The sequence below is a fragment of the Nioella sediminis genome, from assembly GCF_001879695.1.
Taxonomy (GTDB): Bacteria; Pseudomonadota; Alphaproteobacteria; order Rhodobacterales; family Rhodobacteraceae; genus Nioella; species Nioella sediminis.
The window spans coordinates 1-55,396 of record NZ_MNBL01000115.1; the positions used below are offsets into that span (position 1 = coordinate 1).

Sequence of the window (55,396 nt, forward strand, 5' to 3'; positions counted from 1 at the left end):
CGAGCCGGGGTCCGGTCGCCCGCAGCTTGTCCAGCTTGGCTTGCAGCGATTCCGGGCCCGGATAAATCCAGTTCAGATCCTCGTCGGACACCTTGACGATGTCGGTCAGCCGCAGCATCCGGGCCAGACGGTCGCGGTAGCGATCCACATCCTTGATGAAACCGGGACGGATGTTCGGGTCCATCATGACCGCGCGTCCCGCAGCTTCGCGTTCCGCGAGCGCAGCATAGGTGTCGGCGCAGGGTTCCACGGCAAGGCTGATGCCGCCAAAGAACAGCGCGCTGACCTCGTCCGACAGGTTTGGCAAATCCTCGGGCCGGATCATGCGACCGGCAGAGCTTTCATCGAAAAAGGAATAGCTCGCATGTCCATCGGTCAGCTTGACGAAGGCCAGCGTCGTGGGCCGGTCGGACCGGATAACGCGGGTCGTATCCACGTGGCTGGCGCGCAGGGCCTCATCCAGCTGCTGTCCGAACATGTCAGTCGACAATCCGGTGATCATCCCGGTCTGCACCCCGAGCCGCCCAAGCGCGATGGCGGTATTGAACACCGCGCCACCGGAATGGGGTACAAATCCGTCTTTACCCCCTTCAATTGTCGGGCTTGGGATCATGTCGATCAGGGCTTCGCCACAGCAGAGGATCATGGGTTTTCAGTCCTTCGGTCAGTTGGAAATGGTCAGATCGGCGGGCAAGCTGTTGGCCAATACCAGATCCGCATTGGGCATGTCGTTGGCATCACGCCGAGCCACGGCTTGCGCCTCGGGCAACCCGTGATCCAGCCAGCGCTGCAAAAGACGATGCGCCAGAACCTCGCGCGGGGTGTCGATGGCAATGGCCTGTGCCCATAGCGGTCGGAGCTCGGACCACGGTGCGTCTTTCAAGAGCAGGTAGTTACCCTCAAACAGCACGAACTCCGTATCGGATGGAAGATGCGCCGCGCCCGCGATGGCGATGTCGCGGTCCCGGTCGAAGACGGGGTAGATCACGTCCTCACCCGCTGCGATCCGGCGCACCAGATGCAGGAAGCCCGCCGCGTCGAAACTGGGCGGCGCGCCTTTCCGATCAAGCAATCCGCGTTGCATCAGGATGGCATTGTCCAGATGAAACCCGTCCATGGGAACCACGGCAGCGGATCGCCCGGCCTGCCGCAATTCCGAACACAGAGCCGCCGAGACCGAGGATTTCCCCGATCCCGGCGGCCCCGCGACCGCGATCAACTTGCGTGAGCCCTTGAGTGCAAGCAGATGCGGCAGGGTGGTTTGGGCAGTATCTTCAGGCCGCGACGGCATCGGGCTGCATTGCTCCTGTCATCAGGGCCACCGCGTCCGACATGCTGACCTCTTTCGGATCAACAACCGTCAGGCGTTTGCCCAAGCGGTGGATGTGAATCCGGTCGGCCACCTCGAACACATGTGGCATGTTGTGGCTGATCAGAACCACCGGCGTGCCCCGCGACCGCACGTCCTGGATCAGTTCCAGAACCTTGCGGCTTTCCTTGACGCCAAGCGCCGCCGTGGGTTCGTCGAGGATGATGACCTTGGACCCGAAGGCCGCCGCGCGAGCCACCGCCACCCCCTGACGCTGACCGCCCGAGAGGGTTTCCACCGCCTGGTTGATGTTCTGGATCGTCATCAGGCCCAGTTCCGACAGTTTCGCGCGGGCGAAATCCTCCATCGCCTTATGGTCAAGCATCCCCATGTACTTGCCCATGAAGCCGGGCTTCTTCAGCTCTCGTCCCACGAACATGTTGTCGGTGATCGACAAGGCGGGCGACAGGGCCAGCGTCTGGTAGACGCATTCGATCCCGGCCTCGCGTGCTTGAAGGGGAGAGCTGTAGCTGACCTCCTGCCCTTCCAGCGTGATCCGGCCCTCGTCTGGGGTCACAGCACCTGAAATCGCCTTGATGAGCGAGGATTTCCCGGCCCCGTTATCGCCGATCACCGCGAGGATTTCCCCCGGCATCAAGTCGAAATCGGCGTTGTCGAGGGCGGTGACGCGGCCATAGCGTTTGACCAGTCCGCGGGCTTGCAAGATTGGGTTCGTCATGCCGAAACCTTTCTGATCCATTGGTCGACCGCGACCGCGATGATGATAAGCCAGCCGATGGCGAAGACCTGCCACAGCACATCCACACCAGCCAAGCGCAGCCCCGACTGGAACACGCCCACGATGAGCGCGCCGAAAAGCGCCCCCATGATCGAGCCGCGCCCGCCGAAAAGCGAGATGCCCCCGATCACCACAGCGGTGATGCTTTCAAGGTTGCCTTCGTAGAAGCTCTGCGGAGAAATCGAGCCCACACGCCCGATAGACGCCCATGCCGCCAGCGCGCAGATGAAGCCCGCCAGCATGTAGACCTGCCGCAGGGTGCGGTCGGTGCGGATACCGGCCAGTTCGGCGGCTTCCTTGTCGTCCCCGATCATGTAGACGTGGCGGCCCCAGGCGGTCTTGTTCAGCACGTACCAGAGCACGACGAAGATCACGATCATCAACAGCACGCCATAGGTGACGCGGGCCGAACCGATCGTGAAGCTGAGACCGAAGAACTTGAGCAGCGGCGCCGTGGCGTCGATATCCTGACCACGAATGGACTGCGCACCCGACAGCCAAAGGTTTAGCGCGAAGAAGATGTTCCAGGTGCCAAGCGTGGTGATGAAGGGCGGCAGTTTGACCTTGGTGATCAGCAAGCCGTTCATGTATCCGGCCCCGATGCCGCCTGCAAAGCCGATCAGCAACGCCAGCGGCGCGGGAACGCCAAGCTCCACGGCCAGCTTGCCGGAAATCACGCTCATCAGCACCATGATGGCCGCGACCGACAGGTCGATCCCGGCGGTGATGATCACCAGACTTTGCGCGGCGGCGAGGATCCCGATGATCGAGACCTGCTGCATGATCAGCGTCAGGTTGAAGGGTGTGAAAAACCGGTCGCCCGCGATCAGGCCAAAGGCCAGAACGGCCACGACCAGTACGATCACAGGCACCAATGTGGGGTTTCCGTGCAGAACATGCTGTAGCGTGCCGACCACGCCGCGGTGGCTGTCTTCGAATTCTGCAACGGATGTATCGCTGGAGGTCAGGACACTTTCGAAATCCCGGTCCGACGTAGAGTTTTGATCCGCCATGTCATCCTCTCCGACCATATCCGCACCGGCCTGTACCATGCAGGTCAGGCGGGGATGCGGCAATGATTTTGGGGTGTAGGGGGTGGGGCGGCACAAGCGGCCGCCCCGGGAGAGTTGCAGGGATCAGCCCCAGCAAAGTTCCAGCGCTTCTTCCGAGGTGATCGACTCGATGCCCTCTACCGGGCTGTCCGTCACCAGCATCACGCCGGTGTTGAAGAAGTCGAGCCCTTCGGAGTTCTCGGGCAGGCTGCCGTCTTCGGCATACTGGGCAATCGCCTCGATCCCGAGCGACGCCATGCGCAGCGGGAACTGCATGGAGGTCGCGCCGATGACACCGGCGGCCACGTCCCGGACACCGGCACAGCCGCCGTCAACCGACACGATCAGCGCCTGGTCCTGAAGACCGAAAGCCTGCAGCGCGGCATAGGCACCGGCGGCGGCAGGTTCGTTGATGGTGTAGACCACGTTGATTGACGGATCGATCTGGAGCAGGTTCTCCATCGCGGTGCGGCCGCCTTCTTCGTTGCCGTTGGTGACATCGTTGCCGACGATCCGTTCATCGGTTTCGTCGCCGATGTCGGTCGGGTCCATCACGTCGATGCCGAAACCGGTCAGGAAGCCCTGATCGCGCAGGTAGTCGACCGACACTTCCGAGGGGTTCAGGTCCAGCAGGCCGATGCGGGCATCTGCGGCAGCGTCGCCAAGCGTTGCAGCGGCCCAGGCCCCGATCAGGCGGCCGGCTTCGAAGTTGTCGGTCGCGAAGGTAGCGTCTGCGGTATCCGCAGGCTCGAACGGGGTGTCGAGCGCGATGACCAGCAGGCCGGCTTCGCGCGCCTGACCGATGACCGGCGCAAGGGCGCGGGAATCGGACGGCGTGATCAGGATACCGGATGCCCCGGCGGCAATGCAGGTTTCAACCGCTGCCACCTGGCTTTCAACGTCGCCATCGATGGCGCCAGCGTAGGTTTGCAGGTTGATGCCTGCGGCCTCGGCGGCCTCGGTCGCACCTTCACGCATCTTCACGAAGAAGGGGTTGGTGTCGGTCTTGGTGATCAGGCAGGCGGTGATCGCGTCGCCATGCGCATCCGCATGGGCGGCCCCGGTCATCGCCAGAGCGGCCGCGCCACCCATCATAAGGGCCTTGAAGGTCTTGGTCATGTCTTCCTCCCAGAAAGTATCAAAGAAGGGCGCCTCATCGCCCCATGACATCTTGAATGCCTCGACTCCCGGTCCGCTGTCAATAAATAAATCACTCTTATTTAATTATTGACGTCTTGCCTTGCGCCTCACAATATCCCAGTGGGGAGACCACCATGACCGATACCACTGAAAAACCGGCGCAGGCCGTTGCCACCAAGGAAACGCGCGGCACGAACCAGACCGGCATGCGGGCGCAGAACGAACGCCTTGTGCTGACCCTGATCCGCCGCCACGGCGCGTTGGCCAAGGCAGAGATTGCGCGGCTGACCGGGCTGTCGGCGCAGACCGTATCGGTGATCATGCGCAGCCTCGAAGACGAGGGGCTGTTGCTGAAGGGGGAACCGATGCGCGGCAAGGTCGGCCAGCCCTCGGTGCCGATGCGGCTAAACCCTGAAGGGGCCTATTTCCTTGGCCTAAAGGTCGGTCGCAGGTCGGCAGAGATGATCCTGACGGATTTTCTGGGCCAGATCATCGCGCGGCGAAAACAGATCTATGCCTATCCCGATTTCAGTGACGTTCTGGCATTCTCGCTGGACGCCGTGGACGAGCTTCGGCTTTCCCTGCCCGCCGACCGGCGCCCGCGCATTGCAGGACTCGGTATCGCAATTCCGTTCCAGTTGTGGGACTGGGCCCGCATGATCGGCGTGGAGCCGGGCAAGATGGCCGCCTGGCAGAGCCGTGATCTGCTGGGGGAACTGTCGGGCACGCTGGACATGCAGGTCTATCTGCAGAACGACGCCACATCTGCCTGTAGTGCAGAACTGGTCTTCGGCACCGGTGAACAGCCCGCGAATTTCCTCCATGTCTTCATAGGCTTCTTCATCGGCGGCGGGGTGGTTCTCAATGGCACGCTGTTCACCGGTCCGACGGGCAATGCCGGGGCGATCGGCCCGATGCCGGTGGTGGACCTGGGCGGGCAGACCCGGCAGCTGATGGATCTGGCGTCGCTGGTGGTGCTGGAACGCCGGTTGACCGAGGCAGGGTTGGATAGCGGAATGCTGTGGGACAGCCCCGAGGGGTGGGACATGCCCGAGACCTTGCTGAACGAATGGACGGCAGAGGCTGCGAATGCCATCGCACGTGCTGCCCATTCCGCCATGTCGGTGATTGATTTCGAGGCGATCAAGATCGACGGATGGATGCCGGAGAACCTGCGAAACGCGCTTGTTCGCGAAGTGCGGGCACGCTTTGACGGGCTCGATTTCACCGGGTTGGAACGGCCCGTTGTCGAGACAGGCACCGTCGGCGCCGATGCGCGGTCCCTCGGCGCGGCCAGCCAGCCGCTGCTCGGGCGGTTCCTGATCGGCTATACGATCTGACGTCAGAGAACTCCGGCGCGTAGGCAGTCGTGGATGTGCAGAAGGCCGAGGGGCGTGCCGGTTTCGTCCAGCACGAACAGCGCGGTGATGCGGCCGGACATGAGGCCCACGGCCTCGGCTGCCAATGTATCGGGGGCGATGACGCGGGGATTCTGCGTGGCGACCTGACCGGCGGTCTTGCCCATCAGCCCCTCCATGTTGCGCCGCAAGTCGCCGTCGGTGACGACCCCGGTCAGCCTGCCGCCCTCGGTCACGCCCGCGATGCCGAAGCCCTTTTCGGTCATCACCAGCAGCACGTCTGGCATGGGCATATCGGCGGGAACCAGAGGCAGGGCCGCGCCCGAATGCATCAGCTGTGCCGCCGTCGCCAGCTGCGCGCCGAGCTTGCCGCCGGGGTGGAAGGTGCGGAAGTTTTCCGCCACGAACCCGCGTCGTTCCATAACCGCCACGGCCAGCGCATCACCAAGCGCAAGGGTCAGCGTGGTCGAGGTGGTGGGCGCCATGCCGATAATGCAAGCCTCTGGTTCATTTGGCAAAATCAGCCGCAGATCAGCGGCTTTCATCAGCGTGCTGTCGGGGTTCCTTGATATCCCGATCATCGGGATCGCGAACCGCGCGACATGGGCGACGATGTCGCCCAGTTCCGAGGTTTCCCCGGAATTCGAGATCAGGATGCAGAGATCCTCTGGCGTGATCATGCCAAGATCGCCATGGCTCGCCTCGGCCGGATGCACGAAATAGGAGGGCGTGCCGGTGGAGGCGAGGGTGGCGCTGATCTTGCGGGCGATATGGCCGGATTTGCCCATGCCGGACAGGATCACGCGGCCCTTGACGGTGAGGATCGCCTCGACCGCGGCCTCGAAATCGGCGGGCAGAGCCTCGGCCATGCGGGCCACGGCCTCGGCCTCTATGCGCAGGACACGGGCGGCGGTTTGGCGGATCAGATCGGGATCGGGGCGGGTCATGGGGAGAGGATTAGCCTATCTGCGGGGCGAAGGTCAGGGGAAATCTATCAGGCAGAATGCCCGTCACCGCCCGTACACCCCCCGTACACCCGCTGTACACCCCCCGTGCAGACAGGAGGTCGGTTTCGCCGCCTGCCGGCGTCGACCGGGGAGCGGCCCTCCTCAACCCCCCGCTTACGCGGGAGGCCTCGTCGGTCCGCGTTGCCACGGACATGTCGAGAGGGTCATGCGAAGGGCCGGGCGGAACCGAGGGTGGCAATGTCGGGACGCCTCCGGCGGAGGTATTTTTGCCAAGATGAAGCAGGCTCAGGGTCGCCGGTCGGCGGCCTTGACGGTGGTCTGCCAGTCAGGGTGAATCCAAGGCTCGCGGTTGGAACGAGGCAACATACCCTTGCCGAGAATGTGGTCGGCCGCCTTTTCACCCGTCATGATCGAGGGACCATTGAGGTTGCCATTGGTGATGCGCGGAAAGATCGAACTGTCGGCGACGCGCAGGCCATCCACGCCGATCACGCGGGCTTGCGGATCGACCACGGACAGGGGATCGTCTGCCGCGCCCATCTTGCAGGTACCGCAGGGGTGGTAGGCGCTTTCGGCTTCTTCTCGGATGAACTCGTCAAGCTCCTCATCGGTCTGCACGTGGCTGCCCGGCTGAATCTCCTTGCCGCGATAGTCATCAAAGGCGGGCTGCGCAAAGATCTCGCGGGTCAGACGGATGCAGTGGCGGAAGTCTGTCCAGTCGTCGGGATGGGACATGTAGTTGAAGAAGATGTTGGGTGCGTCGTTCGGATCGCTCGATGTGAGCGTGATCGCGCCGCGCGATTTCGAGCGCATCGGGCCGACATGGGCCTGGAAGCCGTGGCCCTCTGACGGGGCGGTGCCGTCATAGCGCACGGCCATGGGCAGGAAGTGATACTGGATATCGGGATAATCGACGCCGGGGCGGGACCGCAGGAAGGCGGCGCTTTCGAACTGGTTCGAGGCGCCAAGGCCGGTATGCGTCGCCAGCCACTGAGTTCCGATGACGCCCTTGCTGATCAGGTTCCAGTATTTATAGAGCGTGATGGGCTGGGTACAGGCCTGCTGGATGTAAAGCTCCAGGTGGTCCTGCAGGTTCTGGCCGACGCCGGGACGATCGGCGATGACCTCGATCCCGTGCTCGGCCAGATGCGCGGCGGGGCCGATCCCGGACAGCATCAGGATCTTGGGCGAGTTGATGGCGGAGGCCGCGACGATGACCTCTCGATTGGCCTTCACCACCTCGATCTTGCCATTTCGGTCGATCTCGACCCCGGTCGCGCGGCCATCCTCGATGATCACCCGGCGCACGTAGCAGCGCATCAGGTTGCAGTTGGGCCGCTTCAGCGCGGGTTTCAGATAGGCATTGGCCGCCGACCAGCGCTGGCCCTGCCAGACGGTCTGTTCCATCGGGCCGAAGCCTTCCTGTTTTTCGCCATTATAGTCGTCGGTCAGCTCGTACCCCGCCTGCCGCCCGGCCTCGACGAAAGCCTGGAAGAGCGGGTTGGTGCGGGGGCCGCGCGTGACATGCAGGGGGCCGCTGGTGCCGCGCCAGGTGGGGTCGCCGCCATGGCCGCCATCGTGCCAGTTTTCCATACGCAGGAAATAGGGCAGCACATCGGCATAGGCCCATCCGGTCGCGCCGCTGTCGTTCCAGTGGTCATAGTCGCGCGCATGGCCGCGCACATAGACCATGCCGTTGATCGAGGAGGACCCGCCGATGACCTTGCCGCGAGGGCAGACGAGGCTGCGGCCCCCTAGATGCGGCTCGGGCGCTGTTTTGAAACCCCAGTCATACATCGCCATGTTCATTGGGTAGGACAGCGCGGCGGGCATCTGGATGAAGGGGCCCTTGTCCGACCCGCCGAATTCCAGCACCAGCACCGTATGCTTGCCGTCCTCGGACAGGCGGTAGGCCATGGCAGACCCGGCCGAGCCGGAGCCTATGATGACGAAATCGGCCTGGCGCGCCGTTGGCATCTTTGCTTTCCCTTTGAAATGCTGGCCGGATCGGGCGGCCAGAACCCGTTACCGCCAAATTGACCCGGCGCAGGGGGCTTCCGGCGGAAAATTGCGACCGGTTTCAATGAAAATGCGACGGTTCGTGAGGTTGGGCGTCACGTCACTTGCCCGATTCAGCCAACTTCTCCAGCCCGCGCCTCAGGGCTGCGGGCATCTGTTCGGCATCCATATGTTCGCGCAGCCGGGCATTATAGCCGCCGGGGGAACTGAGTGCCTGCAACAGCGGCGCAAGGTCGTTTGACATCAGGTTGGACCCGACCAGCACGCGCAGGAAATCCTCAGCCAGAGCGGGGTCGCTGACCTTTGGTGCGATCCACTGTGCGGCATCGGCAACCATTTTGACGGCGGGCGACAGCACCGCCTGCGCCGCCAGGTAGGCCATCATTTCCGCGTCGTTTTCGACGGAATAGACACTGTTTGCGGGCGTGAAGAGCGTGTCGATCAGATCGGTCTTCCCCAAGGAAATGATGGGAGAGCCCCCCTTGGAGATGCCGGGAAAGGGCAGCATCAGGGCAACCGGCGTGGCGGGGGCAAGCAGTGGCGCAAGTGTTTCCAGCGAAACGCCCGCGATGAAGGAAATCACCCTTTGACCGGCGTGAAAGCGCAGCGTCGGCAGCACGGTGGCGGCCTGATCCGGCAGCAGCCCAAGGAACAGAACGTCGCTGGCATCGACCACGCCCTGGTTGTCCGCAACCGAAACGCCAAAGCGGGCGGCCAGATCGGCGGACCTTGAGCGGCTGCGTTCCGAGACGGTGATCTGGTGGCCGTCGCCTGCGATGCCCTCGACCACCGCGCTGGCGATGGTGCCGGTTCCAATAAATCCAAGGCGCATGTCAGAGATCCTTCATCAGCCGCAACGCATCATAGATCGCCGCGTGGGTGTTGCGGGAGGAAACCGCATCGCCGATGCGGAAAAGCTGGAAGGCGCCCTCGGGGTTCGTGCAGATCGCCTGCGGGCGACCGTTGAGGAAGGCATCCTGATCCAACTCGCCCCGGTTCACGGAGTCTTCCTTGAGGTCGAAATAGAGATCGGCCAAGGGCCGCGTGCCGTAGTTCACCACGATCTGATCGTAGCGTTGTTCATGGCTGTGGCCGCTGTAGTCGGTGCCGATGGTGGCCACCAAGGCATTGCCATCCCGCCGCACGCCAAGCAGGCGGCGGGTGACGGTGAAGGTGGTCTTCTTATTCTGCAACGCGCGCATGTAGGGGACGAGGTTCATACCCATGATCTCTGGCGCGAAGCTGCGATCGGGGGTCATGATTTCCACGGTCGATCCGGCGTTCGCCGCGACCTCTGCCGCCATCAGGGCCGGGTGATCGCCCGCCTCGTCATAGATCAGCACATTGTCCGCCGGGCGCACATCGCCGGAAATCAGATCCCATGCGCTGACCACAAGGTCGCTTTCGCCCCGCTGTTCATGCAGCGCGGTGGAGGGCAGGCCGCCGGTGGCAACCACGACGATATCGGGGCTTTCCGCGCGGATGTCCCCGGCCTCGGCCCATGTGTTGAACCGGAACTCCACGTCGCGGGCGGCGCATTGGGCCATGCGCCAGTCGATGATGCCGATCATCTCGCGCTTGCGGGGGTTCTGCGCGGTCAGCAGCACCTGCCCGCCGGGCCGGTCGGCGGCCTCGAACACCGTCACGCGGTGGCCGCGTTCAGCAGCGACGCGAGCGGCCTCCAGCCCGGCGGGACCGGCCCCGGCGATGACCACCCGTTTGCGTTCGCCAGCGGGGGAAATCACCTGCGGCATGGTCAGTTCGCGCCCCGTGGCCGGGTTGTGGATGCAGAGCGCCTCTCCCCCACCATAGATACGGTCGAGGCAATAGGTGGCGCCGACGCAGGGGCGGATGTCATCCTCGCGCCCCTCCATGATCTTCTTCACGATATGCGGATCGGCCATGTGGGCGCGGGTCATGCCGACCATGTCGAGAAGGCCGGCGGATACCGCGTGGCGCGCCGTCGCCACATCGGGGATGCGCGCGGCGTGGAAGGTGGGCATGCCGGTTTCAGCGCGGATCGACCCGGCAAGGTCCAGATGCGGGGCGGAGCGCATGCCCTGAATGGGGATCATGTCGGTCATTGCCGGATCGGTGTGGATGCGGCCCCGGTTCACGTTGAAGAAATCGACCTGGCCCGTGTCGCGCAGCAGTTTGGCGATCTCCAGCCCCTCTTCCGGGGTGATCCCGCCCGGCTCCGCCTCATCCGCGCCAAGGCGGATGCCGACGATGAAGTCATTGCCCACCCGCGCGCGCACTTCGGTTAGAATATCCAGCGTGATCTGGAGGCGCGAGCGCAGGCTGTCCGCCCCATATGGCCCCTCCATCCGGTTGGTCAGGGGCGACCAGAACTGATCCTGCAGATGGCCATGGGCGATCAGCTCGATCCCGTCCATGCCGCCCGCCTGCATCCGTTCCGCCGCGTCGCCGTAATCGCGGATCACGCGGGCGATGTCCCAATCCTCCATCATCTTGGGAAAGAAGCGATGCGCCGGTTCTCGGTCGTCGGTGGGGCCGATGGAGGGCAGCCAGTCGCCCTTGCTCCACCCTGTCCGGCGGCCCAGATGCGTCAGCTGAATCATCGCCGCGCAGCCATGTTCGTGCAGCCCGTCGGTCAGCCGTCTGATCCACGGCACCACCTCATCGCGATAGGCCAGCACGTTGTTGAAGGCGGGCGGGGAATCGCGCGACACCACGGCCGAGCCCGCCGTCAGCGCCAATGCCACACCGCCCTTCGCCCGTTCCACGTGATAGGCGCGGTAGCGGTCCTTGGGCATGCCATCCTCCGGGTAAGCCGGTTCATGCGCGGTGGTCATGATCCGGTTGCGCAGGGTCAGGTGTTTCAGCTGGTAGGGTTGCAGCAGGGGATCGTTGCTCATGTCCGGCCTCTCGCGGGTGATCGGGACGATGGTTCGGGGGAATCGACATACCTGTCAAGTTGATTGCCGGGGGGCGGGGTGGCATGCTACCGCTGGCGCATGGCAATCCAGAAACCCGACAAGTCCCATGGCTGGCGCGGCTCTGCCGATCTTTGGATCGACGCAGGCTATCAGCTGCTGATCGATGGCGGAGTCGAGGTGGTGAAGGTGATGCCCCTGGCCAAGGCGCTTGGGCTGTCGCGGACCAGTTTCTACTGGCACTTCCAGGACCGGGACGCGCTGCTGGAGGCGATCATCGACCGGTGGGAGGCGAAGAACACCGGCAATCTGGTGGCACGCTGCAATGCCCCTGCCGGGTCGATCTGCGCCGCTGTCTTCAACCTGTTTGACTGCTGGATCGACGAGGACTTGTTCGATTCCCGTTTCGACCTGGCGATCCGCAATTGGGCCCAGAATGACGAGGCGCTGATGGCGCGGGTGAAAGCCGCTGACAGCGCCAGACTGGCCGCCATGCGCGCGATGCTGGAACGCCATGGGCAAAGCCCCGCCATGGCCGCGACACGGGCCAACACGATGATCTTCACACAGGTGGGCTATTACACCATGCGGTTGGGGGAATCGGTGCCGGACCGGCTGGACCGGATGCCGCCCTATGTAGAGGTTTTCACGGGTGAGGCCCCGAGCGAGGCGGAAATCGCCGAATTCTTCGCCCGCCACGGGGCGAAACGCTAAGGCGTGCTTGTGCCTTTCCTACCCCTTGGCCTAGATGCAGCAGTATGAAACTCCGCCGCCATAACTCCGGTCACTGGATGGCTGTCCTGGCCTGGCTTGCTGCCGGGTTGTGCCTGCTGCCGATTGGCGCGGTGACATTGGCGGCGCTGACGGGCGGGCTGGAAACGGTCACCGATCTCGCGCAGACCGTGCTGCCCCGATACACCCGCGCGACCCTGACCATGGTGCTGATCGTGGCCACCGGAACCGCTGTCATCGGGACGGGCACGGCATGGCTGGTGACCATGACGCGCTTTCCCGGCCGCCGCGTGCTGGAGATTGCGCTGGCCCTGCCGCTGGCCTTCCCGGCCTATGTGCTGGCATATGCCTACACGGATTTCCTCGACCATCCCGGATGGGTACAGACCACCTTGCGCGACCTGACGGGCTGGGGCCCGCGCGATTACTGGTTTCCGGAAATCCGGTCTCTGCCGGGTGCAGCGATGATGCTGACGCTGGTGCTCTATCCATACGTCTACCTGCTGGCCCGCGCAGCGTTTTTGCAGCAAAGCGCAACGGCCTATCTGGCCGCCCGCACCCTGGGTCGCGGCCCGTGGAGCGCGTTCTTCCGTGTCAGCCTGCCCATTGCCCGGCCCGCCATCGCGGGCGGCGTTCTATTGGCGATCATGGAAACCATCGCGGATTTCGGCACCGTCAGCTATTTTAACGTGCAGACCTTTGCGACCGGCATCTATCAAAGCTGGTTCTCCTTCGCTGACCGGGGGGCTGCCGCGCAACTGGCGCTTTGCCTGCTTATGGCAGCCCTGGTTCTGGCGGCGCTGGAACGGCGGCAACGCGCAAGCCAGCGCCATCATGGCGCGGGGCGCCGGTTCGAGGTGCTGGACCCGCCCGTGCTGCGTGGCGGACGCGCGGCGCTGGCGGTGATCTTTTGTGCGCTGCCGGTGGTTCTAGGGTTCCTGCTGCCAGCCGGACTGCTGGTCTGGATGGGGCATGACAGTTTCGGCATCATTCTGGGCGACCGGTATCTGGGCTTCCTGCAGAACTCGCTGACGCTGGCCTCGGTCGCGGCGCTTTTCACCGTAACGGCTGCGGTCTTTCTGGGCTTCAACGCACGGCTGCATCCCAACCGGGCCAACAAGACCGCGATCGGCATCGCGGGTCTCGGCTATGCGGTGCCCGGCGGTGTGATCGCCGTTGGCCTGATCGTGCCCTTTGCAGGGTTCGACAACGCGCTGGATGCCTGGATGCGCGAGACCTTCGACATCTCGACCGGCCTTTTGATCACCGGGTCGATCTGGCTGCTGGTCATGGCCTACATGGTGCGCTTCATGGCCGCTGCCCTGTCGGCCTATGACGCGGGCCTGTCTACCATCAACCCCAATATCGACGCCGTGGCGCGGACACTTGGCCGCTCACCCTCGACCATGCTGAGGGGCGTTCACCTGCCGATCCTGCGGCCAAGCCTGCTGACCGCCCTGCTGATCGTCTTCGTCGATGTGATGAAGGAACTGCCCGCGACCCTGATCATGCGGCCCTTCAACTATGACACGCTGGCGGTTCAGGCGCACCGGCTGGCGGCGGATGAGCGGCTGGCAGAAGCGGCGGTGCCGAGCCTGGTGATCGGCCTGGTTGGGCTGTTGCCGGTGATGATCCTGTGTTGGGGTCTGGGGCGCGAGGACCGGACGGAAGCGGAATTCATCCCCGATCCGCAGATCGCCGAGTGACAGGAAAAATCTTCCGGAAGATTTTTCAGGGCCTCAAAATTCTTGAAGGAAGAATTTTCTGACACGGAAGAATTTTCTCGAAAATTCTTCTTGGTGCGACGCAAAAGGGGCGCCCAACCGGGACGCCCCTTGGTTCTGTTGATGCGTGATGACCTTACGGCCAGCCGACCTGATTGAAGATGCGCTGCGCCGTGCCAAGGTTGGCCGCCACATCCGACAGATCGACATCATCGGCGACGAATTCCCCCAGACCGGCCAGTTCTTCGACCATCTCGACGCCTTCGACCGCAGGGTATTCGTTGTTCCCGGAAGAGAAATAGACCTGCGCCGAATCGGAAGCGAGATATTCGAGGAAGGCGACGGCAGCCTCCCGGTTCGGGGAATGCACGGCCACTCCGGCACCCGATACGTTCATATGCGCGCCATTGCCATCCTGATCGGGGAAGACATAGCCGATCACATCCAGATGCTCGGTGACGCCATCAACCTGATCACGCAGGGACCGGACATAGTAGTAGGTATTCGACACGGCCACACCGCATTCACCCGAAGCGACGCCGCGGATCTGGTCGGTGTCGCCGCCCTGCGGCGAGCGGGCAAAGTTGCGCACCACGCCCTCGGCCCAGTCACGGGCGGCGTCTTCGCCCTCATGGGCGATGATCGAGGCCAGCAGGGTCTGGTTGTAGGTGTTGGTCGAGGACCGGATGCAGACCAGCCCTTCATAGGCAGGATCGGCCAGATCGGCATAGGTTGCGGGGGGCGTGTCCACCAGGTCGGTGTTGTAGAAGAGGATCCGCGAGCGCTGCGAGAAGCCGAACCAGCGGTTTTCGGCGTCTTGCAGGTTCGCAGGGATGCGCGCTTCCAATACATCGCTGTCGACCGGCTGCAGCAGCCCGGCGTCGACGGCGCGGTTCAGGCGGGACACGTCAACGGTGATGAAGATATCGGCGGGGGAGTTGCGGCCCTCGGCCTGCATGCGCGCCATCAGCTCATCCGCGTCGCCCTCGATGCGGTTGATGGTGATGCCCGTCGCCTCTTCGAAGCCGGAATAGAGCGCCTCGTCTGTGTCATAGTGGCGAGACGAATAGATATTGAGTTCCTGCGCGGTGGCCATGGTTGCGGTGCTGGCAAGGATGCTGGCGGCGAGAAGGGTGGAAATCGGTCGGGTCATTCTGTCAGTCCTTGTCCGTCCTTGATCAATAAACCGAGTATTTCACTCGGATAAGCGCGGACATATCACGCCCATGAAACGAGTCAAGCAATTCCCAAGCAAATTACTCGGAAAACGTTCCCGCTTGTGCACCTGTTAAGCTTCGGTGCAGGGTGAGCCAGCTTTCGAGAGGGAGGAAAGCGTGACCCCCGGCATGATCTTCCTGGTGCTGGCCTATGTGCTTAGCCAGTTCTACCGCGCTTTCCTGGCGGTGCTGTCCCCGGTTCTTGGGGTCGAAATCGGCGCGGGCGCAGAAGATCTCGCCATGGCCTCGGGCCTGTGGTTCGTGACCTTTGCCGCGATGCAAATTCCCGTGGGATGGGCGCTGGACCATATCGGGCCACGGCTGACTTCGTCGGTGTTGCTGGCGCTTGGCGGCGCGGGTGGCGCGGCGATCATGGCGACGGCACAGGGGCCGGGTTGGGTCGCGGTGGCGATGATGCTGATCGGGGTGGGCTGTTCGCCGGTTCTGATGGCGAGCTACTACATCCTCGCGCGCGATTACCCCGCCGCCGTCTTCGCCACCTTCGCGGGCGTCATCCTGGGCACCGGGTCGCTTGGCAATATCGGCGCGGCCCTGCCGCTGGCCTGGGCGGTGGAATCCCTAGGCTGGCGCGAAACCATGTGGGGCATGGCCGCCGTCACGCTGATGATCGCGGCGGCGCTGGCGGTATTTGTCCATAACCCCGCCAAGGCCGATCACAGCCAGAAAGGATCGCTGCTCGACCTGCTGAAGATCCCGGCCCTGTGGTTCATCCTGGCGATCATGTTCGTGAACTATGCCCCTGCGGCGGGCATAAGGGGCCTGTGGATCGCGCCCTACCTGGAGGATGTCTATCAGGCCGAGATCGGGCGGATCGGCACCGCGTCGCTGGTCATGGGCTTTGCCATGATCGCGGGCAACTTCTTCTACGGGCCGCTCGACCGCGTGTTCGGCACCCGCAAATGGGTGATCTTTGCCGGCAATCTGGTGTCCGGCCTCTCGTGCCTCGCGCTTTGGGCCTGGCCCGACGGGTCCGAGATCCGGTCCATCGCCGTCATGGCCGCCGTGGGATTCTTCGGAGCGACCTTCCCCGTCATCATCGCCCATGGTCGCAGCTTCGTGCCGCCGCATCTGGTGGGCCGGGGCGTGACGCTGCTGAACCTATTCGGCATTGGCGGGGTGGGGATCATGCAGTTTGCCAGCGGCCCGGTCTTTGCGCGCCTGTCTGTCGGGGCGACCCCGGCAGAGGCCTATAGCCAGCTTTTCGGCCTCTTTGGCCTGATGATCCTGCTTGGCTGCGTCGTCTACCTGTTCAGCACCGACCGCACTGGATAGCCCTTTTCCGCAGCGCATAACCGGTTTTCGCCGCATTGCGGCGGGAAACGGGTGGCCATCCGGGGCCATGACAGGTATGGCCGCGATCAAACGCGAACAATTCCTGACGGAGACTTCCCCTCATGTCCCCGGACTTCCTTCCCCGGATGCGGGCCGAATGGCTTGGCAACATCCGTGCCGACCTGCTTTCCGGCCTTGTCGTGGCGCTGGCGCTGATCCCCGAGGCCATCGCCTTTTCGATCATCGCGGGCGTCGACCCCAAGATCGGGCTTTATGCCTCGTTCTCCATCGCCGTGATCACCGCCATCGCGGGCGGGCGGCCCGGCATGATCTCGGCCGCCACCGCCGCGACCGCCGTTCTGATGGTGACCTTGGTGCGCGATCACGGGCTTGAGTACCTGCTGGCCGCGACGATCCTGGCGGGCGTTTTGCAGGTCGGGGCCGGGATGCTGAAACTGGGCAGCGTCATGCGGTTCGTCTCGCGGTCCGTCATGACCGGCTTCGTCAATGCGCTGGCGATCCTGATTTTCATGGCGCAACTGCCGGAACTTATGGGCGTGCCGTGGATGACCTATGTGATGGTCGCTGCCGGGCTCGCCATTATCTACCTCTTCCCCTATGTCACCACCGCGATCCCCTCGCCGCTGGTCTGCATCATCGCGCTGACTGCCGTGGCCCTGACCTTCGGGATGGACCTGCGAACCGTGGGCGATATGGGCGAGTTGCCGGATACCTTCCCGGTCTTCCTGCTGCCCGACATCCCGCTGAACCTGGAAACCCTGATGATCATCCTGCCCTATTCGGCCGCTGTCGCTGCCGTGGGCCTGCTGGAAAGCCTGATGACCGCGCAGATCGTCGATGACCTGACCGACACCACGTCGGACAAGAACCAGGAATGCATCGGCCAGGGCGTGGCCAATTTCTGCACCGGGTTCATCGGCGGCATGGCCGGTTGCGCGATGATCGGCCAGTCGATGATCAACGTGAAATCCGGCGGGCGCGGGCGGCTGTCGTGTTTCGTGGCGGGTGTTGTTCTGCTGCTGCTGGTGGTGCCTTTCGATTTCATCGTGTCGGTCATCCCGATGGCGGCGCTAGTGGCGATCATGATCATGGTCTCGATTGGGACGTTTAGCTGGTCCTCGATCAAGGATCTGCGCACCCATCCGCGCTCCTCCTCCATCGTGATGCTGGCGACCGTTGTGGTCACGATCTACACCCACAACCTCGCCATCGGCGTTCTGACCGGCGTGCTGCTGTCGGGCATCTTCTTCGCGGGCAAGATCGCGCAGCTTTTCGCCGTCACGTCCGAGCTGTCGGAGGATGGCAAGACCCGCACCTATCACATCCACGGGCAGCTGTTCTTTGCCTCGGCGGACCAGTTTGCCGCCGCTTTCGACTATGGTGAGGTGCTGGAAAATGTCGTGATCGACGTCACCCGCGCGCATATCTGGGACATTTCTTCGGTTGCGGCGCTGGACATGGCCGTGCTCAAATTCCGCAGGGATGGGGCCGAGGTCGAGCTGAGGGGCATGAACGAGGCGTCTTCCACCATCGTGGACCGGCTGGCCGAACATGACAAACCGGGCGCGATGGACCGCCTGATGAGCCACTGAGGAGACCCCGCATGAGCAAGATCATCGCATTGGTGGATGGCTCCATCTATTCCGAAAGCGTCTGCGATCACGCGGCCTGGGTGGCCAAGGGCAAGGGATGGCCGGTGGAGGTCATCCATATCCTGGGCCGCAGGGATGAAAGCGCCGATCCCCGCAATCTGTCCGGCAATATCGGCCTTGGCGCACGCACCGCGCTTCTGAATGAACTGGCCGATCTGGATGCGCAGCGGTCCAAGCTGGCGCGCAAGCGCGGACAGGCGATCATCGAGGACGCGTCCGAACGGATCGGCGCCGAGGGCGTCGAGGTCACGGGCCGGTTGCGGATCGGCGATCTGGTCGAAACCCTGCGCGAAGCCGAGGCGGATGCCGATCTGGTTATCGTCGGCAAACGCGGCGAGGCCGCCGATTTCGCGTCGATGCATCTGGGCAGCAACCTGGAACGCGCGGTGCGGTCTTCGACCAAACCCGTTCTTGTCGCCTCGCGTGCCTTCCAGCCGGTCAAGAAGCTGCTGGTCGCCTTCGACGGCGGCCAATCGGCGCTGAAAGCGGTGGACCATATCGCAAGGTCAGAGCTGTTCGCAGGCCTCTCCATCCACCTGCTGACGGTCGGGTCCGAGACCACGGAAGCCAAACGCGCCATCGAAGGCGCGGCGGCGCTCTTGAAAGGCGCGGGCTATTCCGTGACCTCGGAAATCGTGCCGGGCCAGCCCGAAACCCTGATCGCGGACCGCGCCGAAGCGCATGATTTCGACCTGCTGATCATGGGCGCCTATGGGCACAGCCGCATCCGTAACCTGTTCATCGGATCGACCACGACCGAGATGATCCGCGCCTGCAAGGTCCCGGTGCTGCTGTTCCGGTAACGCCCTTTCGCCCTCGTCCGATTCCCCCTATCGTCCAGCAAACGGCGAACGAGGGGAGAAGGTCGATGACAGGCAATTCGGACAGGTTTCTGCTGCTGTCGGATGACGTGCTGCAGGGGCTCGGCATTTCGGGTACCGAGATTGTCGACGCGATCGAGGCCGCCATCCTTCAGGACGCGGCGGGCCAGATCCTGACCGCGCCCAAATCCGCCGTGGTGCCCGAAGGCGGGCGCTACATGATGACGACGCTGTCAACCTCCGATGATCCGGATCTGACCATCGTGAAATCGGTCATGGTCAGTCCCCGCAACCCCGACCGGGGCCGCCCCGGCATCGACGGCGCGATCCTGATCCAGGACAGCGAAACCGGGCAGATGCGGGCATTGGCGGAGGCGGGCTGGATCACCGGGGTGCGCACCGCGGGCCTTTCCGCCGTCGCAGCGCGCAGGCTGGCCAACCCGGCCTCGCAAAGTATCGCCTTCATCGGCTGCGGGGTGCAGGCGCGCAGTCATCTGGCGATCTTCAACGACCTCTTCCCGCTGTCTTCGATCCGGGCTTATGGGCGCGGGCAGGCGAATATCGACAAGCTTTGCGATATGGCGACGGGCCTGGGCCTGTCTGCCGAGGTGTTCGACGACCCCCGCGCCGCCATCGAGGGCGCTGACCTGATCGTGACCTCCGTCACCCTGAATTATGAAATCGAGCCCTTCCTGAACGCCGAGTGGCCCAAGCCCGGCGCCTTCGCCACCATCACCGACCTTGCCCTGCCCTGGCAGCAGGACAGCATGACCGCCTTCGGGCCGCTTTTCGTCGATGATCTGGTGCAGGAGGAGGCAAGCCCGAAAAAGCTGGTCGATCCCTCGCTGGTCAAGGGCGATCTCAAGACCCTGCTGACCACCGGGCCGGGGGAGTTTGCCGACGACGCCCGCCGCGCCTTCGTCTTCCGGGGTATCGCCATCGGAGATTTCGCCATTTCCCGGCTTGCGTACTTGCGCGCGGTCGAGGCAGGCGCGGGGCAGGATGTGGGCTGGTCCGACTAACCGCCTACCCGAAATCCCCCTGGCAGAACCAGCCGCCCGACACCACGCCGCCATGGGCGTAGAAGAGCCACAGCCGTTCCCCGGTTTCGGTTTCCACCCGCCAATAATCACGCACGCCGCTGCGCCAGTTGGGATCGTCCAGCCACCATTCCGGCGCGATCCGCTCCGGCCCCATTCCGCCTAGCGTCGCGAAATTCCGCCCCCGCCAGCGGAACCGCGCGGGCAGGTCGGGCCGGTCCTCGGCCTGCACAGGTTCGGGGCGGAACAGCGTCAGCGGGCGGGGCCGGGGGCAACGCGGCCAGTCCTTCGCCGGGTCCGACCACGCGGCGGCCAGCGTGATCGCGGTCTTTTCCGGGATATGGCTTTCGGCCGGGTGCTGGCGCGTGATCGCCTCCAGCCCCACACGGGCGCCGATCCGGGCCATCAGATCCTCCAGCCCCGTATCGCGCCCCTGCCGCGCGGCGGCGTCTTCCGTGGCAGCCAGCCCGCCCTTCAGCTGCCGCGCGTGAACAGGCTCCGTCACCGAGGCCACCAGCCGCAGCGTGTCGATGCCGAAACCGGGGTCGATATCGCCCAGTTTCATCGCCAGAAGCGGGCGGATGCGGTCGGGCTCTGCCCCCGGACGCGCCAGCCCCACTTCCACCGCCTCCGTCCTCCCTTCGGCCAGCATCAGTTCCAGCCGCACCCGCCGCGCGCCCCTGCCCTTGGCCCGCAGCTTGTCGCACAAGGGCGGCAACAGCCGGTCGATCCCCGCCAGAATATCCTCCTCCAGCCCAATGGGCTCCGGCAGGCTGAGGCGCAGCGCGAAATGGGTCTCGGGCCGGGCGGGGGCGATCGGTTCCGGCTCCAGCCCCAGGGCCTGATCCAGCCGCCGTACCACCCCTTGCCCGAAACGCCGGGCCAGCGTGGCGCGCGGTGGCCCCAGCAGGTCACCGATCCGGTGCAGCCCCAACCGGTGCAGCCCGGCCACCGTCGCGGGGTCCAACCGCAACGCCGCAATGGGTAACCCCCCGATGGCGGCCCGCGTCTGCCCCGGCGGGGCAATCGGCGCGGCACGGCCGGTGACATCGCGCGCAGGCGCTGCGCCGCCCTTGGTCCAGTGCCGCCGCTTGCCCGCGCGCGACCGGGTCGCCCGCGCTTCCTGGTCGATGGCATCGCCATTGCGCGTACTGCCCGCCCCCTGCCCCGCATAGCGCGCCAGTGCCCAGGCCGCGCCGCCCGTATCCGCCAGCCCCGCCCGCACCGACAGGCGCAGCGCCGCGCAATCCGCCTCCACCTGCGCGATCAACGCCGCCTCGCCACCGAACAGATGCGCACAGCCCGTCAGGTCGATCATCAGCCCCTCGCGCCCCTCCTCCGACACCCAGGGGGAAAACTTGCCCGCCCACCGGCGCAGCAATGTCAGGAAAGCAGCCTCGCGCAGCCGGTCGGCGGACCGGGTCTGCAGGTCCGGGCACAGCGCCCGCGCCTCGGCCAGCGGCAAGCCATGTGTCAACCCCGCCGCCGAGGCCTCGAACGACAGCGAGGACAGCACCCGCGCATTGCCCACCTCCTCGACCACGGCCAGCGGCTTGTCGCACAGCCCCCGGTCCAGCCGCTGCAGATGCTCGGCGGCCAGCCGTGGAAACCACAGCGACAGGATCCGGCGGCGCGGATCGGGGCGGTTGGGGGCAGATAGGCTCATGTGGCAGCATGATGTTCATGTTATGTTCCATATGTAGCGTCCAGCGGGGCTGGAGTCGAGTCCGCCTCCCGTGTCACGCTCACCCCATGGAACCGCTCGCAAGCCTCACCGCCCGCTTCCCCCGCCCCGGTCGCGTCGACTGGATCGGGTTGCGCCCCGCGCGGAAGGCGACCATGCAGTCGGTCCCCCGGATCGACATTCTCGACCATGGCCTCGCAGGCGACCACGCCCGCCCCGGAAAGCGCGCCGTGACCCTGATCCAGGCCGAACACCTGCCGGTCATCGCCGCACTTGCAGGGCTTTCGCAGGTTTCCCCCGAAACGCTGCGGCGCAACCTCGTGATCTCCGGCCTCAACCTCTCGGCCACCCGCAACCGCATCCTCACGACCGGCACCGCCCGCCTGCGAATCACCGGCCCCTGCGCCCCCTGCTCGCGGATGGAGACGGCGCTCGGCCCCGGAGGCTACAACGCCATGCGCGGCCATGGTGGCTGGTGTGCAGAGGTTCTGACACCCGGTCCGCTCGCAATCGGGGCCATGCTCACAGTCGAGGCCTGAGTTTCATCTTGGCAAAAAATACCTCCGCCGGAGGCATCCCTTCGCCTCAAAGCAGAGCCACCGTCACACCCTGCAGACCACCCGTACCACAGTCCCGTGGCAACACGGACCGACGAGGCCTCCGGCGCAAGCCGGGGGTTGAGGAGGGCCGTTCCCGCCGCGACCTGCCCTGCAGGGCGCAAGACCTCAGCCGCGCCGCAGACGCCTCAGCAAAGCCTCGGACGCATAGCCATCCGGCACCAGCCCCTCGGCGGCCTGGTATTCGCGCACTGCCTGGATCGTCAATGGCCCGACGATCCCGTCAATGCGCTCGGTGGAGAATCCCGCCGCCGTCAGGCGCCGTTGCAACTCGAACCGCTCGTCATTGGTCAGCGCCCGATCCTGCCGGGGCCAGCCGCCGCGAAAGGCAGGTCCGCCGCCGATCCGGTCGGCCAGATGACCCACCCCGATCACATAGGCGTCCGCCGGATTGTAGGTCTCGATCACGTGGAAGTTTTCATAGATCACAAGCGCCACGCCCGTATGCCCTGCCGGTAGCAGGATCGAGGAGGGCCCGTGTTCCGGAACCAGACCGCCACCGCGCGCCAGCCGCACACCCATGGCGTTCCAATGGGCCGCATCGCGCTGGATCAGCTCACCGCTCTGCGAGAAATCGAAATCGTCCGGCAGCTCCACTTCCAGCGCCCAGGGCTGGCCGTGGGTCCAGCCGTTTTCCGACAGATACCGCGCGGTCGAGGCCAGTGCGTCAGCAGGATCATCCCCCCAGATATCGCGCCGCCCGTCGCCGGTGAAATCCACCGCATGGGCCAGGAAACTGGTTGGCATGAACTGCGTATGCCCCATCGCCCCCGCCCATGATCCCTGCATGTGGTCGGGGGCGATATCGCCCGCCTGCAAGATGCGCAGCGCCGCCAACAGCTCGGTCTCGAAGAACTCCGCCCGGCGGCCCTCATATGCCAGCGTCGCCATCGCCTCGATGATCGGCACCGATCCGCGGAAGCTGCCATAGGCGCTTTCCAGCCCCCAGACCGCCGCCACGATCTCGGCCTCGACCCCATAGCGCCGTTCGATCGCGTCCAGCGTGTCGCGATGCTCCCGCAGGGCCGTGCGCCCGTTGGCAATGCGCGTATCCGACGCGGCGCTGTCCAGATAATCCCACAATGTCCGCGAGAATTCCGACTGGTTGCGGTCACGCTCGATCACCCTTTCATTCAGCGTCACCCCGGCAAAGGCCCTGTCGAGCGTCTGCTGGCCGATGCCTTCCGCGCGGGCACGGCGTGAAAACTCGGAAACCCATGCCCGGAAGCCAGCGGAGCTGACCGGCTCGGCCAAAGGCGTTTCGGGGCGGGCGGCCAATGTCACCATGCGCATGGCCGGACGCAAGGACACGTCAACTGCCAGCCCGCTTGGCGTCACGCTTTGCAAACTGTCTTCCGCCGGGCGGGGCAAGGGCCGCATGGTGGCAGTGGGCGTGGCCCCGGCAGCACTTGCCGCCAGAACCAGGATTGCGGTCAGGAATAGTCTCGGCGTCAGCATGCTCGTGCCTGTATGATTGCTTGTCCCGCAGTATACGCGCTTCCCGGTTTCGAAAGAAGCACCGGCCCCACGCCTTCGGCGGAGCCTCGCCGGCAAGTCTCTGCCAACACCGTTACCAAAAGCTGAACAGCGCGAAAGGACTTGCGCCCGCCTCATGGCCGGATATCTCAGGGGAATGTCGATTGATCCTGATTCAGAACGCCCGATCGTTTTTCTTCACCTGCCCAAAACAGGTGGTCAGACCATTCACCACAGCGTCGGCGCGCTTTTTGGGGAACGGAACATCTCGCCCTACCGGCTGCAATCCCATGTTCGGGACGGGGCGACATTTCCGCCGGAATACCGCATGCATTCGGGCCATCTGCACTGGCGCGACCTGGAAAACGTGCCCGGCGATCCGTTTTCCTTCATGGTTCTGCGAGACCCCCGTGAACGGCTTGGGTCCTTCTTCTTCTTCATGCGGGAAGAAGCACGCAGGTCGCGCGATGCCAATGGGGTGGACTCTCTGCCACCGGCGCAGCGCGCCCTGCTAAACGGTGCATCTGCGCTTTTCTTTTCCAAGGACCCGCAAATTCAGCTGGCCGTGCGGGAAAGGTGGTCCAACCTGACCCTGACCTATCTGGCCTTGCGCAGCCTGATCCGGCGCGGAACCCTCGCAGATGCCCCATTGGCCGACCTTCTGGCGTTGGCCGAGGAAAATAGCCGCAAGCTGACCGCGATCTACCGGTTCGGAGAGTTCGAGAAGATCGAGGATGACATCGAAGCAAGTTTCGGGACACGACCGGATATCGTGACCAAGCACGCCAACCCCGGCCCGCTGGATCGCTCTCGCAGCCGCTGGCAGGCGCTTTTGGACGAATTGGACAGCGATGCGCAGCGCAGCGAGATGGAACGCCACGTTGCCGAGGATCTGAACGTGATGGAGCGGATCACCTTCCGCTAGCGGCGCTTGCGCAGCACCTTCTTCTTGACCTTGGCGGCCTTGGCACGCGCCTTGCCCGCCTTTCGCCTTGGCCCCGCTCCGCGCCCGTGGCGCGCCCCGCGCGGCACGGATTTTCCGTCGATCTCCACCAGTTCCAGCGTCATGCCGCCGGTAACCGGCACCGCCTCGGCCAGTTTCACCGTGACCCTCTGACCAATGCCGATGGTCAGGCCGGTATCGGCCCCCACAAGGGTCTGCGCCTCGGCGTCGTGATGGAAATACTCCCGCCCGAGCGCCCGCATAGGCAGCAGCCCGTCAGCGCCCGTGTCATCCAGCTTCACGAAGGCCCCGAACCGGGCGATGCCGCTGATCCGACCGGTAAAGCTTTCGCCCACACGTTCCGACAGGTAGGCCGCCAGATACCGGTCGGTGGTGTCGCGCTCGGCCATCATCGACCGGCGTTCGGTGTCCGAAATGTGCTTTGCAATGTCGTCGAGCCGCTCGATTTCCTCGGCCGACAACCCGTCGCGCCCCCAGCCATGGGCAGAGACCAGCGCCCGGTGGACGATCAGGTCGGAATAGCGCCGGATGGGCGAGGTGAAATGCGCGTATGCCTTCAACGCCAGCCCGAAATGGCTGAAATTCTCGGGGCTGTAATAGGCCTGCGTCATCGACCGCAGGGTCGACATGTTGATCAGCTCGTCGAACTCCGTGCCTTCGGCGGCGGCAAGCAGGCTGTTCAGGTGCCGGGTCTGCAGCACCTGCCCCTTTGCGAGGTTGAAGCCGCTGGCCTGCGCCGTTTCACGCAGGGCGGCGATCTTGTCGGGGTTCGGTTCCTCATGCACCCGGTAAAGCTGCGGCGTTTTCAGGCGGATCAGTTCCTCGGCGGCGGCGACATTGGCCAGCACCATGAACTCCTCGATCAGCTTGTGGGCGTCCAGCCGGTCCTTGAAGGCCACAGATGTCACCTGCCCCTCGTCCGACAGGATGATCTGGCGCTCTGGCAGGTCCAGTTCCAGCGGCTGGCGTTTTGCCCGTGCCAGTTTCAGCGCGCCATAGGCGGCGAAGAGCGGTTTAAGAACCGGCTCGACCAGCGGCGCGACCTTGTCATTGGGGTGCCCGTCGATGCCGTTCTGAACCTCTTGATAATTCAGCGAGGCAACAGACCGCATCAGCCCGCGCACGAAGCGGTGCCCGATCTTTTCTCCTTGCGCGTTGATCACCATGCGCACCGCCATGCAGGCGCGCGGTACACCTTCATGCAGGGAACACAGGTCGCCCGACAGCCGGTCGGGCAGCATCGGCACAACGCGATCCGGGAAATAGGTGGAGTTGCCGCGCTTGCGTGCCTCGCGGTCCAGCGCCGAGCCGGGGCGCACGTAATGGGCGACATCGGCAATGGCGACCCAGATCACGAAGCCCCCGGGGTTCTTCGGGTCGTCATCTTCATGGGCAAGGCAGGCATCGTCGCGGTCGCGCGCATCGACCGGGTCGATCGTCAGAAGCGGCATGTCGCGCAGGTCTTCACGGCCCGACAGCCCGGCGGGTTTGGCCGCATCAGCCTCGGCGATCACGTCGTCGGGAAAATCGTCGGGGATGCCATGCTGGTGGATCGCAATCAGCGACACCGCCTTGGGCTGGCTCGGATCGCCAAGCCGCTGGACAATGCGCGCCTTTTGCAGGCCCATGCGCCCCTTGGGGCCGGATTGTTCGGCTTCGACCAGTTCGCCATCCCTGGCACCCTCGGTGGCGGCGGCGGGCACCATCCATTCCTTGTCCGCGCCCTTGTCGATCGGCACGATCCGCCCGCCTTCGGCCCCCTTGCGAAAGATGCCGAGGATCTTGCGCGGATTGGTTCCGATGCGCCGGATCAGCCGCGCGATATATTGGTGATCCTCGCCCTCGACCTCCTGCATCCGGGCCAGGATGCGGTCGCCTTCCCCAAGTGCAGGGTCGGTTGCCTTGGCGCTGAACAGGATGCGGGGTTCCGGCCCCTCGCCCAGCCATTCCAGAGGGCGGCAGAACACATCGCCCAGATCATCGGGCGCCAGCACCTGCAGCACGGCGACAGGCGGCAGCCGGTCCGGGTCGCGATAGGTCTTCTTGCGCTTTTCCAGATGGCCCTCGGCCTCCAGCTCCCGCAGGATGCGCTTGAGGTCGATCCGCGCGGCGCCCTTGATGCCGAAGGCACGGGCGATATCGCGTTTCGAGGCATGGCCGGGATTGTCGGAAATCCAGGCGAGGATCTGGTCTTTTGTGGGGATCTGGCTCATGCCCTTGGCCTAGCACGGGCCAAGGGGCGCGTCATGCGGAAAACAGGGGGCTCAGGCGGCCTGCAGGTGCTTGGCGATCCGTTCCTGAAGGTCACGTCGGGCACGGGTGACGAACTGTTCGTGATCATGGGCCAGCGGTCCGAGCGCCTTCTTCGCGGGCTTGCGCAGCTTGCCCAGGGCGATGCCGTAAAGGATGCCCGGCAGGAAGAAACTGGCGAATTTCGTACCCTCATCGCGCAGCAGCGTTTCGATATTCAGAAGCGCATCGAAGACGAGGTTGGAATCGTGGAACAGGACCACGCAATCCTTGGCCATGTATTTGCGAAGATTTAGGAAATCGCGAAAGGCGGCCGTATTGGTATGCTCCCCGTCAATCATGCCAAGGACATGATCCTTCGGCACGTCGTAATGCGCCAGATCGCCCGCGTCGCAGTCATAGGTGCGCATCTTGGTCAGGCAGTCGATGGGCAGAATGACAGCAAGTCCGTCGATCATCCGCTCGGTGGAATTGCCCTCGTAAACCGCATCCCGGCCCCGTTCGTCGCGCAGCACCTCGGGGCGTAGATCGACCGAGGAAATGCGGGTGCAGGCCGGGTCCGCCAGATGTGGCACAAGGCTGCCGCCGAGATGTGAGCCGATCTCGATATAGCTGTAATCGCCCACCTGATCGCGCAGGAAATTCTGCACCGCCAGCAGCGTTGCCTTGTCCTTGTTGGTGGTCTGGCTCTTGATCTGAAAGACCGAGATATCGCCGTCCTGAATCCGTGAAAGAAGATCGTCCCTGTCGATCATGCCTGCCTCTGTCTGGTTGCCGGGGTCTCTGCCCCCTGTGACTGCTCAGGCGGAATCTTAACCAATCAACCCCTTCGCGGCAATCTTTCTGCGATATAGGTCGCCTGCGCTGTCCACATCTGCCAGTATATCGACCAGCGCAACGCGCCGGCTTTTCAGCGATTCCATGCTGTCTTTCAACGCATGGGGTCCCGACCAACGGACATCTCGCAGGAACCCGCACGGGGCGGGGCGCGGTCCTTGACCGATCAGCCAGTAGCCGCCGTCGGGGGCGGGACCGAACACTGCGTCAGCGGTCGAAAGAGCGTGTAGGGCGCGGGCCAGATGGGTTCTGGTGATGCCGGGAATATCGCTGCCGATGACCAGAACCGGACCGGGCAGAGCCAACAGCCGCGCCATGCGCGCACCGAGGTCGCCTGTTCCTTGCGGGATGCGCGGCAGATCACCCGGCCAGACGCGGCTGGCCAGCCCTTCCGCATCCGGGGACACCGCCAGAGCCAGCTGCCAGCGCGGGTCACGCAACCGGCGCAGAAGGCACGTCACTTGGTGCCGATACCACCACGCCGCCGGAACCGAGCCGATGCCCCGAGCCAGCCGCGTTTTGACCCGGCTGGGGCGCGGTTCCTTCACCATCACGACGACGGTGGGGCGAATCATTGGGCGAAGTAGTCGCTCAGAATGCGGGCATAGATGCGTTTCAGCGCGTGAATATCCTCGATCCAGACCCGTTCATCCACCTGGTGCATCCGGTGCCCGACAAGGCCGAACTCCACCACCGGGCAATGCGATTTGACAAATCGCGCGTCAGAGGTACCGCCGGTGGTCGAGAGGACCGGGGTCTGGCCGGTCTCCGCCGTGACGGCCTTGCTGACCAGCTCGGACAGCTCCCCCGGCGGGGTCAGAAACGCCTCGCCCGAGATTTTCACCTCCATCCCGATCTTTACGCCGGTTTCTTCGGCCACCTTGTCGGCCTCCGCTTGCAGCCAGTCGGTCAGGCTCGCGCCTGTGTGCAGATCGTTGAACCGGAGGTTCACCGCCATCCGGGTTTCCGCCGGAATCACGTTGGTGGCGGGGTTTCCGGTGTCGATGGTGGTCACCGAACAGGTCGAGGGATCGAAATGATCGGTCCCTTCATCCAGCACATGCGCCGACAGCCGATGCGCCAGCAACGCCACCGCAGGCATCGGGTTCAGCACCTTGTGCAGATAGGCCGAATGCCCCTGCTTGCCCTTCACGGTGAACCACGCGGACATGGAGCCCCTGCGCCCGATCTTGATCATGTCGCCAATGGTTTCCGGGCAAGTGGGTTCGCCGACAATACAGGCGCTCATCTTCTCGCCCTCGGCCTCCATCCAGTCGAGCAGGGCAATGGTGCCGTCGGTCGAGGGGCCTTCCTCATCGCCGGTGATGGTCAGCACGATGGCCCCGTCAGGCGGCGTGTCGCGCACGAAATCAATCGCCGCCGCGGCAAAGGCCGCGACCCCCGATTTCATATCGGTCGCCCCGCGCCCGTAGAGCCAGCCTTCCGCCTCTTCCGCCCCAAACGGCGGGTGGGTCCAGGCATCCGCGTCGCCGACCGGCACCACATCCGTGTGACCATTGAAGCCGAATGTCTTTGCATGACCCTTGTCGCCCCACCGGGCATACAGGTTCGACACCTCACCGCGGTCGACCCGAATGCAGGTAAACCCCGCCTCGGACAGAACCCGCTCCAGCAACACAAGGGCCCCGCCTTCTTCCGGCGTGACCGAGGCGCAGCGCACCAGATCGGCGGTCAGTTTCTGCGGGTCGGTCATGGCTTGGCTCTCCTCTGTTCGGGTGTCACAGCGATAGACCTGTGGCCCGCGGGACTCAAGCACACGCCGGGACGCGCAAGGGCTTAACTTGTGACAAGAACAGGGCTATTCTGCGACAAAACAAAGAATGACAGGCATTATCGGCGCAGAGAACGCACCAGCAGGCAGGTGCATTCCCACGTTATCCGCGACGATCATGCCGATGAATGGGGCAGAGCACATGCCAGTCACGGCAAGTGAACTTACGATTGATACGCGTGCAACGGCCAATGAAATGGCCGAAACCATTTTTGGCGACGGTGTCACCGTTGTCAGCGCGTCCTATTCGGGCGACCGCAATTCATCGGGCATCTGGTCCGATGGCGATACGACCTCGCCCAATGCCACGCCGTCCGATTCCGGTGTGATCCTGTCCACCGGGCGGGTCCGCGATTTCACCAACTCCTCGGGCGATCCGAACGTCAGCACCAGCACCTCAACCAACACGCGTGGCGTCAACAACGATTCCGCCTTTAACGCGCTGGCCGGGACCAGCACCTATGATGCTGCCATCCTGGAGGCGGATTTCATCCCCGATGGCGATACGCTGACAATGCAGTTCACCTTCGCGTCCGAGGAATACCCGGAATATGTAGGGTCGATCTTCAACGATGCGGTCGGGATCTGGATCAACGGGGTCGAGGTCGCCTCGCCCGTCTTCCAGATCGCCCAGATCAACAACGTCAACAACTCGTCCAACGAAACGCTCTACGTCAACAACACCGATGACAGCGCCAATACCGAGATGGACGGCTATACCGTGACGCTCTCGGTGATGATGACGGTCAATCCGAACCAGGTGAACACCCTCCGGCTTGGCATCGCGGATGTTGGCGACAGCAGCTACGATTCCGCCATTCTGGTTGCTGCGAATTCGGCTCAGGGAAGCGTTTTTGCCAATGACGACACGGCCACATTCTCGGGCTATGGGGATATTTCCGTCGATGTGATCGCCAATGATCAGGCCGCGAATACGATGGTGGTGACCCATATCAACGGGCAGGCCGTCAATGTCGGCGACACGGTGACGCTCAGCAACGGGTTTGACGTTACGCTTCAGGCCGACGGCACCCTGCTGGTCGAGGCACCCACCGGCTACACGCCCCCGACGACGCCAGAGGATTTCACCTTTTCCTACACGGCTGCGGCTGGCGGGGGTGCAGGCATTTCCGACACTGCCTTCGTCACCATCACCACGATCCCCTGTTTCGTGGCGGGCACCCGGATCCGCACGGACCGGGGCGATATCCCGGTCGAGGCGCTGCGCGTCGGCGACCTTGTGGAAACCCGCGACAACGGGTTGCAGCCCATCCGCTGGATCGGCAATCGCACGGTCGAGGCCACTGGCAAGTTCGCTCCCATCGTCATCGAACGCGGCACCATGGGGTTTCATGACACCCTTGTTCTGTCGCCGCAGCACCGGGTGCTGGTCAGTCACCACATGGCCGAACTGCTGTTTGGCGAGGAAGAGGTTCTGGTCGCGGCAAAGGACCTGGTCAATGACTGCTCGATCCGGGTGCGCGAAGGCGGCACGGTCGAGTATTTCCACCTGCTCTTTGACGAACATCAGATCATCTGGTCCGAGGGATTGCAGACCGAAAGCTTCCATCCCGGACCTGTGACCCTGTCGGGCTTTGACGATGCGGTGCGCGACGAGATCATCTCACTTTTCCCGGATCTGGACCTGACAACCGGCCAAGGCTACAGCGCATCGGCCCGTCCCAGCCTGCGCAGCTATGAGGCCGCGGCCCTTTTCGGCTGAGTCACATTCTTTCCACATTTCCGAACGACTTCGGCCCCAACTCCACGGATATGATCCAATCCAGTGGAAAGAGGGGCATTGTTTCGGCATGAGCTGGCTGGCGATCTGGGATGGACGGAGACTGACGCATTTCGATGCGCGGGCGCGTATGGCGGACCTGTCCCATGGCACTATTCGCTTTGAAATGACGCTCAGGGGCGAACTTCAGGTGCCCGCAATCCTGTGGCAAGGCCGTACCGGCACCGCCCGCGACCTGCGCATCATCTGCCGCCCGAACGGCACGGTCTGCGTCGAACAGGGTGCGTTCCTGTTTGAAACCGACGCCGGTTTCCTGTTTTCCCGCGAGCCGCTGCTGTTGCATTTTTTGTGGGACCGGTTGGGAAAGACCGGCCAGCTTGTCCTGACCAATGGCCAGACCGGCAACCGCGTCGTCACCCATACCGGCAGCATCGCCCCCAACAGCCTTGCCGAGATTGTGCCGGAAACCCCCGGCCCCATGGTGTCTGTCGCCTATGCGGGCGTCGCCAACCATCCGTTACCTGACACATCATTGCCGGGCATCGCGGGCGACACGCGGGTTCAGACCCCGACCGGCCCGATGCGCGTGGCCGACCTGCAACCGGGTATGTGCATCCTGTCGCAAAGCGGCGAGGAACAGACCATCCGCTGGATCGGCCAGACCGATCTGCTGGCCCGCGGTCCCTCTGCCCCGATCCGCCTGCGTGCGCCCTATTTCGGCCTGACCGAAGATATCGTCGTCTCCCGCAACCAGAAACTGCTGCTCAGCGGCAGCGAGGTCGAGTATCTGTTCGGAGAGGAGCAGGTGCTTGCCCGTGTTGAAGATATCCGCCGCGCCAGCGCCGCGCAGATTTGCCTCGAACAGCCCATGGTCACCACCTATCACGTTCTGCTGGACGATCACGATTGCCTGCTGGCAGGCCGCTGCGCCTTGGATACGGCCCTGTTGGCGGATGTGCTGGAAGCGACCGGAAAATCCTCCGCCCGCCTGGCGGACCCGGATCGCGTTCCGGCCTGGACCGTGATCGACCGCGCCGGGGCTCAGGCCTATCTGGGGATGCTGGCCCAGAACCGGTCCTTCGCAGCCTGACGCAGGTTTATCCGGCTTCGTACAGCTCCAGCGGCAGCCCGTCCGGGTCGCTGAAAAAGGCAAACGTGCGGCCCGTCAGTTCATCCACACGGATCGGCTCGACCGCGATCCCCTGCGCCTCCAGCCAATCTCTGGCAGCCGCCACATCTGCAACCCGAAACGCCAGATGCCGCAGCCCCTGCGCTTCGGGATAGGAAGGCCGTGCGGGCGCATCGGGAAAGCTGAACAGCTCGATTTGCGATCCATCGGGCAAGGCAAGGTCCAGCTTCCAGGATTGCCGCTCGGCCCGGAACGTCTCGGCCACAACCCGCAGCCCCAGAATATCCACATAAAACGCCCGGGACCGCGCGTAATCGGCGCAGATGATCGCGGCATGGTGGATGCCCTGCAACATCGGCTGGCCCTAGTCGTCCCCGTCGCCGAAATAGGGCGTCATCTGCGCCACGATGACAGAGTTTTCGTCCGCCGCGCGCTGCATCAGAGCGACCTCTTCCTCGGGGATCTCATGGCCCAGCTCGCGCCGTTCTTCCAGCGTGCCATAGCCCTGCACATCGAGCGGCGCCAGGTCCGCCTGTTTCAGAATCGCCACGGTTTCGCGCACCGCCTCGGCTTCGTCCACGCCAGAGGCATAGATCATCAGCCCCGCACCGGTGGCACCCTTGGGCAAGCCGTCACCCGCCTTGCGGCCAACCTCGACCACAAGCGTATAGACCTGTTGCTGTTTCTTTTCCTTTGCCATGACCTGCGCCTAGACGCCTGCGCGCGTCCGGTCAAGCAGGGCCTTGGCCATTGACGCGGGCCGCGCTTCGTTTCATCCCTTAACCCATGACCGACCTGCGCCGCCGCATCGCCTTTCCCAAGGGCACCGTCCTGTTTCAGCCGGGACAGGCCTGCCCTGGTCTGGTGCTGCTGGACAAGGGGACCATCAAGGTCACGCTTACCGCTGCCAATGGACGAGAGGTGGTTCTGTACCGCGTCAGCCCCGGCGACATGTGCCTTCAAACCTTCGCCTGTCTGGTCGAGGGTCGTAGCTATTCCGCCGAGGGTGTGGCCGAAACCGATCTGGAGGGCGAGCTGGTCCCGCCCGACCGGTTCCGCGCCCGGCTGGAAACCGACCCTGCCTTTCGCGATCTTGTCTTCTCTGCCGTCGCCAACCGCTTCGGCGAATACGAGCGGCTGATCGAGGACGTGGCGCTGACCGGGTTCGACGCGCGGCTGGCGCGCGTGCTGCTGCGGTTGGCGAATGATATGGGTGAGGTCCATGCGTCGCACAACGCGCTGGCCACGGAAACCGCCTCAGGCCGGGCCTTCGTCAGCCGCCGCATGGCGGAAATGGCGCGGGCGGGGCTGGTGGAACAGCAGCGTGGCGGGGTGCGGGTGCTGGACCGGGCCGGATTGGAACGGATTGCCGCAGAGGAACGGTGACTCTGTCACCGCCGCCGGGCGGGCACCGGCACTATAATCCCTCCATATCGCAAGCCTCTTGAAAGGAGACGCGCCATGCCTCGCAACGAAGGTAATCTCGACCGCGCCCTGCGCATCATCGCGGGCCTCGTCCTCATCGCCCTGGTCTTCGTCGGACCTCAGACCAACTGGGGCTGGATCGGCATCGTGCCGCTGGTAACCGGCCTTGTGGGCTTCTGCCCGCTCTACCGCATTCTGGGCCTGAACACCTGCCCGCTGTCGCAGCGTCAGGGCTGAACAGAAATCCCCCGCCTTCGGAGCAAGGAAGGCGGGGGATCATCATGGGCCGTGCTGTTCAGGGACAGTGGGGCTCAGCGCCGGCCCATGAAATCGCTGCTGACGGAGCCATGAAAGCAGCGCGGGAAAAACGGATAAGTGTCGGTGGCGAAATAGGTCAGCGTGCCGTTGACTACGGCGGCGTTGCATTCATCCAGATTGCCGCTGCCCGCCACATAGACCCAGTCTTCCTCATAGGTGCCGTCATAAGACCCATAAGGCGCGCTGTTCCGCGTGCCGGACCGCAGCTGCCAGCCGGATTGGGCCCCGTCGCCTAAATAATGGATCTCGAACCCATCGGCGGCCCAGCCGATCAGGCTGCTCGATTGCGATCCCACAAGGCTCTCTGACACGCCGTGATAGTGGTAGAGCCCCCGGTGATCCACATGGGCGTTCTCGGCATCCATCCCCAGCATGTCCGCGGCCCCCATCCCTTCCAGCCGCCATCCCGACGACGGGTCGCGTGAAAAGCCACGCGGGCTGCTGGCATCATAGAAATCAGCCGTGCCGGGGCGGAACAGGATACCGGTGACAGAAATGCCCGAGCTTTGGACATCTTCGGTTATCAGGCCGGTGGCCTCAGGCTCCGCATCGACGCAGACACGGGTGGTCTGTTCAGAGAAACTGTTGGGGTTGCCCGGGTTCGGGAAACGCCCGATATCGTGGTTCGGGCTGGAGTTTGAGGTGACGCAAAGCCTGTAACCCTCCAGCCTGATGTCCACCTCGTTCTCATGGGCCCCGCTTGCCTGCGCCCACGGGCCAAGCCCAAGGGCAAGGGTCAGTATCAGGGACTTCCTCATCGCGCGTCCTCCTCGGCGGGTCATGCCGGGTAACACGCGAAGGTTGCGCTGTTCCGTCGATTTTTTACGAAGCGGCTTTTAGCGGCCGCGCAACTGCCGGGCGCCCCAGATGATCAGGCAGGCCCCGGCAAAGCCGACAAGGCCTTGTGAAATCCAGGTGGGCGAGGCGCTGATCCCCACCAGCCGCAGGAGGAAGTTGGCAACGATGGCGCCGACGATCCCAAGGATCACATTGGCAACCAGCCCGGTATCGGCCCGCATAAAGGTGCTGGCGACCCAGCCTGCCAACCCGCCGACGACAATCGCCGCGATCCATCCCAAACCTTGCATTCCAGATGCTCCAAATCGTTTCGATGCGGGAACATTATCACAAGGTCATCGAGGGGTTGCACCGAAAATCACCGGGCGGGGGACGCGTTTTCGAAAACGCGTTTGAAAGGCGCTTCGAAGCGCCTTCCACCCGCCCGGCCAAACCGTCGGATCAGTCCCGAAGCAGCTCGTTGATGCCGGTCTTGGAGCGGGTCTGCTCATCCACCCGCTTCACGATCACGGCGCAGTAAAGGTTGATCCCGTTCTTCGACGGCATGGAGCCTGCCACGACCACCGAATAGGGCGGCACCTCGCCATAGGTCACGCTGCCGGTTTCACGGTCCACGATCTTGGTGGATTTGCCGATGAAGACCCCCATGCCAAGGACCGAGCCCTCGCGCACGATGCAGCCTTCCACCACCTCGGACCGCGCCCCGATGAAGCAGTTGTCCTCGATGATCGTCGGGCCCGCCTGCATCGGCTCCAGCACGCCGCCGATTCCGACACCACCCGACAGGTGCACGTTTTTGCCAATCTGGGCGCAGCTGCCCACCGTGGCCCAGGTGTCAACCATGGTGCCGCTGTCCACATAGGCGCCCAGGTTCACGAAGGAGGGCATCAGCACCACGCCCGGTGCGATATAGGCCGATTTGCGCACCACGCAGTTGGGCACCGCGCGGAAGCCCGCCGCACCCCATTCATTCTCGCCCCAGGTCGCCCATTTGCTGTCGACCTTGTCCCACCAGCTGCCGCCCTGGGCGCTGCCGGACTGCATTTCCATATCCTTCAGGCGGAAGCCCAGAAGCACCGCCTTCTTGGCCCACTGGTTCACATGCCAGTCGCCATTGTCCTGCCGTTCAGCGACGCGCAGGCTGCCACTGTCGAGCGCATTGAGCGTGTCCTCGATGGCCTCGCGGGTTTCGCCGGTGGTGGCGGGGGTGATCTGGTCGCGCGCGTCCCAGGCGGCTTCGATGGCTGCTTCCAGCTGAGCGTTGGACATTGGTCCCTCCGAAATGTCTTGGTCCCGGGCGCTATATCGGACGGGGGGCGTCGGCTCAATCAGCAATAACACCTCTCACATCCATGCGATGACGGGTTTCCTCCTCCTACTGCTCAAGGTAGCGTCGGACCCTGGCCCAAGACCGAAAGGAAACGAGTGATGCATGACGACGCCCGCGACGGGCTGTTCCGCGACGCCCATACCGATATCGAAACCGCCCGCCATGTGCCGGACACGCCGCAGACACGCGCCCCGGCCTACCGGCTGGCCTTTACGGACGACGATTTCATGTGCCGGGACGAACTGCGGCCCGTGCGGTTGCAGCTGGAACTGCTGAAGCCGCAGATGATCATGGATGAATACGGCGTTAAATCGACCATCGTGATGTTCGGTGGGGCCCGCATCCCCGAGCCGTCCAAGGCCGACAGCGCGCGCACCCAGACCCTGAGGGACCTGTCGCACTATTATGACGAGGCCCGCAAGTTCGCCCGGATCGTCACCGAACGCAGCCTTAACAACGGCCAGCATGACAGTATCATCGTCACCGGCGGCGGCCCCGGCGTGATGGAGGCGGGCAGTCGAGGTGCAGCGGATGCGGGGGGCGTCTCGATCGGGCTGAATATCGTGCTGCCGCATGAGCAGGCACCCAATGAGTACGTGACGCCCGACCTGTGCTTCAACTTCCACTACTTCGCCATCCGCAAGATGCATTTCCTGATGCGGGCCAAGGCGATCACCATCTTTCCGGGCGGATTCGGCACGCTCGATGAGATGTTCGAGAGCCTGACACTGATCCAGACCGGCCGGATGGAGCGGGTGCCGTTCCTGCTGTTCGGCCGTGCCTTCTGGGAAAGGATCATCAACTGGGGGGCTCTGGCCGACGCGGGCACGATCAGCCCCGAAGACCTTGACCTCTTCCGCTTTGTCGAAACGGCGGAAGAGGCCGTGGAGATCATAGATAGCTGGGGCGACACCGCGCGCCGGGGCGATATTCCGGGGCGCTAGGCCGCTCTGGCATCACCAGCCGATCAGAAATTCGGCCAGCGCGATCCACGCCGGGATGCTAAGAATGGCAACCGGCGTGCCCAACCCCGTGGAGGTGCCCACATAGGCCGAGGGGTTCGCCTCTGGCAGCGCACCGCGCAGGGTCGGCGGGCCGGAAATGTCGGAGCTTGAGGAGGCCATGACGGCCAGCAGCACCACACCGCCAGCAGAAAACCCCGTCAGTTCATGCGCGATCATCCCCGCGCCGAACCCAATGGCACCGTGCAAAATCGGCCCCGCGATCCCGTAGAGGATATAGGCATGCGCCACCCGCTTCAGCTCCGCCAGCCGGGCCCAGGCCTCCATCCCCATGACCAGCATCAGGATCGACAGGAAGCCCCGGAAGAGCGGCTCGTAGAAGCCATGGAAGACCGAGTCGGCATTGGCCAGCAACCCGATCACCAGACCCAGCAACAGCGCGGAAATCGCGGGGCTGCGGAACGTGTCGGTCAGGATGTCGCCCAACATGCCCCTCTCCAGCCCGTCGATCTGCGCGCCGCCCCCGCCAAGCGCGACGGTCCCGCCGCCCGTGGCCACCGCCTTGCGCGCCACGCTGACCCGCGCCAGCACGATGGCCGTGACCAGCGCCGCGATGTCCATGAACGGGTAAAGCGCGCCGATGAAGCCCTCGTAGGGGATCTGCTGTTCATCCAGCATCACCATCCCCGCGGCGAGGGTGGAGGCAGAGACCGCCCCGAAAAGCCCCGCCGTCGCCAGCCCGTCCACCTTCGACACGCCGTTCAGTCGGGCCAGCGTCCGGCTGCCGATCAGCACGATGGCGATCCCCACCAGCACCGCCAGCACGCCGGGCACGATCAGCGCCCAGAAATCCGCCTCGCGCACGGAAATCCCCGCGCTGAGCCCCACCTTCAGCAGCAGCACCAGCACGATGAACTTGTAGACCGCGTCGGGCACCGTCAGGCGGCTGCCAAGCGCGGCGATCAGAAGCCCGCCCAGAAGGAAGGCGAGCGTGGGGTTGCGCAACTGTTCAAGGATCGTTGCGGTGATGGTTGCGATCAGGTCCATGGCATATCTCTCCGTTTGGATCTGCGCTTGGCTACCGCCGCCAGGTAGGAATAAAAAATATATCTTTTTTCTGATATGGTTCTATTTTCTAAAACATGGGCCCTCTCAACTATCACCACCTGCGCTATTTCCGAGAGGTCGCCCGCTTAGGCCACCTCGGTCGTGCGGCCGAGCGGCTGAATCTCTCGCAATCGGCCATGTCGATCCAGATCCGCCAGCTGGAAGACCGTCTTGGCCACAAGCTTTTCGACCGGGTCGGGCGGCGGCTCGAACTGACGGAGGCCGGGCGCATCGCGCTGGACCACGCCGAGCGGATTTTCTCGGCAGGAGAAGACCTTGTCGCCACACTGAACCGCACCAACACCACCAATCCGCCACTCCGCGTCGGCGCGCTCTCCACCCTATCACGTAACTTCCAGCTGCACTTCCTGCGCCCCGCGCTGGCCAAGAATTGCGACGTGGCGCTTAGGTCCGGCAACACGCGCACGCTGCTGGCCGATCTCGCGGCGCTGGCGCTTGACGTGGTGCTGACGACCGAGGTTCCGGCCAGCGATCAGGGCGTTGATTTCGCCGCGCAGCGTCTTGCGGAACAGCCCGTGCAGCTTCACGGGTCGCCCGAGCGGCTGCGCCACCCCAGCCTGCGCGCGCTTTTGGGAAACGAACCACTGATCCTGCCCACGGAAAACACCATTCGCGCGGGCATGGATAACCTTCTGGCGCGACTTCAGATCAGCCCCCGCATCGCCGCCACGGTGGATGACATGGCCATGGTCCGCCTGCTGGCGCGCGAAGGCGTGGGGCTGGCTGTCGCGCCCGCCGTGGTTCTGGCCGACGAAATCGCCTCTGGCCGCATCGTCACGGCCGCCTTCGACCTCAGTATATCGGAGCCCTTCTACGCCGTCACCGTCCCGCGCCAGTTTCCGCACCCGGCGCTGGCGACGCTTCTGGCAGGCGGGAACGTCACTCCAGAATAATCTCGACAAGTTCCGTCGGCAGGATCGGGCTGAAATTGTCGTCCGACACCATGCTGGCCACCAGCCTGCCCTGCCCGTCACGCCAGACACTCAGCCCTTCGAGATTCGAGAACCCGCCATGGGGCGACTGCCAGACCACATCGCTCCCGGCCATGCCCTCCGCCGTCACCTCGAAGCGGCGGATTTGATTGGCAAAACCAAAGAGCAAGCTGAAATCCCGCTCCAGCAGGTAAAACCGCCCCCGGTCATCGAAATCCGCCCCGACGGGCAGAAATCGCCCCACGCGCGGGATGCTCCAGCTCTCGTCCCACGCCCCGTTGGCATAGCGAAACAGCGGAAAGTCCGTATCCCAATCGCCCGACCGTTCCGGAAGGGTATAGAGCGTCCCTTCGGCATCCACCGCCAGCGCTTCTAGCGAGGCATTGGGCTGCAACGCGGCAAATCCCTCTGCGGCAGGCAGGATCGTGTCGCCATGCGCGTGATGCAGCACGACGCGGTGATCCCCCTCAAACGACAGGAACATCCGGCCATCTTCCGCAATCGCCAGCCCCTCGCTGTCCCGTGCCGCCCGGCCCCCGCGATAGCCGTCCCTTGCATGCAGCAGCTCTGGCTCCGCCAGGGCCAGCGCCACCACGCGCCCGGCCCCGTTGCGGGTGATCTGCCCCCGGATCAGCGCCCCGCGATCCGACAGCGCCACCAGTCCGGCACCACCATCGGTGATTTCAACCGCTGACAGCCCGCCGACCAGATCATGATCGGACCGGATCGCAAAGGCCCCGAGCACGCCCGGTTCCTGCGCAAAAGCGGTGAGGGCAATCCCCGCGGCCAGCGCCGCCGTCAGGGCGAGCTGACCAGAACGCGGCTGCATTGGTTCGGCAAATCGCTCAGCATGATTTCCCCGCGCACGGGGGGCGGACGGTTCGGATCGGGCTGCGGGGGTGGCGGATTGAGGATATTGCGCTGCCAGGCTCGCGCCTCGTCGCAACCGTCGCCCGGCGGCGGTGCGACCTGTTCCACGCAATCGGGCGATCCGTCGGGGCAGTGCAGGCGCACGTGGAAATGATAGTGATGCCCGTGCAGGGGCCGGATCTGGCGCAGATAAGACCGGTCGCCGGTTTCATTGTCGCACATCCAGACCTTGGCACCGGGGAACACGAAAATACGCGCCACGCGCGGATCGCTGGCTGCCTCTCGCAGCAGGTGCCAGTGCTGTTCGGTCCAGTTCTCGCCCACATAGGCCCCGCGCGCCCGGCGGGTCGAGATCGACGACAGGCTTTCGCGCTCTGCTTCGGTCAGGTCAAGCCGGTCGGGCGGCAGCATCCAGATATCGGCATCCAGCCCCGACTGGTGGCTGGCGTGCCCGGTCAGCATCGGCCCGCCACGCGGCTGCGCCATGTCGCCCACATAAAGCCCCTCCCACCCCGGCAGGGTCGCCGCAAAGCGGGACAGGTCCTGCACGAAATCGAGCATCTCGGGATGCGCCCAGTTGCGGTTGCGGCTGAGCCGCATGGCCTGCCAGGTCGGGCCTGTTTCGGGCAGCTCCTCCGCCCCCTGGATACAGCCCCGCGCATATCCGCCATAGACCCGCGCCTGCCCGTCGGATGAATCCAGCAAGTGGCCGAACAACCGCCGCGCCGGGGTCGCGCTCATGGTGGAAAGCGTCACGCGCTGTTCCTGGTTCAGGGGCGGGTCCGGGCTGTCCCCGGCACAGGAGGACAATGCAATCGCACAAAATCCGGCAAACAGGGCGCGTCGTAGCATCAGGCGCTTTCTCCGTTGGGCTTTACCCAAATCAACATAACCAATCCAAGGCAGAATAGCGCAATCAGCGGGGTGACCCCAAGCCTTTGGTTGTTGGTGATGTCAGTCGTCACCGCAATCAGCCACGGTGCAAGGAAGGTCGTGGCCTTGCCCGACAGGGCATAAAGCCCGAACGCCTCGGTCATGCGTTCCTGATTGGCCTGCTTGGTCAGCATGTTGCGGCTGGCCGACTGAATGGCCCCACCCGCAGCCCCGATCAGCAGGCCTGCAACATAGAACAGTTGGTCGGGCAGAGACGACCCCTCGGCAACCGGCATTCCAAACACGGCCTCGGGCGACAGGCCCACGATCAGGCAGGCGGTGAAGATCAGCACCACGCAGCACACCACGATCACCGGCATTGGTCCGTATTTCCGGTCCGCCAGCCCGCCGATCCACGCGAAGACCGCGCCCGAGATGGCGGCGAGGATGCCAAAGATCCCCACCTCCATGATCGACCAGTCCAGAACGCCAAGCGCGTAGATCCCGCCGAACGTATACATCCCGTTCAGCGCGTCGCGGTAGAACATGGAACTGCCCAGATAGGCCAGCAGGCTGGGATGGCGCGGCAGGCCCTTGATGGTGTGCCACAGCTCTCTCAACCCCTCGCCGATCCGGTAATGGGCGCCCTCATGCGGGGGGGCTTCCTTTACCCACAGGAAGAAGGGGATCATGAACACCGCATACCATAGCGCCGTCAGCGGCCCGACCACGCGGGTATCAGCCCCGGTCGCGGGATCGAGGCCCAGAAGCGGTTCGATCCCGGCCATGGTCAGCCCGTTATCGCCTGCCTGGAACACCACCAGCATGATCGCCAGCGCGACCACCCCGCCAATATAGCCAAAGCCCCAGCCAGAGCCCGAGATGCGCCCCAACTCCTCTTTCGGGCCCATGGTCGGCAGATAGGCATTGGTGAAGATCGTGGCGAACTCCATCCCGATCAGACCCATCCCGAAGAAGATCAGCGCCCAGGTGGTCGAGAAATCCTGTGGGGCCGTGTACCAGCAGCCCCAGGCCCCCACGACATAGAGCGCGGAGAAAAGCCAGATCCAAGGCATCCGCCGGCCCGATGTGTCCGCCACGCTGCCCAGGATCGGCGCCAGCAGCGCGATCATCACCCCGGCAATGGTCAGCCCGTAGCCCCACAGCGCCTGTGCCTCGGCCTCGGCGGCCTGCTCGCTCATGCCTCCAGCCATCAGCGCCTCGGCGGCGGTCTGGCCGAAATAGGGGCCGAAGATGAAGGTCAGCATCAGCGTGTTATAGGGCTGGCTGGCCCAGTCGAAGAAATACCAGCCCCAGATGCGTTTTTTCAGTGTTACGTCCGCCATGTCCCGCCCCTCATGTCCCGTGCAGGCAGAATTCAGACATTGGGGGAGTTTGGCAATGAAAAAGGCAGATTACCTTGCAGGCGGCCAGGGTCTGATAGCATCGGCATCAATCCAGGCCTGCACCCAATCGGGCAGGGACGGTGATTGCCGGTCGATCCCCAAAGCCTCGGCCACCCGGTCCATCGGGACGATCCCGTTGCGGTCCGTCACGGCCGATCGATAGACAATCTGGTTGCAGCAGGTCGGCCCCTTCCACATGCTCTGCTCCAGATAGATGAACCGGTCATCCCAGCCCACCACCCGGCTCAGCATCTCGACCCGCTCAAAGGCCCGGATCCGCGCCCGGTAGCGCACCGAAGCGCCCGCCATGGTCAGCCCCCAGCGCTGTTTGCGCAGCAGCTCAACCAGCCCGGTTCGCCGCGCAAGCGGAATGCGGCCGAGATCATAGATCGTCAGGGTGCGCCCGTTGTTCAGCTCCATCCACAGGTCGATATCCCAGGGCCAACAGCGATGATGGCTGACATGGGTTCCGGTCACCGGCAGGGCTGGCGCATTGCGGGTCACCGCCAGCTGATAGACCATCCGGGCAAAGGGATACATCGGACAAACCTTGTAGTGGCAGACAGGGCCACAGAACCCCGCCCGGCCCCGGGGTCAACAGGCTCCGTTGCGTCACGCCCTTGCCAATGCGGACCCTCCCCCTTACCTGTGGGCTGGTTTCGAGCAAAGGAAAGCGCCCGCCATGCTGTCGATCATTCAGATCCTCTTGATGCTGATCAGCGTCGCCAAGTTCATCATCATCGCCCATATCATCATGAGCTGGCTGATCAATTTCGGCGTCCTGAACATGCACCAGCCGCTGGTGGCGCAGATCTGGCGCGGCTTGAACCAGTTGCTGGAGCCAATCTACGGCCCGATCCGCCGCCGCCTGCCCGACATGGGCGGGCTCGACCTTGCACCGCTGATCGTGATCCTTGGCCTCTTCGCCGCAGAAATCCTGATCCGCAACAACGCGGTCTATTTCATCTGAGGTCTTTCTGCCGGACCCGAATGGCCCGGCTGAAAAACAGCGGGGGGCAGAGCCCCCGCGCCTACCCCATGTCGCGCGGATCGCCCGTCGCCCAGGCCACCCCGTCGCCCCGGTCCATCGCGGCCATAAGGTCCATGTCCTGCCGCGATATCTCGAAGCTGAACAGATCGAGGTTCTGCCTCATGCGATCCACATTCGTGCTTTTTGGCAGAACGGGATACCCGCTTTGCACGCCCCAACGCAGCAGCAGTTGCGCTTCAGAGACGCCGTAGCGGGCAGCCATCGTCTTGAAGGGCGACTCTGCGCTTTGGCTGTCGGCCTTCATCTCTTCCGTCTTGGCAGAGTTCTGCCCCGGCTCTGCCCGCCAGGTCGACAACGGCACCAAAGAGCTGTAGGCGATCGGCAAGATGCCCTCGGCCCGCAGGAAGGCAACAAGATCGGGCTTCTGCGACCATGGGTGCAGTTCGATCTGGTTCGCCTCTGGCAATGGCAGACCGGCGGCGCGGATTTCTTCGATATGTGCCTCGGTGTAGTTGCTGACACCGATGGCCCGTACCAACCCCTCGGCCTTCAGGTCGCATAGTGCCTGCCATTGCTCCACCCTCCTATCCGCACCAGAGGGCGCGTGGATCAGGTAGAGGTCGATCACATCCAGACCGAGCGCCGTGCGGCTGGCCTCGAAGGCCGTGCGAGTCTCGTCATACCCCTTCGGCGGATCCCCCCAGGCGGCATTCCCGGGCCACAGTTTGGTTGTCACGAACAGGTCGTCACGGGACAGGCCAGCGCGGGAGATCCCGTCGGCAATTCCGGCCCCGACTCCGGCCTCGTTGTGATAACCGGCTGCCGTGTCGATATGGCGGAAACCGACAGATATCGCATCGGACACCACGCCCGCCGCGTCATCGTCAGCAATCAGGTATGTGCCAAAACCGACGGCGGGTATGTGGATGTCACCAAGTGCAAAGCGTGACTGGAGGGGTGTCATATCAGGTCTCCTCTTTGTTGAGGTGACCATATGGGTCCGCTGAAAACCGTGCTTGCCTGATCTTCCAAACGATTTGTCAAATCCTGCGAAGGTCGCAGAATTTTCACCAAGGCCCCGGATCGTCTGTCATGATGAGACGAGGAGGCCGAACAATGCGAGAGACAGGGCTTGATTCCCTTATTCAGAGACTGAGAAGTACCGATCAACGGGCGCTTCCCGGGGGCGTTTTTCCCGTGAAAGAGTCGCAACCACGGCTCATCGAGGCCAGTGTCTACAACCCCGTCATTTGCCTGATCCTTCAAGGATCGAAAGAAACGACAAGCCACAGGGGCACCGTATATCTTGCAGAAGGGGACATGCTGGTTGTATCCCATGATACGCCGGTAACGGCCCGGATCATACAGGTGCCGTATCTGGCACTGATCATGCCCATTGACCTGACGCGGATCCGGTCGCTTGCGGACAGCCTGCCGGATCGTCCTTTGCCGGATTCCGCCGGAACCGGGGTCATGCGCTCTGCCGTTGCCGACAAGGCCCTGTTGCAGACGCTTGAACGGCTGCTTGCACTGGAACCGGGGTCTGCCGATGACAAGGTCCTGACACCCTTGCTGTTGACCGAACTGCACTATCGCCTGCTCATCTCGCCCGCCGGGGGGATGCTGCGCCGGCTGCTGTCGCCCACCAGTCAGGAAAGCCGGATCGCGCGCGTCGCGTCCCTGATCCGGCGCAATTATGCTCAACCCCAGCGCCTGCCCGATCTGGCGCGTGAGGCGGGGATGGGACAATCGGCCTTCCATCAGCATTTCAAGGCGCTGACGGGAACCACACCTTTGCAGTTCCAGAAGGATGTGCGCCTGTCAGAGGCGCTCCGCCTGTTGGAAGAGGGCACGCAATCCGTCACGCAGGTGGGCTTCGCCGTGGGCTATGAAAGCCCCGCGCAGTTCAGCCGTGAATTTTCGCGCCGGTTTGGACGGCCCCCGCAGCAAGTGCTGAAACAACCGCTATCCGCCGCGGAATAGCGATCAGCGCAGCCAGACCTCGACACGCCGGTTCACCGCGCGCCCTGCCTCGCTGTCGTCGCAGGCCATGGGCAGCGCTTCGCCAAACCCCGCGACCCGCAAGGTGACGCGGTTCAGGTCGCCCTCTTCCGCTGCAGCGATAACCGCCAGCCGCACCGCTTCGGCCCGCCCGCGTGACAGGCGCAGATTGGCCCCGGCACTGCCCTGCCCGTCGGAAAAACCCACGAACACCAGTTCACGCCCATCAAAGGCCCCCCGTTCAATCGCCCGCGCCAGCCGCGACACTGCGGACAGAGACTGTGGGTCAAGCTCGGTCGTGCCTTCCTCGAACCGCAGCGTCGTCGACAGGCGTTCTGCCCCGGACATGGCGGTGACGAGGTCTTGCAAATCCTCCAGCGCAATCTCCTCACCTGCTGCGATCACCGCATTGGCCAGCCGCTCCCCCTGTGTGGCCAGCGGTTGTAGGGTGATCCCCTGATTGACGAAGCCAAGGCGGCGGATCACCCGGTCGGCCTCGGCGCTTTCGAAGAACCGCATGAAATCGCGCACCAGTTGCGGCATACGCCGAACCGGAAGGTACATCAGCAAGGGCGCGGTCAGCGGGTAGTCTTCGGATTTCAGGCTGCTCGCCGTAGCGTGCTGAACGAAGCCGCAGGCGCCGCGCAGAGGCAGCATGCGGGCATTGCCGGTGCGGGAAAATCGCCCGATGCCGATGGCATAGGGGTCGCGGGCCACGGCGTCGGCAAGGTCGGTGGCGTCGCTATGCCGTTCAGCGCGATCACTGGCGTTCAGCCCGAACGGCGACATGATCCGCACCGCGACGTCCTGCGCATGGCCGCTTTCGGGATCCATCAGGTGCAGCGCAATGGGGGCATCCGGGCCGCCGATCTGCTGCCAATTGCTGATCTCTCCTGCGAAGATACGGGCCAGGTCCTCCAGCGACAGGGCATCGACGGGGTTGCTGGCCGCGACCAGCGGCACCAATGCATCCAGCGCCAGAACCCGGCTGCGCGCGACCATGGACAGATCGCCCTGATCGGCGGCTTCTGCGGCGTCTTCCTCTGCTTCATCGGGTTCCCGCAGCGCAAGCGCCACATCGGTATCCCGGTCCAGCAGCGCCTGAAGACCCGCATCGGTGGTGGTCGAGGTCACGTAGAACCGGGCGGCGAGCACCTCATCCTCCCCGCGCATCAGGGCAAAGAGCGAGCGGTTTTCCGCAAGGATCTGCCGCCGGACGGTCATGTCACGGGCGGCAGCGAAGCGTTCGATGAGGGCGGGGAAGAGTTGCTCGGCAATCACCGGCGCCCCCATGAACCGCACCTCGGCCACGTAGTTCTGCAAATCCGGGCAGCCGGGGCCCCGACAGGTGACGCCCTGCGCATTGACGGTCAGCGGTCCGAAGATCGAGTCGATCCGGTAATATTCGCCGTCGAACCCTATGATCGTGCCCGACAATTCCACCGATCCATCGAGCGAACGAAGCTCCACATCCTGGGCGGAGGCGAAGCAGGTCGTCATCAAAACGGTAAGAGCGGCCAAAACGGCCGCCCTGACTTGAACAATCATGAAGCGTGGTGCCGGTGAAGATCAGTTTGAAGCGACTCTCAGGTCATGCAGCAGATTTTGCAACACCAGATAGTCTCCCACAGCGTCACAGCCCGGAAGGGTGAAGGTCAGCTCGATGACCGCAACGCGCCCGTCTTCTTCCAGTTCGAGGGTCCGGGCCAGCGTATCCTGCCCACAGTTTGCCTCGGTCACCGGGGCCTCGATGGACAGGCGCACGTTGCCGTTTCCATCCAGCGTGTCGCGCGGGAAGGAATAGATTTGCGCAAGCATCGGGTTCTCGACATCGGCGCTTCCCACCTGCATGACGAACCCGCCTTCACCGGCTACGGCCCGATCCACGCTGCCGGCGTGATCCAGCCAGATATGACCGGGATCGCCATAGGTGGCGCCGAATTCCATGGCGTGCAGTTCCAGCGCGCGATCTTCGTTCCATTGCAGGCCGACACGGTAGTAGCTGTCGAGATCCGGCACGATGGCAAGAGAGGAGTCGCTGGCACCGTCGGGCATGCGGACGGTGAAGAAGGCCGGGTTTTCAAAGACCGGCACATCCATGGTCAACAGGCCCATCACATCAGTGCGACCCGTCAGGTTCAGACCGGAATGCTCGATGATCACCCGCGAATGGGGCTGGCAGGGGTCCATGATATCGAGCGCCACGATGGCACCTTCGCTGGCCGAGGTGCTGACGGTCAAACCGCAAGGCAGGCCGAAGGGGCTGAGCGCCTGATCGGTCATGGTGGTGGCATCCGATGCCTGAGCGAGCCGTTGCGGCTGCGGCAAGGCGGGCGCTTCGGGTGCCTCCACGGGCAGGGCAAGGGCCGGGGCCGGGGTCTCAATCGGGGTACTTGCCCCGTTTGATCCGGTGCTGGCGGATGTCAGAACCGTTACCTCGGGCTCTGCGCTTGCCTGGCCCTGGATCAGCTCTCGCATGGTTTCGATGTTCAGCGGGCGAATGTTGGAGGAACGCGCCTCGGTCATCAGCGCGCCAAAGGTCAGCGCACCCAATCCGATGGTCGCAATGGCAATAATACGGGGCGAGATATTCATGACGGTCTCCGGCTCACTACCCGGAAACAATCCCGCTCAATTGGGGCGATATTGCGGAGATGCGGGGGAAATGCAGGGGAATCAGGTGCTGCGGTCGCCAAGGCTGTCCAGATAGGCGGCAAAACTGAACCGGCTTGTGACGAGCGCAGAGAACGCGTCGAACACCGCCTGCGGATCGAAGGGCGTGTCAGAGCCGAGCAGGTGGTAATGCAGCCCGGCCTCGAACCCCGGATCGAGCGGTTCAGAGACAACGGGCGTCCCACAGACATAGGCGCTGAGAAGGCGAGGCGCTTCGGTATAGATGCCGTCCTCGAAATGGATATTGAGAACGGCGCTATGGGCACGGATCATCTGATCCAGATCGTCGAAGAAGGTGCCATCCGCGACCATAGCCACCTTGAACCGGTCGATGCCTTGCAACACGCCCTTGCGCCGTTTGCCACCGGTCCAGCCGAAGAACAGGATCTCGTCTCGCGTGGGCGGCGTGTAGGGGTGAGGGGTGGCGGGGAATATATGCGGGCCAAAGCTCAACTTGCGGCGGTTTTTTGGCAGCCCAAGTTCTGCGTCATAGAAGGCGGTATTATAGGCCGACAGGTCCAGTACCCGATGCGACCGGCGCACGGCCTTGAGGATGCGTTGCAGGTTGGACCGTTTACGTGAGGGCCAGAGCGCGGCGCCACCGGCCTCGAAAAGCTGCTCGGTCTGAATCGCTATGCGAAAGCCGGGGCGGGACCAGGCATCGCCGAACTCCTGATGCACGCCGCAATAGACCGTGGTGGGCGGCCCGTCGCAGGCCGCGTCCGGCAACCCGTTCAGAATATCGCGTGCCATCTGGTCCAGGACCGGGTGGACTGACAGAAAAGTCAGGCTGCCACGGGTCCGCTCGAACAGCTCCGCCATGTCAGCCTGCCTGTCTTGTCCCGGTCACAGGCGGCCGTGACAGTGCTTGAACTTCTTGCCAGACCCACAGGGGCAGGCATCGTTGCGGCCGGGATTGCCCCACGTATCGGGATTGTTTTCGTCGAAACCGGGCGCGGCGTTGGAATCCGGGTCCGGCCCCGCTGCGGCGGCAGAGGCAGCGTCGGCAGCGTCCAGAGCGGCAGCCTGGGTCGCGGCCTGACGTTCCTGCATCTGGCGCATGATTTCCTGCTGCTGTTCCGGGGTCAGTGGCTGAATGCGGCTCAGCTTCTCGGTCACATCTGCGCGCAACCCGTCGAGCATCATCTCGAACAGCTGGAAGCCCTCGGTCTTGTATTCGTTCAGCGGATCGCGCTGCGCGTAGCCCCGGAAACCGACGACCGAGCGCAGATGTTCCAGCGTCAGCAGATGTTCGCGCCATTTGGTGTCGATGGTCTGCAACAGAAGCTGCTTCTCGATCTGGCGCATGTTTTCCGGGCCGAAATCCACGGCTTTCTTCGCCATTTGCTCGTCCGAGGCCTGCGCAATGCGTTCGCGCATCACGTCATCATCAACGCCTTCTTCATCACCCCATGCCTGTACCGGCAGATCCAGCGCCATGGCCTTCTTGATGGCCTCGTGCAGGCCGTCCGTGTCCCACTGATCGGCATAAGACCGCGGCGGCATGTAGGTTTCGATGATATCGTCAATCACCTGATGGCGCATGTCGCGGGTGATTTCGTTGATATCCTCGGCGGCCATGATCTCCAGCCGCTGGCCGAAAATGGCCTTTCGCTGGTCGTTCATCACGTCATCGAACTTGAGCAGTTGTTTCCGGATGTCGAAGTTGCGGCCTTCAACCTTGGCCTGTGCCCGTTCCAGAGACTTGTTCACCCAGGGGTGAACGATGGCTTCGCCCTCCTGAAGCCCGAGCGTGGACAGCATCTTGTCCAGCCGTTCGGACCCGAAGATGCGCATCAGGTCATCTTCCAGCGACAGGAAGAAGCTGGACCGGCCTGGGTCCCCCTGACGGCCTGACCGGCCGCGCAGCTGGTTGTCGATGCGGCGGCTTTCGTGGCGTTCAGTGGCCAGAACAAACAGCCCACCTGCGTCCTTCACGGCCTGTTCATCGGCTTCATGCGCCTCTTCGATACGCGCGCGGATCTCATCGGGGTGGCCTTCGGGATCGGCGGCGATGGCCTCCATGATCTTGAACTCGACATTGCCGCCGAGTTTGATGTCGGTGCCGCGACCAGCCATGTTGGTGGCGATGGTCACGGCCCCAAGTTTGCCCGCATCGGCAACGATCTGCGCTTCCTGTTCGTGCTGGCGCGCGTTCAGGATGTTGTGGGGCAGCTTGGCCTGGGTCAGCATCTGGCCCAACATTTCCGATTTCTCGATGGATGTGGTGCCGACCAGAACCGGCTGGCCCTTTTCATGGGCGGCGCGGATTTCCTCGACGATGGCTTCGTATTTCTCGCGCCCCGTGCGGTAGACCTTGTCATCCTCGTCGATCCGGGCGATCGGACGGTTGGTGGGCACCTCGACCACGCCAAGACCGTAGATCGACATGAATTCCTCGGCCTCGGTCGCGGCGGTGCCGGTCATGCCGCCAAGCTTGTCATAAAGGCGGAAGTAGTTCTGGAAGGTCACGCTGGCCAGCGTCACGTTTTCGGGCTGGATGCTGACACCCTCCTTCGCCTCGATTGCCTGATGCAGACCATCGGACAGGCGGCGGCCCGCCATCATGCGGCCGGTGAATTCGTCGATCAGCACCACCTCGCCGCCACGGACGATATACTCCTTGTCCTTGGTGAAGGTCTTGTGGGCGCGCAGCGCGTTCGTTGCGTGGTGCACGATGGTGGTGGATTCCGGGTCATAGAGGCTTTGCCCCTCAGGCAGGATGCCGACCTCCAGCAGTTTTTCTTCCAGGAAATCGTTGCCCTCGTCGGTATAGGTCACCTGACGGGTCTTTTCGTCATGGGTGTAATGCTCGTCCTGAATGAACGGCATCACCTCGTTCATCTTTGTGTAGAGGTCAGAGCGGTCATCGGACGGGCCCGAGATGATCAGCGGGGTCCGCGCCTCGTCGATCAGGATCGAGTCCACCTCGTCGACAATCGCGAAGTTGTGACCGCGCTGCGCCATGTCCGACAGGTTGGCGCGCATGTTGTCGCGCAGGTAGTCGAAGCCAAGCTCGTTATTGGTCGCGTAGGTGATATCGGCCTTGTAGGCCTCGCGCTTTTCGGCGTCGGGCTGACGCGGGTAGACGACGCCGGTGGTCATGCCAAGCGCGGTGTAGACCTTGCTCATCCACTCGGCGTCCCGCTTGGCGAGGTAGTCGTTGACGGTAACGATGTGCACGCCCTTGCCGGTCAGCGCGTTCAGATAGGCGGGGAAGGTGGCGACGAGGGTCTTGCCCTCACCCGTCTTCATCTCGGAAATATTGCCCTGATGCAGGAAGATTCCGCCCATAAGCTGCACGTCGAAAGCCCGCAGGCCAAGGGCGCGGCGGGCGGCTTCGCGGCAGTTTGCGAAGGCTTCGGGCAGCAGGTCGTCCAGGCTTTCGCCATTCTGAGCCCGGTTCCGCAGTTCGGCTGTCTTTTCAACGATCTGCGTGTCGGTGAGCTTCTCGAACTCGGGCTCCAGCGCGTTGATCTTTTCGACAGTGGGGCGCGTGTTTTTGACCTTGCGATCATTGGGCGTGCCGAAGACCTTCTTCGCGAGTGTTCCGAGACCGAGCATATGTTTATCGCCTTCCGCGCCGTCACGCCGCGTGTTGCGGCTGCAATCTGCCAAACCTTTGGGCATCGGGTTGTCCGGCACCTTGCGGGCGTCTAAAACGACCCCCAAGTCAGGCCGGGCCCCAATGCCAAACCAGAGTTGGACATAAGGGGCTGTCGGAAATGTGTCAACGCGGCCGGGAGTCCTTCGCGGCCATCCAACATGGGAAACTCTTCAATGACGAAACGAATTCTTGCCGGTGCGGCCCTGTCCGCGCTTATGATCACACCCGCCATGGCGCAGGATGCGGACACGGTGCTTGCAACGATCAACGGTCAGGACATCACGCTTGGCCATATCATCGTGGCGCATTCGCAACTGCCCGAGCAATATCAGGCGCTGCCCGATGACGTGTTGCTGACTGGCATTCTGGAACAGCTGGTGCAGCAGGAAATCGTGGCCACCGCCGCGCGGGACGACCTGTCCGCCGCCATGCGTCTTGGGCTGGAAAACGAAGAACGCGCCTATGTCGCAGCCCTGACGCTGGACGAGATCGCCCTGGCCGAGATTCCGGCAGAAGAATTGCAGGCCGCCTATGACGCCGAATTCGGCGAGATGGAGGCCGTCACCGAATACAACGCCTCGCACATCCTGGTGGAAACCCAGGAAGAGGCGCTGGCGCTGGTCGAGGAACTGGAAGGCGGCGCAGACTTCGCGGAACTGGCGCGTGAACACTCCACCGGCCCCTCCGGCCCCAATGGCGGGCAGCTTGGCTGGTTCACAGCCGGCATGATGGTGCCGTCCTTCGAAGAAGCGGTCTTTGCGCTGGAAGTCGGCGAGGTCTCGCCCCCCGTCGAAACCCGCTTCGGCTGGCACGTCGTCATCCTGAATGACAGCCGCGACCAGGCTGCCCCGGCGCTGGAAGAGGTGCGCGAGCAGCTGGAAGAGGGACTGCGCCAGGCCCGCGTCGATGCGCATATCGAATCCCTGACCGCAGCGGCCGAAATCGACCGTCCGGAGCTTGACATTGACCCGGCTCTGATCCGCAATCTCGATCTGCTGGACAACTGATTTGCCACAAGGGGCGGGCATGGCCAAGAAAGACAAGAAGGCGAAACACGGCAAGGCAACCGGAGAGGTGGCCGAGCTGAAACGCAAGCTGAACAAACTGCGCAAGAAGCTCAAGGCCGAGCGAGAGAGCACTGAGGCCAGCCCACCCGCGACAACACCGGCGCCCGCGGTTTCCCCGCTGGCGCCGAAGGACGGGTTCCCGTCGATTCCGCCTATCGAGGGCCTGCGCCTGTCGGGTGTTGCCGCTGGCGTGAAATACAAGGGCCGCAAGGATGTTATGCTAGCGGAACTTGCGCCCGGCAGCACGATTGCGGGCGTCTTTACGCGGTCGTCCACCCGGTCCGCGCCGGTGCTGGATTGCGAGGCCAAGCTTGCAGCGCTGAAACCCGGCGCGGCCAAGGGCTTTGCCTTTATCGTCAACGCGGGCAATTCCAACGCCTTCACCGGCCATGCCGGGCAGCAGACCGTGGACGAGGTCACCGGATCGCTGGCGCAGATGATGAACCTGCCCAAGGGGCATGTGTTTTCATCCTCCACCGGCGTGATCGGGCAACCTCTGCCGCCCGAAAAGATCACCCATGCCCTGACCGACCTGCGCGACGGGCTTGCCGAGGGCAACTGGGAAGACGCCGCGCGCGCCATCATGACGACCGACACCTTCCCCAAGGGCGCGGTTCGCCAGGTGGAACTGGACGGCCAGACCGTGACGATCGCGGGCTTTGCCAAGGGATCGGGCATGATCGCGCCGGATATGGCGACGATGTTGGGCTATGTCTTCACCGATGCCGCCGTGACGCAACCTGCGCTTCAGGCGATGCTGAAATCCGGCACGAATGTCAGCTTCAACGCGGTGACGGTGGACAGCGACACCTCGACATCTGATACGGTTCTGGTTGCCGCCACCGGCATGGCTGGCAATAGCCCGATCACATCCGCCCGGACCGAGGCGGGGCGGGCCTTTGCCGCAGGGCTGACCGAGGTGTTGCAGGATCTCGCGTTGCAGATCGTGCGGGATGGCGAGGGCGCGACGAAACTGGTCGAGGTTCGTGTGACCGGGGCGAAATCCGCCCGCGATGCCGACAAGGTGGCCCGCGCGATTGCCAATTCGCCGTTGGTGAAAACGGCGATTGCGGGCGAAGATCCCAACTGGGGCCGGATCGTCATGGCCGTGGGCAAATCGGGCGCTGCGGCGGATCGGGATCTGCTGAACATCCGTTTTGGCGAAATCCTCGTGGCTGAAAAAGGCTGGGTCGCGGAAAGCTATACGGAAGAGGCGGGCGCGGCCTACATGAAACAGGAAGAACTGGTCGTTGCCGTGGATATGGGTCTTGGCAGCGGCGAGGCGACAGTCTGGACCTGCGACCTGACCCATCAATACATCACCATCAACGCGGATTACCGATCTTGAAAACCGTTCTGGTGTCCGCCGTTGCGCTGATCGACCCTGACGGGCGCGTGCTGCTGGCACAGCGCCCCGAGGGCAAGTCGATGGCCGGCCTGTGGGAGTTTCCGGGCGGCAAGGTCGAACCGGGCGAAACGCCCGAGGCGGCGCTGATCCGCGAGCTGCACGAGGAACTGGGCATCGACACCTGGGAAAGCTGCCTGGCCCCACTGACCTTCGCCAGCCACACATATGACGACTTCCACCTGTTGATGCCGCTCTTTGCCTGCCGCAAATGGCAGGGCATCGTTACGGCGCAGGAAGGGCAGCAGTTGGCCTGGGTCCGGGCGGCTCAATTGCGGGATTACCCGATGCCTCCAGCAGACATTCCCCTGATCCCGATCCTTCGCGATTGGCTGTAAATAGCCATTTCCCCCACAAACCTATCCATTGGGATGGCCGCAAACCTAGTGACTTTCTACCAGAATCGCTTAACGTGATCACTTCACTCGGCTCTGGGGAGAGGCCATGATCAAGACCATCGTCATCGGGTCCTGCGTTTCCGTGCAGGGCACATTCGTTAAGGCGCTTGCGAACGGGCATGTTGTCGTGCGGGTCGGCCAGACCGAATTCGCTGGCCGCCCGGTGGTTGCCGCCTAGATCCAGCCAGACAGGTTTACGTCGATCACGTCCGCGAGGGCAGAGATGTGAGCCGCCTCGTCGTTGAGGCACGGGATATAGGTAAACTGTTCTCCGCCGGCCTCTTCGAAGCTTTCCTTGATCTCTTCGTTGATCTCTTCCAGCGTCTCGATGCAATCGGCTGAGAAGGCAGGCGCAATGACAGCGATCCGCTTTTTGCCCGCCTCCGCCAGCCGCGCGACCTCCTCGACCGTGTAGGGTTTCAGCCATTCCTCGGGCCCGAATTTCGACTGGAAGGTGGTGACGATCTGGCTCTTGTCCCAGCCCAACCGCTCGCGCAGCAGACGCGTCGTCTTCTGGCATTGGCAGTGGTAGGGATCGCCCTGCATCAGGTAGCGTTCCGGCATCCCGTGATAGGAGGCGACCAGAATGTCCGGTTTCTCTTCCATCGCCGCATAGGCCTTCTCCACCGATCCGGCCAGCGCCTCCACGTAAGACGGATGATCGAAATAGGCGGGCAGGG

At 63.8% G+C, this 55,396-nt stretch carries 53 protein-coding genes (1 of these 53 cut by a window edge); 21 read left to right on the top strand and 32 right to left on the bottom strand.

Annotated elements, in window-relative coordinates; genetic code table 11:
• The 5 genes from BKY26_RS14315 to BKY26_RS14335 form a co-directional block, all read right to left on the bottom strand.
• On the bottom strand, positions 1-646 hold a 646-nt coding region (locus BKY26_RS14315), incomplete at its 3' end, for a carbohydrate kinase family protein (RefSeq protein WP_071691071.1).
• 18 nt (positions 647-664) lie between these two features.
• A complete protein-coding gene (locus BKY26_RS14320; protein ID WP_071691072.1) occupies positions 665-1,291 on the bottom strand; it encodes a nucleoside/nucleotide kinase family protein in 627 nt (208 codons plus the stop codon).
• A complete protein-coding gene (locus BKY26_RS14325) occupies positions 1,275-2,048 on the bottom strand; it encodes an ATP-binding cassette domain-containing protein (protein WP_211267997.1) in 774 nt (257 codons plus the stop codon). The genes BKY26_RS14320 and BKY26_RS14325 overlap by 17 nt, the downstream gene beginning before the upstream one ends.
• The gene (locus tag BKY26_RS14330; RefSeq protein WP_071691153.1) at positions 2,045-3,121 is read right to left on the bottom strand and encodes an ABC transporter permease; all 1,077 of its coding nucleotides are present in this window, start codon (positions 3,119-3,121) and stop codon (positions 2,045-2,047) included. Before BKY26_RS14330 ends, BKY26_RS14325 begins: the two co-directional genes overlap by 4 nt.
• 123 nt (positions 3,122-3,244) lie before the next feature.
• Positions 3,245-4,279 carry a substrate-binding domain-containing protein gene (locus tag BKY26_RS14335; protein WP_071691154.1) on the bottom strand — a complete coding sequence of 345 codons (1,035 nt, stop codon included), beginning with the start codon at positions 4,277-4,279 and terminating at the stop codon, positions 3,245-3,247.
• Between the two features lie 155 nt (positions 4,280-4,434).
• On the opposite strand from BKY26_RS14335, the gene BKY26_RS14340 reads away from it, so the two are divergent.
• Complete coding sequence (locus tag BKY26_RS14340) at positions 4,435-5,640, top strand: ROK family transcriptional regulator (protein WP_071691074.1); 1,206 nt, start codon at positions 4,435-4,437, stop codon at positions 5,638-5,640.
• Between the two features lie 2 nt (positions 5,641-5,642).
• Here the strand turns inward: BKY26_RS14340 and BKY26_RS14345 are convergent, their stop codons facing one another.
• The 4 genes from BKY26_RS14345 to BKY26_RS14360 all read right to left on the bottom strand — a co-directional run bounded on the left by BKY26_RS14345 (position 5,643) and on the right by BKY26_RS14360 (position 11,524).
• Positions 5,643-6,605 (bottom strand): KpsF/GutQ family sugar-phosphate isomerase, encoded by a 963-nt coding sequence (locus BKY26_RS14345; protein WP_071691075.1) that lies wholly within the window; start codon positions 6,603-6,605, stop codon positions 5,643-5,645.
• 306 nt (positions 6,606-6,911) lie between these two features.
• A complete protein-coding gene (gene betA / locus BKY26_RS14350; RefSeq protein ID WP_071691076.1) occupies positions 6,912-8,603 on the bottom strand; it encodes a choline dehydrogenase in 1,692 nt (563 codons plus the stop codon).
• Positions 8,604-8,745: 142 nt separating this feature from the next.
• Positions 8,746-9,477, bottom strand: a complete 732-nt coding sequence (locus BKY26_RS14355; protein WP_071691077.1) for an NAD(P)-binding domain-containing protein — start codon at positions 9,475-9,477, stop codon at positions 8,746-8,748.
• A 1-nt stretch (position 9,478) separates the two neighbouring features.
• The gene (locus BKY26_RS14360) at positions 9,479-11,524 is read right to left on the bottom strand and encodes an NADH:flavin oxidoreductase (protein WP_071691078.1); all 2,046 of its coding nucleotides are present in this window, start codon (positions 11,522-11,524) and stop codon (positions 9,479-9,481) included.
• A gap of 99 nt (positions 11,525-11,623) precedes the next feature.
• On the opposite strand from BKY26_RS14360, the gene BKY26_RS14365 reads away from it, so the two are divergent.
• Positions 11,624-12,256 (top strand): TetR/AcrR family transcriptional regulator, encoded by a 633-nt coding sequence (locus tag BKY26_RS14365; protein WP_071691079.1) that lies wholly within the window; start codon positions 11,624-11,626, stop codon positions 12,254-12,256.
• A gap of 44 nt (positions 12,257-12,300) precedes the next feature.
• Positions 12,301-13,980 carry an ABC transporter permease gene (locus BKY26_RS14370; protein WP_071691080.1) on the top strand — a complete coding sequence of 560 codons (1,680 nt, stop codon included), beginning with the start codon at positions 12,301-12,303 and terminating at the stop codon, positions 13,978-13,980.
• 154 nt (positions 13,981-14,134) lie between these two features.
• Here BKY26_RS14370 and BKY26_RS14375 read toward each other — a convergent pair whose 3' ends face one another.
• Entirely contained in the window at positions 14,135-15,151 is a 1,017-nt protein-coding gene (locus BKY26_RS14375) for an extracellular solute-binding protein (protein ID WP_071691081.1), read from the bottom strand.
• A 181-nt stretch (positions 15,152-15,332) separates the two neighbouring features.
• On the opposite strand from BKY26_RS14375, the gene BKY26_RS14380 reads away from it, so the two are divergent.
• The 4 genes from BKY26_RS14380 to BKY26_RS14395 all read left to right on the top strand — a co-directional run bounded on the left by BKY26_RS14380 (position 15,333) and on the right by BKY26_RS14395 (position 20,024).
• Positions 15,333-16,508, top strand: coding sequence for an MFS transporter (locus tag BKY26_RS14380; protein WP_131541880.1), 1,176 nt, complete (start codon positions 15,333-15,335; stop codon positions 16,506-16,508).
• Between the two features lie 122 nt (positions 16,509-16,630).
• Positions 16,631-18,121 (top strand): SulP family inorganic anion transporter, encoded by a 1,491-nt coding sequence (locus BKY26_RS14385; RefSeq protein WP_071691083.1) that lies wholly within the window; start codon positions 16,631-16,633, stop codon positions 18,119-18,121.
• Between the two features lie 11 nt (positions 18,122-18,132).
• Complete coding sequence (locus tag BKY26_RS14390) at positions 18,133-18,984, top strand: universal stress protein (RefSeq protein WP_071691084.1); 852 nt, start codon at positions 18,133-18,135, stop codon at positions 18,982-18,984.
• 65 nt (positions 18,985-19,049) lie between these two features.
• Positions 19,050-20,024, top strand: a complete 975-nt coding sequence (locus tag BKY26_RS14395) for an ornithine cyclodeaminase family protein (RefSeq protein ID WP_071691085.1) — start codon at positions 19,050-19,052, stop codon at positions 20,022-20,024.
• Positions 20,025-20,028: 4 nt separating this feature from the next.
• Here the strand turns inward: BKY26_RS14395 and BKY26_RS14400 are convergent, their stop codons facing one another.
• On the bottom strand, positions 20,029-21,708 hold the full coding sequence (locus tag BKY26_RS14400) for a DUF6504 family protein (RefSeq protein ID WP_071691086.1): 1,680 nt from the start codon (positions 21,706-21,708) through the stop codon (positions 20,029-20,031).
• 86 nt (positions 21,709-21,794) lie between these two features.
• Here BKY26_RS14400 and BKY26_RS14405 point away from each other — a divergent pair, with 86 nt between their 5' ends.
• Positions 21,795-22,265 carry an MOSC domain-containing protein gene (locus BKY26_RS14405; protein ID WP_071691087.1) on the top strand — a complete coding sequence of 157 codons (471 nt, stop codon included), beginning with the start codon at positions 21,795-21,797 and terminating at the stop codon, positions 22,263-22,265.
• Between the two features lie 186 nt (positions 22,266-22,451).
• Here BKY26_RS14405 and BKY26_RS14410 read toward each other — a convergent pair whose 3' ends face one another.
• A complete protein-coding gene (locus BKY26_RS14410; RefSeq protein WP_071691088.1) occupies positions 22,452-23,801 on the bottom strand; it encodes a lytic murein transglycosylase in 1,350 nt (449 codons plus the stop codon).
• 175 nt (positions 23,802-23,976) lie between these two features.
• Here BKY26_RS14410 and BKY26_RS14415 point away from each other — a divergent pair, with 175 nt between their 5' ends.
• A complete protein-coding gene (locus tag BKY26_RS14415; RefSeq protein WP_158514344.1) occupies positions 23,977-24,744 on the top strand; it encodes a sulfotransferase family 2 domain-containing protein in 768 nt (255 codons plus the stop codon).
• On the opposite strand, the gene rnr is transcribed toward BKY26_RS14415, so the two are convergent.
• Genes rnr through dapE form a run of 4 tightly spaced genes read right to left on the bottom strand, consistent with a single transcriptional unit; the run spans position 24,741 to position 29,584 of the window.
• Complete coding sequence (rnr, locus tag BKY26_RS14420; RefSeq protein WP_071691090.1) at positions 24,741-26,996, bottom strand: ribonuclease R; 2,256 nt, start codon at positions 26,994-26,996, stop codon at positions 24,741-24,743. The two genes, BKY26_RS14415 and rnr, sit on opposite strands and share 4 nt — an antisense overlap.
• 51 nt (positions 26,997-27,047) lie before the next feature.
• The gene (locus BKY26_RS14425) at positions 27,048-27,788 is read right to left on the bottom strand and encodes a class I SAM-dependent methyltransferase (protein WP_071691091.1); all 741 of its coding nucleotides are present in this window, start codon (positions 27,786-27,788) and stop codon (positions 27,048-27,050) included.
• A gap of 57 nt (positions 27,789-27,845) precedes the next feature.
• The gene (locus tag BKY26_RS14430; RefSeq protein WP_071691155.1) at positions 27,846-28,442 is read right to left on the bottom strand and encodes a TIGR04282 family arsenosugar biosynthesis glycosyltransferase; all 597 of its coding nucleotides are present in this window, start codon (positions 28,440-28,442) and stop codon (positions 27,846-27,848) included.
• The gene (dapE, locus tag BKY26_RS14435; RefSeq protein WP_071691092.1) at positions 28,442-29,584 is read right to left on the bottom strand and encodes a succinyl-diaminopimelate desuccinylase; all 1,143 of its coding nucleotides are present in this window, start codon (positions 29,582-29,584) and stop codon (positions 28,442-28,444) included. Before dapE ends, BKY26_RS14430 begins: the two co-directional genes overlap by 1 nt.
• A gap of 220 nt (positions 29,585-29,804) precedes the next feature.
• Between dapE and BKY26_RS14440 the strand changes: the two genes are divergently transcribed.
• Both BKY26_RS14440 and BKY26_RS14445 read left to right on the top strand, forming a co-directional pair.
• On the top strand, positions 29,805-31,385 hold the full coding sequence (locus tag BKY26_RS14440; RefSeq protein ID WP_071691093.1) for a choice-of-anchor L domain-containing protein: 1,581 nt from the start codon (positions 29,805-29,807) through the stop codon (positions 31,383-31,385).
• Between the two features lie 88 nt (positions 31,386-31,473).
• Positions 31,474-32,493 carry a Hint domain-containing protein gene (locus BKY26_RS14445; protein WP_071691094.1) on the top strand — a complete coding sequence of 340 codons (1,020 nt, stop codon included), beginning with the start codon at positions 31,474-31,476 and terminating at the stop codon, positions 32,491-32,493.
• A 7-nt stretch (positions 32,494-32,500) separates the two neighbouring features.
• On the opposite strand, the gene gloA2 is transcribed toward BKY26_RS14445, so the two are convergent.
• Both gloA2 and BKY26_RS14455 read right to left on the bottom strand, forming a co-directional pair.
• A complete protein-coding gene (gene gloA2 / locus BKY26_RS14450; protein WP_071691095.1) occupies positions 32,501-32,887 on the bottom strand; it encodes an SMU1112c/YaeR family gloxylase I-like metalloprotein in 387 nt (128 codons plus the stop codon).
• A 9-nt stretch (positions 32,888-32,896) separates the two neighbouring features.
• Positions 32,897-33,232 (bottom strand): hypothetical protein, encoded by a 336-nt coding sequence (locus BKY26_RS14455; protein WP_071691096.1) that lies wholly within the window; start codon positions 33,230-33,232, stop codon positions 32,897-32,899.
• Positions 33,233-33,318: 86 nt separating this feature from the next.
• Here BKY26_RS14455 and BKY26_RS14460 point away from each other — a divergent pair, with 86 nt between their 5' ends.
• Together BKY26_RS14460 and BKY26_RS14465 are read left to right on the top strand one after the other, a co-directional pair.
• Entirely contained in the window at positions 33,319-33,918 is a 600-nt protein-coding gene (locus BKY26_RS14460) for a Crp/Fnr family transcriptional regulator (RefSeq protein ID WP_071691097.1), read from the top strand.
• Positions 33,919-33,993: 75 nt separating this feature from the next.
• Positions 33,994-34,194 carry a YgaP family membrane protein gene (locus BKY26_RS14465; RefSeq protein ID WP_071691098.1) on the top strand — a complete coding sequence of 67 codons (201 nt, stop codon included), beginning with the start codon at positions 33,994-33,996 and terminating at the stop codon, positions 34,192-34,194.
• Positions 34,195-34,268: 74 nt separating this feature from the next.
• Here the strand turns inward: BKY26_RS14465 and BKY26_RS14470 are convergent, their stop codons facing one another.
• From BKY26_RS14470 to dapD, 3 genes are all read right to left on the bottom strand, one after another.
• Complete coding sequence (locus BKY26_RS14470; protein ID WP_071691099.1) at positions 34,269-35,033, bottom strand: YHYH protein; 765 nt, start codon at positions 35,031-35,033, stop codon at positions 34,269-34,271.
• Between the two features lie 78 nt (positions 35,034-35,111).
• Positions 35,112-35,363 carry a GlsB/YeaQ/YmgE family stress response membrane protein gene (locus BKY26_RS14475; protein WP_071691100.1) on the bottom strand — a complete coding sequence of 84 codons (252 nt, stop codon included), beginning with the start codon at positions 35,361-35,363 and terminating at the stop codon, positions 35,112-35,114.
• 151 nt (positions 35,364-35,514) lie between these two features.
• Complete coding sequence (gene dapD, locus BKY26_RS14480) at positions 35,515-36,342, bottom strand: 2,3,4,5-tetrahydropyridine-2,6-dicarboxylate N-succinyltransferase (RefSeq protein ID WP_071691101.1); 828 nt, start codon at positions 36,340-36,342, stop codon at positions 35,515-35,517.
• A gap of 159 nt (positions 36,343-36,501) precedes the next feature.
• Between dapD and BKY26_RS14485 the strand changes: the two genes are divergently transcribed.
• A complete protein-coding gene (locus BKY26_RS14485; protein WP_071691102.1) occupies positions 36,502-37,347 on the top strand; it encodes an LOG family protein in 846 nt (281 codons plus the stop codon).
• 12 nt (positions 37,348-37,359) lie between these two features.
• On the opposite strand, the gene BKY26_RS14490 is transcribed toward BKY26_RS14485, so the two are convergent.
• On the bottom strand, positions 37,360-38,412 hold the full coding sequence (locus BKY26_RS14490; protein ID WP_071691103.1) for a sodium-dependent bicarbonate transport family permease: 1,053 nt from the start codon (positions 38,410-38,412) through the stop codon (positions 37,360-37,362).
• A 95-nt stretch (positions 38,413-38,507) separates the two neighbouring features.
• Here BKY26_RS14490 and BKY26_RS14495 point away from each other — a divergent pair, with 95 nt between their 5' ends.
• Positions 38,508-39,386 carry a LysR family transcriptional regulator gene (locus BKY26_RS14495; RefSeq protein ID WP_071691104.1) on the top strand — a complete coding sequence of 293 codons (879 nt, stop codon included), beginning with the start codon at positions 38,508-38,510 and terminating at the stop codon, positions 39,384-39,386.
• Here BKY26_RS14495 and BKY26_RS14500 read toward each other — a convergent pair.
• The 4 genes from BKY26_RS14500 to BKY26_RS14515 form a co-directional block, all read right to left on the bottom strand.
• A complete protein-coding gene (locus tag BKY26_RS14500; RefSeq protein ID WP_071691105.1) occupies positions 39,373-40,254 on the bottom strand; it encodes an esterase-like activity of phytase family protein in 882 nt (293 codons plus the stop codon). The genes BKY26_RS14495 and BKY26_RS14500 overlap by 14 nt on opposite strands.
• Positions 40,224-41,147, bottom strand: coding sequence for a penicillin-insensitive murein endopeptidase (gene mepA, locus BKY26_RS14505; RefSeq protein ID WP_071691106.1), 924 nt, complete (start codon positions 41,145-41,147; stop codon positions 40,224-40,226). The genes BKY26_RS14500 and mepA overlap by 31 nt, the downstream gene beginning before the upstream one ends.
• Positions 41,147-42,514 (bottom strand): MFS transporter, encoded by a 1,368-nt coding sequence (locus BKY26_RS14510; RefSeq protein ID WP_071691107.1) that lies wholly within the window; start codon positions 42,512-42,514, stop codon positions 41,147-41,149. Before BKY26_RS14510 ends, mepA begins: the two co-directional genes overlap by 1 nt.
• Before the next feature lie 69 nt (positions 42,515-42,583).
• The gene (locus tag BKY26_RS14515) at positions 42,584-43,114 is read right to left on the bottom strand and encodes an acyl-CoA thioesterase (RefSeq protein WP_071691108.1); all 531 of its coding nucleotides are present in this window, start codon (positions 43,112-43,114) and stop codon (positions 42,584-42,586) included.
• 142 nt (positions 43,115-43,256) lie between these two features.
• On the opposite strand from BKY26_RS14515, the gene BKY26_RS14520 reads away from it, so the two are divergent.
• On the top strand, positions 43,257-43,544 hold the full coding sequence (locus BKY26_RS14520; RefSeq protein ID WP_071691109.1) for a YggT family protein: 288 nt from the start codon (positions 43,257-43,259) through the stop codon (positions 43,542-43,544).
• A 61-nt stretch (positions 43,545-43,605) separates the two neighbouring features.
• On the opposite strand, the gene BKY26_RS14525 is transcribed toward BKY26_RS14520, so the two are convergent.
• Complete coding sequence (locus BKY26_RS14525; RefSeq protein WP_071691110.1) at positions 43,606-44,529, bottom strand: aldo/keto reductase; 924 nt, start codon at positions 44,527-44,529, stop codon at positions 43,606-43,608.
• Between the two features lie 152 nt (positions 44,530-44,681).
• Here BKY26_RS14525 and BKY26_RS14530 point away from each other — a divergent pair, with 152 nt between their 5' ends.
• Positions 44,682-45,548 (top strand): AraC family transcriptional regulator, encoded by an 867-nt coding sequence (locus tag BKY26_RS14530; protein WP_071691111.1) that lies wholly within the window; start codon positions 44,682-44,684, stop codon positions 45,546-45,548.
• A 3-nt stretch (positions 45,549-45,551) separates the two neighbouring features.
• Here BKY26_RS14530 and BKY26_RS14535 read toward each other — a convergent pair whose 3' ends face one another.
• From BKY26_RS14535 to secA, 4 genes are all read right to left on the bottom strand, one after another.
• Positions 45,552-47,066: a phosphate ABC transporter substrate-binding/OmpA family protein gene (locus tag BKY26_RS14535; protein ID WP_245764460.1), complete on the bottom strand. Its 1,515-nt coding sequence runs from the start codon at positions 47,064-47,066 to the stop codon at positions 45,552-45,554.
• 69 nt (positions 47,067-47,135) lie between these two features.
• Positions 47,136-48,161, bottom strand: coding sequence for a hypothetical protein (locus BKY26_RS14540; RefSeq protein WP_071691113.1), 1,026 nt, complete (start codon positions 48,159-48,161; stop codon positions 47,136-47,138).
• Positions 48,162-48,242: 81 nt separating this feature from the next.
• Complete coding sequence (locus BKY26_RS14545) at positions 48,243-49,061, bottom strand: hypothetical protein (protein ID WP_071691114.1); 819 nt, start codon at positions 49,059-49,061, stop codon at positions 48,243-48,245.
• Between the two features lie 24 nt (positions 49,062-49,085).
• Positions 49,086-51,803, bottom strand: coding sequence for a preprotein translocase subunit SecA (gene secA / locus BKY26_RS14550; RefSeq protein WP_071691156.1), 2,718 nt, complete (start codon positions 51,801-51,803; stop codon positions 49,086-49,088).
• Between the two features lie 216 nt (positions 51,804-52,019).
• On the opposite strand from secA, the gene BKY26_RS14555 reads away from it, so the two are divergent.
• The 4 genes from BKY26_RS14555 (at position 52,020) to BKY26_RS20805 (ending at position 54,894) form a co-directional block, all read left to right on the top strand.
• Entirely contained in the window at positions 52,020-52,853 is an 834-nt protein-coding gene (locus BKY26_RS14555) for a peptidylprolyl isomerase (protein ID WP_071691115.1), read from the top strand.
• A gap of 19 nt (positions 52,854-52,872) precedes the next feature.
• Positions 52,873-54,261 carry a bifunctional glutamate N-acetyltransferase/amino-acid acetyltransferase ArgJ gene (gene argJ / locus BKY26_RS14560; RefSeq protein ID WP_083431471.1) on the top strand — a complete coding sequence of 463 codons (1,389 nt, stop codon included), beginning with the start codon at positions 52,873-52,875 and terminating at the stop codon, positions 54,259-54,261.
• On the top strand, positions 54,258-54,656 hold the full coding sequence (locus BKY26_RS14565) for a (deoxy)nucleoside triphosphate pyrophosphohydrolase (RefSeq protein WP_071691116.1): 399 nt from the start codon (positions 54,258-54,260) through the stop codon (positions 54,654-54,656). The genes argJ and BKY26_RS14565 overlap by 4 nt, the downstream gene beginning before the upstream one ends.
• Positions 54,657-54,762: 106 nt before the next feature.
• Entirely contained in the window at positions 54,763-54,894 is a 132-nt protein-coding gene (locus BKY26_RS20805; RefSeq protein ID WP_281249838.1) for a hypothetical protein, read from the top strand.
• On the opposite strand, the gene hemH is transcribed toward BKY26_RS20805, so the two are convergent.
• Positions 54,891-55,396, bottom strand: partial view of a ferrochelatase gene (hemH, locus tag BKY26_RS14570; RefSeq protein WP_071691117.1) — the 3' end only. It continues 535 nt past the right edge of the window; only the last 506 of its 1,041 coding nucleotides appear in the window; its start codon lies off the right edge, out of view; the stop codon is at positions 54,891-54,893. The two genes, BKY26_RS20805 and hemH, sit on opposite strands and share 4 nt — an antisense overlap.

Bases quoted from the DNA above. Each gene is read 5' to 3' on its own strand.
- BKY26_RS14355 (WP_071691077.1), bottom strand. From the start codon at position 9,477: ATGCGCCTTGGATTTATTGGAACCGGCACCATCGCCAGCGCGGTGGTC.
- BKY26_RS14335 (WP_071691154.1), bottom strand. From the start codon at position 4,279: ATGACCAAGACCTTCAAGGCCCTTATGATGGGTGGCGCGGCCGCTCTG.
- BKY26_RS14345 (WP_071691075.1), bottom strand. From the start codon at position 6,605: ATGACCCGCCCCGATCCCGATCTGATCCGCCAAACCGCCGCCCGTGTC.
- dapE (WP_071691092.1), bottom strand. From the start codon at position 29,584: ATGACCGACCCGCAGAAACTGACCGCCGATCTGGTGCGCTGCGCCTCG.
- BKY26_RS14320 (WP_071691072.1), bottom strand. From the start codon at position 1,291: ATGCCGTCGCGGCCTGAAGATACTGCCCAAACCACCCTGCCGCATCTG.
- BKY26_RS14530 (WP_071691111.1), top strand. From the start codon at position 44,682: ATGCGAGAGACAGGGCTTGATTCCCTTATTCAGAGACTGAGAAGTACC.
- BKY26_RS14405 (WP_071691087.1), top strand. From the start codon at position 21,795: ATGGAACCGCTCGCAAGCCTCACCGCCCGCTTCCCCCGCCCCGGTCGC.
- BKY26_RS14360 (WP_071691078.1), bottom strand. From the start codon at position 11,524: ATGAGCAACGATCCCCTGCTGCAACCCTACCAGCTGAAACACCTGACC.
- BKY26_RS14395 (WP_071691085.1), top strand. From the start codon at position 19,050: ATGACAGGCAATTCGGACAGGTTTCTGCTGCTGTCGGATGACGTGCTG.
- BKY26_RS14400 (WP_071691086.1), bottom strand. From the start codon at position 21,708: ATGAGCCTATCTGCCCCCAACCGCCCCGATCCGCGCCGCCGGATCCTG.
- BKY26_RS14555 (WP_071691115.1), top strand. From the start codon at position 52,020: ATGACGAAACGAATTCTTGCCGGTGCGGCCCTGTCCGCGCTTATGATC.
- BKY26_RS14410 (WP_071691088.1), bottom strand. From the start codon at position 23,801: ATGCTGACGCCGAGACTATTCCTGACCGCAATCCTGGTTCTGGCGGCA.
- BKY26_RS14455 (WP_071691096.1), bottom strand. From the start codon at position 33,232: ATGGCAAAGGAAAAGAAACAGCAACAGGTCTATACGCTTGTGGTCGAG.
- BKY26_RS14385 (WP_071691083.1), top strand. From the start codon at position 16,631: ATGTCCCCGGACTTCCTTCCCCGGATGCGGGCCGAATGGCTTGGCAAC.
- BKY26_RS14365 (WP_071691079.1), top strand. From the start codon at position 11,624: ATGGCAATCCAGAAACCCGACAAGTCCCATGGCTGGCGCGGCTCTGCC.
- BKY26_RS14370 (WP_071691080.1), top strand. From the start codon at position 12,301: ATGAAACTCCGCCGCCATAACTCCGGTCACTGGATGGCTGTCCTGGCC.
- dapD (WP_071691101.1), bottom strand. From the start codon at position 36,342: ATGTCCAACGCTCAGCTGGAAGCAGCCATCGAAGCCGCCTGGGACGCG.
- BKY26_RS14470 (WP_071691099.1), bottom strand. From the start codon at position 35,033: ATGAGGAAGTCCCTGATACTGACCCTTGCCCTTGGGCTTGGCCCGTGG.
- BKY26_RS14325 (WP_211267997.1), bottom strand. From the start codon at position 2,048: ATGACGAACCCAATCTTGCAAGCCCGCGGACTGGTCAAACGCTATGGC.
- BKY26_RS14495 (WP_071691104.1), top strand. From the start codon at position 38,508: ATGGGCCCTCTCAACTATCACCACCTGCGCTATTTCCGAGAGGTCGCC.
- BKY26_RS14375 (WP_071691081.1), bottom strand. From the start codon at position 15,151: ATGACCCGACCGATTTCCACCCTTCTCGCCGCCAGCATCCTTGCCAGC.
- BKY26_RS14520 (WP_071691109.1), top strand. From the start codon at position 43,257: ATGCTGTCGATCATTCAGATCCTCTTGATGCTGATCAGCGTCGCCAAG.
- BKY26_RS14340 (WP_071691074.1), top strand. From the start codon at position 4,435: ATGACCGATACCACTGAAAAACCGGCGCAGGCCGTTGCCACCAAGGAA.
- BKY26_RS14490 (WP_071691103.1), bottom strand. From the start codon at position 38,412: ATGGACCTGATCGCAACCATCACCGCAACGATCCTTGAACAGTTGCGC.
- BKY26_RS14475 (WP_071691100.1), bottom strand. From the start codon at position 35,363: ATGCAAGGTTTGGGATGGATCGCGGCGATTGTCGTCGGCGGGTTGGCA.
- BKY26_RS20805 (WP_281249838.1), top strand. From the start codon at position 54,763: ATGATCAAGACCATCGTCATCGGGTCCTGCGTTTCCGTGCAGGGCACA.
- betA (WP_071691076.1), bottom strand. From the start codon at position 8,603: ATGCCAACGGCGCGCCAGGCCGATTTCGTCATCATAGGCTCCGGCTCG.
- BKY26_RS14535 (WP_245764460.1), bottom strand. From the start codon at position 47,066: ATGACGACCTGCTTCGCCTCCGCCCAGGATGTGGAGCTTCGTTCGCTC.
- secA (WP_071691156.1), bottom strand. From the start codon at position 51,803: ATGCTCGGTCTCGGAACACTCGCGAAGAAGGTCTTCGGCACGCCCAAT.
- BKY26_RS14390 (WP_071691084.1), top strand. From the start codon at position 18,133: ATGAGCAAGATCATCGCATTGGTGGATGGCTCCATCTATTCCGAAAGC.
- BKY26_RS14525 (WP_071691110.1), bottom strand. From the start codon at position 44,529: ATGACACCCCTCCAGTCACGCTTTGCACTTGGTGACATCCACATACCC.
- BKY26_RS14445 (WP_071691094.1), top strand. From the start codon at position 31,474: ATGAGCTGGCTGGCGATCTGGGATGGACGGAGACTGACGCATTTCGAT.
- BKY26_RS14510 (WP_071691107.1), bottom strand. From the start codon at position 42,514: ATGGCGGACGTAACACTGAAAAAACGCATCTGGGGCTGGTATTTCTTC.
- BKY26_RS14440 (WP_071691093.1), top strand. From the start codon at position 29,805: ATGCCAGTCACGGCAAGTGAACTTACGATTGATACGCGTGCAACGGCC.
- BKY26_RS14485 (WP_071691102.1), top strand. From the start codon at position 36,502: ATGCATGACGACGCCCGCGACGGGCTGTTCCGCGACGCCCATACCGAT.
- BKY26_RS14415 (WP_158514344.1), top strand. From the start codon at position 23,977: ATGTCGATTGATCCTGATTCAGAACGCCCGATCGTTTTTCTTCACCTG.
- BKY26_RS14500 (WP_071691105.1), bottom strand. From the start codon at position 40,254: ATGCAGCCGCGTTCTGGTCAGCTCGCCCTGACGGCGGCGCTGGCCGCG.
- BKY26_RS14330 (WP_071691153.1), bottom strand. From the start codon at position 3,121: ATGGCGGATCAAAACTCTACGTCGGACCGGGATTTCGAAAGTGTCCTG.
- BKY26_RS14425 (WP_071691091.1), bottom strand. From the start codon at position 27,788: ATGATCGACAGGGACGATCTTCTTTCACGGATTCAGGACGGCGATATC.
- mepA (WP_071691106.1), bottom strand. From the start codon at position 41,147: ATGCTACGACGCGCCCTGTTTGCCGGATTTTGTGCGATTGCATTGTCC.
- BKY26_RS14540 (WP_071691113.1), bottom strand. From the start codon at position 48,161: ATGAATATCTCGCCCCGTATTATTGCCATTGCGACCATCGGATTGGGT.
- rnr (WP_071691090.1), bottom strand. From the start codon at position 26,996: ATGAGCCAGATCCCCACAAAAGACCAGATCCTCGCCTGGATTTCCGAC.
- argJ (WP_083431471.1), top strand. From the start codon at position 52,873: ATGGCCAAGAAAGACAAGAAGGCGAAACACGGCAAGGCAACCGGAGAG.
- BKY26_RS14460 (WP_071691097.1), top strand. From the start codon at position 33,319: ATGACCGACCTGCGCCGCCGCATCGCCTTTCCCAAGGGCACCGTCCTG.
- gloA2 (WP_071691095.1), bottom strand. From the start codon at position 32,887: ATGTTGCAGGGCATCCACCATGCCGCGATCATCTGCGCCGATTACGCG.
- BKY26_RS14465 (WP_071691098.1), top strand. From the start codon at position 33,994: ATGCCTCGCAACGAAGGTAATCTCGACCGCGCCCTGCGCATCATCGCG.
- BKY26_RS14545 (WP_071691114.1), bottom strand. From the start codon at position 49,061: ATGGCGGAGCTGTTCGAGCGGACCCGTGGCAGCCTGACTTTTCTGTCA.
- BKY26_RS14515 (WP_071691108.1), bottom strand. From the start codon at position 43,114: ATGTATCCCTTTGCCCGGATGGTCTATCAGCTGGCGGTGACCCGCAAT.